We start from the raw sequence: 56,321 nt of genomic DNA, 5'->3' as shown, positions 1-56,321 counted from the left end.
GGTGCGCCTGGAGATGTACGGACAGGCCGAACCCCTCCTCGCCGCCGCCCTGATGCGCTGCCGCAGCGAACAGCCGCAGCGCAAGGAGCTGCGCTACTGGCTGGCGCGGGCGCACGAGGGCACGGGCCGCTCGGCCGCCGCACTCCCCCTGTACCGGGCCGTGCACCGCGTCGACCCCGCTTTCATGGACACCTCGGCCCGGCTCGCGGCGATCGCCGAGGGCGACGGCTACGACGAGGCCACCGACCTCGCGGCGATCACCCTGTCCGGCGGTCAGGACGCCCTGGAGGGCCCCGACACCCTGGACCCGCTCTTCGGCACCGACGGCCGGGACCTCAGGCTGCCCGACGCCGACCTGCCGCCGGTCGGCCCGCTCCCGTCGGCGATCGACCCGTCGGTACGCCAGAAGACCGGCCCGTCCGGGTCTCCGCTGCCCGCGGGCCCCACCGACTCGCTGCTGCTGGAGGAGGCGCTCGCCGAGCTGGAGGGCATGGTGGGCCTGGAGCCGGTCAAGCGCCAGGTCAAGGCGCTGTCGGCGCAGTTGAACATGGCGCGGCTGCGCGCCCGCCAGGGCCTGCCGGTCCAGCCGCCGAAGCGGCACTTCGTCTTCTCCGGACCCTCCGGCACGGGCAAGACCACCGTGGCCCGCATCCTCGGCCGCGTCTTCTACGCCCTCGGTCTGCTGGGCGGCGACCATCTGGTCGAGGCCCAACGGGCCGATCTGGTGGGCGAGTACCTGGGCCAGACGGCCGTGAAGGCCAACGAGCTGATCGACTCCGCGATCGGCGGCGTGCTCTTCGTCGACGAGGCCTACTCGCTCTCCAACTCCGGCTACGGCAAGGGCGATGCGTACGGCGACGAGGCGCTCCAGGTGCTCCTGAAGCGGGCCGAGGACAACCGCGACCACCTGGTGGTCATCCTGGCCGGCTACCCGGAGGGCATGGACCGCCTCCTGGCCGCCAACCCGGGACTGTCCTCCCGCTTCACCAGCCGCGTCGACTTCCCGTCCTACCGCCCGCTCGAACTCACCTCGATCGGCGAGGTGCTGGCCGCGGAGAACGGCGACGTGTGGGACGAAGAGGCCCTCGACGAGCTGCGCTCGATCGCCGGGCACGTGGTGGACCAGGGATGGATCGACGAGCTCGGCAACGGCCGGTTTCTGCGAACGCTGTACGAGAAGAGCTGCGCCTACCGCGACCTGCGGCTGTCGACGTATCCCGGCGCGCTGTCCCGCGACGACCTGTCGACCTTGCGGCTGCCGGACCTGATGCAGGCGTACGGAGAGGTGCTGTCGGGCCGGGGGCCGCAGGACCCGTCACCCATGTGACGGACCCGCGGCCCCCGGCCCCGGTGTTCTTCCCGGCCCCCGCCGTCAGCCGGTCAGCGCGCTCTCCGGATCGTCGCTGGAGCGCGGCTCGGTCACCTTCACCGGCGGCACGTCGCGGTGCGCCGGGTCGGTGACCTCGCCGACCAGGAGCTCCAGGACGTCCTCCAGGGCGACCAGGCCCAGCACCCGGCCGGACGCGTCGGCCACCTGGGCCAGATGCGTGGCGGCCCGGCGCATGACCGTCAGGGCGTCGTCCAGCGGGAGTTCGGAGCGGAGGGTCGTCATGGGACGCCACAGCTGCTGCGGCACCGCCCGCTCGGAGTCCTCCAGGTCCAGTACGTCCTTCACGTGCAGGTAGCCCATGAAGGCGCCGTTCTCCGCGGCTATCGGGAAGCGGGAGTAGCCGGTGCGCGCGGTGAGCTCGACGATCCGGCCCGGCGTGACCGAGGGCGGGACCGTCACCAGGGACTCCTGCTTGAGGAGCACGTCCGTCACCGGGCGGGAGCCCAGCTCCAGCGCGTCCTCGAGGCGTTCCTGCTCCTCGGGGTCGAGCAGGCCCGCCTGGCCGGAGTCCTCCACCAGGCGGTTGAGCTGCTCGCTGGTGAAGACGGCCTCGATCTCGTCCTTCGGCTCGACCCGGAACAGCCGCAGGATCCCCTTCGCGCAGGCGCCGAGGAAGACGGTGATCGGCCTGCACAGACGGGCGAAGGCGACCAGGCCGGGGCTGAGCCACAGCGCGGCCTTCTCCGGGGCCGCCATCGCCAGGTTCTTCGGGACCATCTCGCCGATGACGAGGTGGAAGAAGACCACTGCGGCGAGCGCGATGACGTAGCCCAGCGGGTGGATCACCCCGTCCGGGAGGTGGATCCACTCGAAGACCGGCTCCAGCAGGTGCGCGACGGTCGGTTCGGCGACCGCGCCGAGGGTCAGCGAGCAGACGGTGATGCCGAACTGGGCCGCGGCCATCATCTGCGGCAGCCGCTCCAGGCCGTAGAGCACCTGGCGGGCCCGGGCCGTGCCGAGCGGTTCGATCTGGCTGCGGCGCACGGACACGAGCGCGAACTCGGCGCCGACGAAGAAGCCGTTGGCGAGCACGAGCAGCCCGGCGAACAGGAGTTGGAGCACGCTCATCGTGCCACCTCCACGACCGGGCCGGTCCTGACCAGCCGGACCCGCTCGGCGCGGTAGTGCCCCACGCGGCGCACGGTCATCCGCCAGCCCGGCAGCTCGGCCTTGTCGCCGACCGCCGGAATCCGCCCCAGCCGGTCGGCGACCAGACCGGCGACGGTCTCGTACGGCCCCTCGGGCACGTCGAGGCCTATGCGCTGGAGGATGTCGACGCGGCAGCTGCCGTCGGCGTCCCAGGCGGGCCTGCCCTCCTCCGGCGGGGCGGCGGCGAGCTCGGGCACGTCCTGCCCGTCGTGCTCGTCGCGGACCTCGCCGACGATCTCCTCGACGATGTCCTCCAGCGTCACGACCCCCGCCGTGCCGCCGTACTCGTCGACGACGACCGCGATGGGCTGCTCGCTGCGCAGCTGGGCCAGCAGCGGCTGGACCGGCAGCGTCTCGGGCACCAGCAGGGCCGGACGGGCGATACGGCCGACGGGCGTGCGCAGCCGGTCGTGTGCCGGGACGGCCAGGGCGTCCTTGAGGTGGACCATGCCCACCACCTCGTCGATGCGCTCCCGGTAGACCGGGAAGCGGGACAGGCCGGTGGCCCGGGTGAGGTTGACCACGTCCTCGGCGGTCGCCGACGACTGAAGGGCGCTGACCTTCACCCGCGGCGTCATCACGTGCTGCGCGGTCAGCTCGGCGAGCGACAGCGTCCGGACGAAGAGGTCGGCCGTGTCCTGCTCCAGGGCGCCGGCCTGCGCGGAGTGCCGGGCCAGCGAGACGAGCTCGCCGGGTGTGCGGGCGGAGGCCAGCTCCGCGGTGGGCTCGACGCCCAGGGCGCGCACCAGCCGGTTGGCGACCGTGTTCAGCGCGGCGATGACCGGGCGGAACAGGCGGGCGAAGACGTACTGCGGGCCGGCGACGAAACGTGCGACCTGCATCGGCCGGGACACCGCCCAGTTCTTGGGCACGAGTTCGCCGATCACCATCTGCACGGCGGAGGCCAGCAGCATGCCGACGATCACCGCGACACCGGGGACGGCTCGCTCGGGGATGCCGACCGCGCTGAACGGGCCGTGCAGCAGCCGCGCCAGGGCCGGTTCGGCGAGCATGCCGACGACCAGGGAGGTGATGGTGATGCCGAGCTGGGTGCCGGAGAGCTGGAAGGACAGCTCCCTGAGCGACTCGGCGACCCGGTGGGCCCGCTTGTCACCCTCGGCGGCGGCCTTCTCGGCGTCCGTCGCCTCGACCGTGACCAGGCCGAACTCCGCGGCCACGAAGAAGCCGTTGGCGAGGATCAGCAGGAATGCCGCTGCAAGCAGCAGCAGGGAGGTGGTCATGATGCCGCCGCCTCGTTACCTCGTGAGGGGGCGGCGCAGGTACTGCAGGACGATCCGTCCATCGCTGGAGGGAGTCACTCCTCGGGTAGCAGGGGACCGCTGAGGGCCGGTGGAGACCGGCCGGAATCATCAGCGGCGGGGGCGCAACGACAACGCCTCCGACAACAGATTAATCAAGACAGGGGGCAGTGCGTCAGGGTGGACTTCCCCGAGTCGGCCCGGAAGCCGCTCCGAGTCAGCCCTGACGCTGCTCGGGATCACGGATGGACCGGGCCTCGGCGAGCGCGCGCAGCGTGCGTGCGTCGGCGATGGCGCGCTCCTTGGCGATGCCCGGCTGGATCCCGAGCGCCGGCAGGCTGGTGCCGTCGCTGAGGTTGAGGAACACCCAGGGATCGCCGGGACGCAGGTTCACCTGCACGATCTCGGCCCACTCCAGGTGCCGCCGGCCGGCGATGTTGACCACGGTGACGCCGGACTCGTCGGCGACGACCTTCACCCGGGCCAGCATCGCGAGTACGCCGAACAGGAGCGCGCCCGTGACGACGAAGCTCATACGCTCGCCGGGGCCGAGCTGTTCCAGCATCAGCGCCACCACCGTGATGACGACGAAGATCGCGGCACCGGAGGTGAGCAGGACGACGCGGGTGCGGCCCGGCCGGAACGTGACAGGGAGAGCGGGCAGGTCGGACATCTCTCTGCGCCCCTCAGAGACGGCAGGCGTGGATGGCCGTGGTCAGGATGGCCCGGGCACCGATCGCGTACAGGTCGTCCATGATGCTCTGGGCCTCCCGGGTGGGGACCATGGCGCGGACGGCGACCCAGCCCTCGTTGTGCAGCGGGGAGATGGTCGGCGACTCCAGACCCGGGGTCAGGGCCACGGCCTTCTCCAGCTGCTCGACGCGGCAGTCGTAGTCCATCATCACGTACGTCCGGGCCACCAGGACACCCTGGAGCCGGCGCAGGAACTGCTGGACCTTCGGCTCGGCCTCCTCGGCGCCGGCGCCGGTGCGGCGGACGACGACGGCCTCGGACTTCATGATCGGCTCGCCGAAGACCTCCAGGCCCGCGTTGCGCAGCGAGGTGCCGGTCTCGACGACGTCGGCGATGACCTCGGCGACACCGAGCTCGATCGCCGTCTCCACCGCGCCGTCGAGGTGGACGACGGAGGCGTCGACGCCGTGCTCGGCGAGGTGGCCCTCGACGATGCCCTCGTAGGAGGTGGCGACGGTGCGGCCCTTGAGGTCCTCCAGGCCGTTCGCCGTGCCCGGCTTGGCCGCGAAGCGGAAGGTCGAGCGGGCGAAGCCGAGCGGCAGGATCTCCTCGGCGTCGGCGCCGGAGTCGATCAGCAGGTCGCGGCCGGTGATGCCGATGTCGAGCTTGCCGGAGGAGACGTAGATCGCGATGTCCCGGGGGCGGAGGTAGAAGAACTCGACCTCGTTCGTCGGGTCGACGATCCGCAGCTCCTTGGACTCCCGGCGCTGCCGGTAGCCGGCCTCATGCAGCATCTCCGCCGCAGGGCCTGACAGGGAACCCTTGTTGGGGACGGCGATGCGCAGCATGAGGTCGGCTTCCTTCGCGTGATGGGGTGGGTGTCTGAAGCGGGGCGGCTTACAGGTGGGCGTACACGTCGTCCAGGGAGATTCCCCGGGCGACCATCATCACCTGGACGTGGTACAGCAGCTGCGAGATCTCCTCGGCAGCCGCCTCCTTGCCCTCGTACTCGGCGGCCATCCAGACCTCGGCGGCCTCTTCGACGACCTTCTTGCCGATGGCGTGGACGCCCTTGCCGACCAGTTCCGCGGTGCGGGAGGAGGCGGGGTCGCCGTGCGCGGCCTTGTGCTGGAGCTCGGTGAAGAGCTCCTCGAACGTCTTCTTGGACATGATGACGCTCAGCCTATGCCACGCGGGCTCTGCGTCAGTGCCACGGTTCAGATACTGAGCGGAGGGTGGCCGCGGTCGCCACCGCCGCGGTCACCGCCTCGTGCCCCTTGTCCTCGTTGGAGCCCGCCAGACCGGCGCGGTCCAGGGCCTGTTCCTCGGTGTCGCAGGTGAGCAGGCCGAAGCCGACGGGGACGCCGGTGTCGACGGAGACCTGGGTCAGGCCCTGGGTCACGCCCTGGCACACGAACTCGAAGTGGGGGGTGCCGCCGCGGATGACGACACCCAGGGCGACGATCGCGTCGTAGCCGCGGCCCGCGAGGGCCTTGGCGACCACCGGGAGCTCCCAGCTGCCGGGGACCCGCAGCAGGGTCGGCTCGTCGATCCCCAGGTCGTGCAGGGCGCGCAGGGCGCCGTCCACCAGGCCGTCCATCACCTTTTCGTGCCACTGCGCCGCGATGACGGCGACCCGCAGGTCCCCGACGTTCCGTACCGACAGCTCCGGTGCGCCCTTGCCGCTCACGTTCCCGTGTCTCCTCTGTGCCTTCTCAGGGTCTCTTACTGGTTGCCGCAGGTGGACACGGGAGCCGTGTCCAGCCAGGGCAGGTCGTGCCCCATCCGGTCCCGCTTGGTGCGCAGGTAGCGGAGGTTGTGCTCGCCCGCCTGTACGGGCATCGGCTCCCGGCCGACGACCTTGAGCCCGTGCGCGACGAGCGCGTCGGTCTTGTCGGGGTTGTTGGTCATCAGCCGGACGCTGTGCACGCCGAGGTCGTCCAGGATCTGGGCGCCCGCGCCGTAGTCCCGGGCGTCGGCGGGCAGGCCGAGTTCGAGGTTGGCGTCGAGGGTGTCGCGGCCGCGCTCCTGGAGCTCGTACGCCCGCAGCTTGGAGAGCAGGCCGATGCCGCGCCCCTCGTGCCCGCGCAGATAGACCACCACTCCCCTGCCCTCGGCCTGGATGGCCTCCAGGGAGGCCTCCAGCTGGGGGCCGCAGTCGCAGCGCAGGGAGGCGAAGATGTCGCCGGTCAGGCACTCGGAGTGGACGCGGACCAGGACGTCCTCGCCGTCGCCGATCTCGCCGTGGACGAGCGCGACGTGCTCCACGCCGTCGACGGTGGAGCGGTAGCCGTAGGCCGTGAACTCGCCGTGCCTGGTGGGCAGTTGGGTCTCGGCCTCGCGGCGGACGGTGGGCTCGGCGGTACGGCGGTAGGCGATCAGGTCCTCGATGGAGATGATCGTCAGGCCGTGCTTGCGGGCGAACGGGATCAGCTCGGGCAGACGCAGCATGCGGCCGTCCTCGCCGGCGATCTCGACGATGGCGCCCGCCGGGCGGAGCCCCGCGAGCCGGGCGAGGTCCACGGCGGCCTCGGTGTGGCCGTCGCGGGTCAGGACGCCGCCGGCCCGGGCGCGCAGCGGGAAGATGTGGCCCGGACGCACGAAGTCGGACGGTTCGGCGCCGCCGCTGGCCAGCAGCTGGAGCGTGGTGGCGCGGTCGGCGGCCGAGATGCCGGTGGTGACGCCGTGCGCACCGGAGGCGTCGACGGAGACCGTGAACGCGGTCTTCATCGACTCGGTGTTGTCCTCGACCATCTGCGGCAGTGCGAGCCGGTCCAGCTCCTCGCCCTCCATGGGGGCGCAGATCAGGCCGCGGCACTCGCTCATCATGAAGGCGACGATCTCGGGGGTGACCTTCTCGGCGGCGACGACGAGGTCGCCCTCGTTCTCGCGGTCCTCGTCGTCGACCACCACGATGGGGCGGCCCGCCGCGATGTCGGCGATGGCCTGCTCGATGGGGTCGAGGGACCAGTCCTCGATGCCGTCGGTGCTGTACAGAACGGGTGCCGAGGTCATGCCGGCGCTCCTTCCAGGACGGGCTGCGGCGCCCTGCGGGAGCGCAGCCACCAGTCGCGCATGCCCCACAGGACGAGTGCGCCGTAGATGACGTAGACGAAGCCGGAGAAGGCGTAGCCGTTGGCGAAGTTGAGGGGGACGCCGACGACGTCCACCAGGAGCCAGGCGATCCAGAACTCGACCATGCCGCGCGCCTGCGCGTACATGGCGACGACGGTGCCGACGAAGATGTAGGCGTCGGGCCAGGGGTCCCAGGACAGGGACGGGTAGGCCTTGAAGAGCAGGGCGACCACGACCGTGCCCGCCGCCGCGGCGGCGACCATCGCGCCGCGCTCGCGCCAGGTGGCGAACCGCGGGGTGATGTGGCCGTCCTCCGCCTGACCCTTGCTGCGGTTCCACTGCCACCAGCCGTACAGGGCGACGACCATGACGACGGTCTGCTTGCCCGCGCTGCCGGCGAGGTGGCCGTAGAAGGCGACGAAGAGGACCAGGCCGGAGAGGAACTGCACCGGCCAGGTCAGCAGGGAGCGGCGCCAGCCGAGGGCGAGGGTGACCAGGCCCAGGACGTTGCCGATCATGTCCGACCAGATGATGCGCTGGCCGAGGAGGGTGAACGCCTCGGAGTTCAGCCAGTTCACCGGGCCGCCCCCTGACCGCTTCCGAGCAGGCGCTCGACGTACTTGGCGACGACGTCGACCTCGAGGTTGACCGGGTCGCCGGGCTGCTTGTGGCCGAGCGTCGTCAGGCCGAGGGTGGTCGGGATGAGGCTGACCGTGAAGTAGTCGGGGCCCGCGTCGACCACGGTGAGGCTGATGCCGTCGACCGTGATCGAGCCCTTCTCGACGACATAGCGGGTCAGGTCCGCCGGGAGGGAGACCTTCACGATCTCCCAGTGCTCGGAGGGCTTGCGCTCCACGATCTGGCCCGTGCCGTCGACATGGCCCTGGACGATGTGGCCGCCGAGACGGGCGCCCACGGCCATGGGGCGTTCGAGGTTGACGCGGGAGCCGACGGCGAGTGCGCCGAGGCTGGAGCGGTCGAGGGTCTCCGCCATGACGTCGGCGGTGAATTCGTCGCCCTCGTGGTCGACGACGGTGAGACAGACCCCGTTCACGGCGATGGAGTCGCCGTGCTTCGCGCCGTCGGTGACGACGGGACCACGCAGCCGGAAGCGGGAGGCGTCGCCGAGATTCTCGACCGCCGTGATCTCGCCCAGCTCTTCGACGATTCCGGTGAACACTTCCCGGGTCCTCCCTGTTCGGGCACGGACTCCGGGGCCTGTCGATGACGACAGAATGAACGAGCGAGGACACCGGGGGCGACGCCGGACGCGCTCGTCCCGTAGGACGAAGCCGATACGGCGGCGCGCACGAATGCCCGCCCGCCGCGCACTGCCTCCCATCCGGACTTTAACCGTCGGTCCAGGAATTTCACCTGGTCAACCGGCCGCTGGAAGCGGCCGGGTCGCGGACTGTAACCGCCGGTTCGGACTTTCACCGACCCCGGAGTGCGCTGCTTCTGGTACAGAGCCAGTGTGCCACGCCTGATCGAGGTCCATACGGGCGACCGGTGTGCGTTGGCTCACAGGACGTGACGGTGGACTTCTCAACTGGCCTGATCTGCTGGACCCTTTGGTCTAGTCCTTTTGGCTCCACGATCCGGTCCGGCGGTGGTGACGACGGCCCTTGCCCACCGCCGGGCCTTCAACTCCCGGGCCGGGCCGCTCTGGCAGGGTGGTGCTCATGAGCAGCGCGATCGCCGACGAGTTCGAGACACACCGCCCCCGGCTGTTCGGCCTCGCCTACCGCATGCTCGGCTCGGCCGACGAGGCGGAGGACACGGTCCAGGACGCGTATCTGCGCTTCAGCGGGACCGATCGCGCGGGCATCGAGCATCCGGCGGCCTGGCTCGCCAAGGTCGTCACCAACCTCTGCCTCAACCGGCTGACCTCGGCGCGGGCCCGGCGCGAGAGCTACGTGGGAGTCTGGCTGCCGGAGCCGGTGGTCACCTCGGACGGCACGCTCGGCCCCCTGGAGTCGGCCGAGCAGCGCGAGGCGGTGTCGCTCGCGATGCTGGTCCTGCTGGAGCGGCTCTCGCCGACCGAGCGGGCGGTGTACGTGCTGCGCGAGGCCTTCGGGTACGGGCACCGCGAGATCGCCGACGCACTCGACCTGACCGAGGCCAACTCCCGCCAGCTGTACCGGCGGGCGGTGCGGCGGGTGAGCGAGGAGCGGCCCCGTTTCGAGCCGGTGCCCGAGCAGCAGGAGGAGCTCGTCACCTCGTTCATCACGGCGGCCCGCGACGGCGATCTGGCCGGTCTGGAGAAGCTGCTGACGGCGGACGTGACGTTCTCGAGCGACGGCGGCGGCAAGGTCCGGGCGGCCCTGCGCGCGGTCGAGGGACCCGACAAGGTGGCGCGGCTCGTGGCGGGTGTCGTCGAGCGGTTCACGGCGGGGCTCGCCTTCACGAGGCCCGAGGTCAACGGCGCGCAGGGGCTGGCGATCTGGGACGGCGACGCACTGTTCGGCATGATCGCGTTCGAGGTGCGGGACGGTCTGATCTCCCACGTCCGTGCCGTGATGAACCCTGACAAGCTGGACTTCGCACAGCGTCAGCTCACGCAGCCGTAGACATCGTCCGCGCCCGCGTGCCGCTATCTGTCACATCGCGGACCCGCTGTCCGGTCTGAGCTGTCGAAGGGCGTTCCATCCGGGAGCACCCGGCGTCGAAGGAGCTGAACGGCATGACCACGATCCTGGTGACCGGTGGCACCGGAACCCTCGGCCGGCTCGTCACCGAGCGGTTGCGTGCGGACGGTCACGAGGTCAGGGTGCTCAGCCGCCACACGCAGCCGTACGCCGTCGATCTGCGCCGGGGCGGTTCCGGTCTGGACGCGGCACTCGCGGGCGCCGGCACGGTCGTGCACTGCGCGACCACGCAGACCGGCGGGGACGAGAAGGCCGCCCGGAACCTGATCGAGGCGGCGCGGCGGGCCGGCGTGGAGCACCTGGTCCACATCTCGATCGTCGGCGTCGACCGGGTGCCGTTCCCGTACTACCGGACCAAGCTCGCGGTCGAGAGGATGATCGAGGAGTCGGGGCTCGGCTGGACGGTGCTGCGCGCGACCCAGTTCCACGACCTGCCGGTGATGATCTTCCGGGCGCTGGCCAAGCTGCCGGTCCTGCTGCTGCCCGCCGGGGTGCGGGACCAGCCCGTCGAGGTGGCCGAAGTGGCCGAGCGGCTGGCCGAGTTGGCGGCAATGGCGCCGGCCGGGCGGGTCGAGGACATGGGCGGGCCCGAGATCCGCACCTTCGAGTCGCTGGCCCGCGCCTGGCTGAAGGCGACCGGGCGCCGCAGGCCGGTGGTCGGCGTGCCGCTGTGGGGCAAGGCGTACCGGGCGTTCCGCGACGGCGGTCATCTGGCGCCGGAACAGGCCACGGGGAAAGGCACGTTCGAGGAGTACCTGAAGCGGGCCTGAGCCTTCTGAAGGAGCACGGGGAACGCGAACTGAACGTGGAACGCGGGGAGTTCGAGGATTCGGGGAGTTCGAGTCGTCGGGGAGCTCAGGGAGTTCGGACAGCAGAACCCCGGGCCGGGGCCTACCGCTCCGGAGGCGCGAACAGCTCCTCCTGGGCGCGGTCCCGTGCGGTGAGCAGCGCCCCGCGCAGGACGGCGCCGCCGCCGAGGGTGCTCGGCCGGACCTCGGTGCCGAGCGGGGTCATCCGGCGCACGCGCTCCGCCACCCGCCGGGCGAGTTCCTCGCCGCCGGCCTGCCCGACCTCGCCCCCGAGCACGACGCATCCGGGGTCGAGGATCGCCACGACGGAGGCGACCCCCACGGCGAGCCGGTCGGCGAGGGCGTCGAGGAAGCGCCCTGGGTCCGCGACCCGAGCCGTATCCGTATCCGTGGCCGTGGCCGTGGCTGTATCCGTGGCCGTGGCCGTCCGTGCCGCCCCGCGCACCACTCCGGCGGCGGCCGGCTGCTCGGCCGCGTCCGCGATCGCCAGCCCGTGCTCCGCCGCCAGTTCCACGATCGCGGCCGACCCGGCCAGCGAGTGGAAGCCGCCGTCGCAGTCGGTCGCCGACGGCAGTCCGGCCGTGCCCGGCACCGGCAGGAACCCGATCTCGCCCGTACCGCCGGAGGCCCCGCGGCGCAGGGCGCCGTCCAGCACCACCGCGGCGCCCGTGCCGTGGCTCAGCCACAGCAGGACGAACGTGTCGCGGTCGCGGGCCGCGCCGTCACGCTGTTCGGCCAGGGCCGCGAGGTTGGCCTCGTTGCCGACGCTGACGCGGGCCTCGGGGAACCGGTCCTGGAGGGCGGCGACCAGGCGCCGGTGCCATTCGGGCAGGCCCGAGGAGTCGCGCAGTTCGCCGGTGGCCGGGTCGATCAGGCCGGGGGCGCCGATGCCGACGGTGTGCAGACGTCCCCACGCGCGCGTCCCCTTGCCCTGGGGCGCCCCCGCCACTCCGGCCTCCTTCGCCGTCCGCTCGACGAGCGCGACCGCCTGCTCCACCACGGGTCCCGTCCCCGTCTCGCCGACGATCGGCACGGACGCCTCGGCGAGCATCCGGCCCACCAGGTCGGTCACGACCACCGAGACGCCGTCGGTGCGGACGTCCAGCGCGGCCAGGTGCGCGCGGTCGGCCACGATCCCGTAGAGCCTGGCGTTCGGGCCGCGCCGCTGCTCCCCCGCCTCCCCGACGACGGTGATCAGCCCGGACGCGGTGAGGCGGTCCACGAGGTCGGCGACGGTCGGCCGGGACAGTCCGGTCAGCTGCTTCAACTGCCCCGCCGTGAGCGGGCCCTCCTCCTGGAGCAGACGCAGGGCGAGCCGGTCGTTGATGGCCCGGGCGGTGCTCGGAGAGGCAGGCATGCCGGGATCCTTCCAGATCGGCGGGACCGCACCGCACGCCGTCCGGCCGCCGCACGGCCAATGAAAGCCCTATCTATCAGGCAGGGTTCCTGATAGTTTACCGGGCGCAGGTGGGGAATCTGGGGAACTCGGCAGGACCGGGAGGGGCCGGAGAATGAGTGACGTGGTCTACGACCTGCGCGAGGTCAGGCGGGCCCGGTACGCCGTGGCCGCCGTGTTCGCCGTGCACGGAGCCGTCACGGGCTCGTTCGCGACCCGTGTGCCGTGGGTCCAGGACCACGCCTCCCTCAGTGCGGGCCGGCTCGGCTTCGCCCTCGCCTTCACGGCGTTCGGCGCCTCCTGCTCCATGCCGCTGGCCGGCCGGATCAGTCACCGCTTCGGCAGCCGTACGGCGCTGCGGGGACTGATCGCGCTCTGGACGCTGTCCCTGATCCTGCCGTCCCTCGCGCCGAATCTGCCCACCCTGTGTCTGTCGATGTTCGTGTACGGCGCGAGCGCGGGCATGGCAGACGTCGCCATGAACGCCCTCGGGGTCGAGGTCGAGCGGATGCTCGGCAAGTCGATCATGTCCGGTCTGCACGGCATGTGGAGCGCGGGCGCCCTGGTCGGGTCGGCGGCCGGCACGCTCGCCGCGCACCTCGGCGCGGACGCGCGCCTGCACTTCGCGCTGGCCGCGGTGACGCTGACGCTGCTGGGTGTCCTGGCCTGTCGCTGGGTGCTCGACCTGCAGCCCGCCGAGGACGAGGAGCCGCCGCCGCGGTTCGCGCTGCCGCCCAGGTCCGCGCTGCTGATCGGCGCCGTCGGCTTCTGCGCCGTGTTCGCGGAGGGGGCGAGCCTGGACTGGTCCGCGGTCTATCTGCGCGACCGGCTGGAGACCTCGGCGGGGCTCGCCGCCGCGTGCACCACCGGGTTCATGCTCACCATGGCGGTGGCCCGGCTGGTGGGCGACGCGGTGGTCAACCGCTTCGGCGCGGTCCGCACCGTCCGGGCGGGCGGCGCCCTCGCCGTCGCCGGCGGACTGCTGATCGTCGTCGCCGGTCATCCGGCGGTGGCGATGGGCGGGTTCGCGCTGATGGGCCTCGGCATCGCCGTCGTCGTACCGCTCTGCTTCGCGGCGGCCGGGCACAGCGGCCCGAACCCGAGCCAGGCCATCGCGGGCGTCGCGACCATCACCTACACCTCGGGCCTGATCGCGCCGAGCCTGATCGGCGGGGTGGCCCAGGCCACCAGCCTGACGGTGTCGTTCGTCCTGGTGACGGTCCTGGCCTGCGGCCTCGCTGCCTTCGCGGGCGTCCTCCGATCGGGCGACCGCCACCGCACACAGATCGGCCGCCCGAAGACAGCGGTTGCCGACCCACGCCCCTGAGGCGACCGCACGAACACGCGCGGAGGGTGCCGCCCAGCACCCAGGACGGTTTTCGACCCCTGGCCATGAGGCGGCCGCATAGGCGCTCGCGGGAGGGGCTCCCGGGAGGGGCTCCCGGGCATCGGGGGCGGAGCGGTGGGGGCACTCCGGCCGCCGTGGGTGCCCGGGAGCCCCGGTCGGGAGGGGGCCTGCCGGGCCGCTCAGCCCGCTATCGAGTCCAGTTGCTCTGCCGCCGGGCGCAGCGCCCAGAGGTCGCCGCCGGGTGGCGCCTCCAGCTTCGGGACGGCCTGGCGCGCCGCCTTGTCGCCCGCGTCCGCCGCCGCGTGCACGACGTCGCTCGCCGCGAAGCGGTGGAACTCCAGCTCCGGGTACGCCCACGGGCCGGCGCCGGTCGCCGCGGGCAGCAGGAAGTCCACGGCGTTGAACAGGCCCTGTCCGTCCGGCCCTTGGTAACCCCACAGGTCGACGCCGACGTGCCGGCCGATGGCCGCGAGCCGTGTGTACGCCACCAGGTCGAAGGTGGAGTAGTGCCAGCTCCGCGTCCGAGCGAGCTCCTGCGGCTGGCTGCCGTCGCCCGCGATCTGCGGGTCGATCCGCTTGGCGCGCGCGTCCAGCACGGTCCGCCGGGCCAGCGCCCGGTCACCGGTCGCGTAGGCGAGGGCGGCGAGCTGCATGTCGTAGAAGGTGCCGTGGTTGTTGGCGGCGGCCCCCTCCTGCTTGCCGAAGTCGCTGTTCTTCAGCCAGTTCAGGAAGTCGGTGTTCCACCGCGTCATGCCGCCGCGGTCGGCCTTCGTCCAGCCGGGGGCGCCGCTGTCGAGAACGGCGAGCGCGTCGACGACGCTCGTGTACGACTGCGAGAAGTCGATGATGCCGATGGCCCGGCCGTCGTACTTGCAGGGGATGAACTGCGCGTGGTTGAGGTTCGGGTTCATCCGGGTCGCCGGGTCGAGGAACCAGGTGCGCAGGACCTGCCCCGCCTTCTCGGCGTACTGCCGCTTGCCCGTGTAGTACCAGGCCAGTGACAGGTCGTAGGAGGAGTCGAAGACCTTCTCGACGTCCTGGCGGTCGGTGCCTGAGTCGACCTCGGGATTGCGTTGTCCATCTCGCTGAACGTAGGGGCAGCCCCAGGGGTTGTCGGCCGTCGGGGCCGTGGTGGGCCACCAGTAGGGGGCCTGGCTCAGATAGTCGTGGACGTCGCCGCCGGGTGCCGGCTTCGGCTTGTCGACGACCGTCCAAGGGCCCTGGTCGAGCCAGGCGTCCGCGCGGGCCGTCAAGTTGCGGACGGCGCGGCGCAGTTGTGGATCACCACGGTCCAGGCGGAGCTTGGTCTGCTGGAGCCGGGCGCCGTCCAGGACGGCGGTGTCGGGCGCCCTCGGCGCCGCGTGCGCGGAGGGGACGAGCCCGGCTCCGAGCGTCAGTACCGCGGCCAGCAGGACGGCGGCACGGGATCTTCCACTCATCTGGCACTCCGATCAGCCACTCAGTCGATCAGATACATGAACACTGTTCACGAGGAGAACCGTGTGAGCGTAGGACGTCCTGGTACCCGTGACAATGGTCCGGACAGGCTTCACGTACAGAGAAAGCGAACCTCACCATGGACCTCGGCGTGCGCTGGAAGCTGCACGGAGGTGACGGGCGGACGCCCGCGCCCGGCGCGGTGGTACGGCCCGACGAACGCCTCACCTGGCCCCGCACGGTCGGCCTGGGCGCCCAGCACGTGGTGGCGATGTTCGGCGCGTCCTTCGTGGCTCCGGTGCTCATGGGCCTCGACCCGAACCTGGCCATCATGATGTCCGGCGTCGCGACCATGATCTTCCTGCTGGCGACCCGCGGCCGGGTGCCCAGTTATCTGGGCTGCTCAACTGTCGTTCGTGGGCGTGGCCGCCGTGATCCGCGCCCAGGGCGGCACGAGCGCCACGGTGACCGGCGCGGTCCTCGTCGTCGGTGTCGCGCTGTTCCTGGTGGGGCTCGCGGTCCAGCGCTTCGGCGCGCGGATCATCCACGCGGCGATGCCGCCGATCGTCACCGGCGCCGTCGTCATGCTGATCGGCTTCAACCTCGCGCCCGTCACGGCGTCCACCTACTGGCCGCAGGACCAGTGGACCGCCCTGCTGGTCATGCTGTTCACCGGCCTGGCCATCGTCTGCCTGCGCGGTTTCTGGTCCCGGATCGCGATCTTCCTCGGCCTGGTCTTCGGCTATGTCATCTCCTGGGGCTTCGACCGGATCTTCGGCAGGATCCACTCGGTGGACGCGAGCGGCAAGCTCACCGACCACTGGCGGCTCGACCTCTCCGCGGTCGGCCAGGCCGACTGGATCGGCCTGCCGTCCTTCCACGGGCCGTCGTTCCAGTGGTCGGCGATCCTGGTCGCGCTGCCCGTGGTCATCGCCCTGGTCGCGGAGAACGCCGGACACGTCAAGGCGGTCGGCGAGATGACCGGCGACCCGCTGGACGACAGGCTCGGCACCGCGATCGCCGCCGACGGCCTCGGCTCCGTCCTGTCCACCGCGCTCGGCGGCCCGCCCAACACCACGTACTCCGAGAACATCGGCGTCATGGCCGCGACCCGCGTCTACTCCACCGCCGCCTACTGGGCCGCCGCCGGCTTCGCCCTCCTCTTCGGCCTCTGCCCGAAGTTCGGCGCGATCGTGGCCGCGATCCCGGGCGGCGTCCTCGGCGGCATCACCGTCATCCTGTACGGCATGATCGGCCTGCTGGGCGCGCAGATCTGGACCAACTCCCGGGTGGACCTGCGCAATCCGCTGAACCGGGTGCCGGCCGCGGCGGGCATCATCATCGCCGTCGGCAACGTCACCATGAAGTTCACCGACAACTTCTCGCTCAGCGGCATCGCGCTCGGCACGATCGTCGTCATCACCGGCTATCACGCGCTGCGCACGTTCGCCCCGCCCCACCTCAAGGGGCAGGGCCCACTGCTGGACGAGGGCACGTCCTCCTACGACGACGCCAAGTCGTAGGCGTACGACGGGCTGAAGGTGCCCGGCGAGCCCTTGCACCCGTCGGACTCCCCGGGCGGTTTCACCCACAGGTAGCCGTCGATCCGCCACTCGCCGGTGCTCAGCGTCGGCGCCCGGCCGATCCTGCGCCCGGCGGGGTCGCACCACGCACCGTCGGCCGGGGCGCCGTTGCCGTTGCGGCTGGTGTCGACGACCGCGCCCAGGCTCGCGGGGCCGCCGAGGTCGGCCAGCACCCGGCGGTCGTAGGCGATCTCGTCCGAAGTGGCGTTGAAATTGGAGACGTTGCTGAAGACGCCGTCGGAGGAGGCGGCCGAGGCGGCGCCCGCCTGCCTGAGCAGGGACGCCTGCTGAGCCGCCGGGTTCCAGTCGGAGTGGCCCGCGTCGTAGTAGACGCGGGCCTTCGGGTCGGCGGCCTTCAGCACGCGGCCCGCGCGGGCCAACGAGGCGAAACGCTCGGCCCGTTCAGTCCCCGACAGGCAGTCGGACTGCGCGATCGCGTCGGGTTCGAGTATGACCACGACCTCGCCGGAGCCGAGGCCCGTCGCGAACCTGTCGATCCAGGCGTCGTAGGCCGCGAGGTCGGGCGCCCCACCCTCGGAGGCGCCCCCGCAGTCGCGGCCGGGTATCGCGTACGCCACCACGACCGGCACCCGGCCCTGCCCCGCGGCGCCCGAGGTGACGGCGCGGACGCGGGCGGCGATGGTCGACGGCGTGAAGTCGGCGAACCACACGGCGGCCGGCCGGTCGGCGATCCGGGACGCGATGACCGGCGTGCGCGGATCGCCCGGGTGGGCACGGACCCAGTCAAGCACCTGGGAGTCGGGGTGGCTGTACAAACGGGTGGCGGCCGGGGCGCTCCGCCGCTTCTTCCCGGTCCTGGTCGCCGAAGGAGTGGGGCTCGGCATGCGCTTCGGGACGGCCGTGGGCGACGTCTTCGCCACCGACGGGGACGGCGCCACCGGAAGCTGGTCCAGGTGGGGCGAGCGGGTCACCCCGGGCTTCGCCTCGTCGCCGCTGCGGCCGTCGTCGAGCGCGCTCAGCACGCCGGTCACGGTGCCGGCGGCGACGACCACCGCGGCCGCCACGACCATGGCGCCGCGCCGGGCGGCGCGTCTGCGTTCGGCCCTGTGTGCGGCCCGCCGCCGGGCGCGTAGGCCTGCCACCGCGCTGCTCCCCTCCCCCGGCGGGTGCGTTCCCCCGATCCGGGGAAGCGCCGGGCCCGCCTGCACTCCGGTCAGCCTAGGACTGGGACCCTTCCCCCATGGCGCAATTGGAACAGGTCACCACATCCGTAGACACGGTCGTCTCGCGTCTGCGCGCCCTCGACGCGAGCCTGCCCGGCGGGGACGGTGTCGCGGTCTTCAACCGCGTCTACCTCGCCGTCACCGAGGCCGTCGACCGGCGCATCGACACCGGCCGGTTCGCCGACGCGCATGCCGCGATCACGCTGGACGTGCGGTTCGCGGAGCGCTATCTCGCCGCCGTCGACGCGGTGGACGACGGACGGCGGGCACCGGCGTGCTGGCGGCCCCTGTTCCAGTTCCGCCGCCATCCCGGCGTACGTCCGCTGCAGTTCGCGCTCGCGGGCATCAACGCGCACATCGGCCACGACCTGGCGCTCGCCGTGGTGGACGGCTGTCGTACGCTGCGCTGCGAACCGGCCGACCTGGAGGACGAGTTCGACCGAGTGGGCGACCTCCTCGTCTCGCTGGAGGAGCGCGTCCGCGAGGATCTGATGCCGGGGCCCGACCTCCTCCAGGTCGCCGATCCGCTCACGCATCTGCTGGGCGCCTGGAGCCTGGAGCGTGCCCGGGACGCCACCTGGTCGGCGGCGCGTGCCCTGTGGGCGCTGCGCGAACTGCCCGACGTGGCCGAGGAGTTCACCGAGCGCCTGGACGCGGCCGTGGGATTCGCGTCACGCATGCTGCTCACGCCGCTGCCCTGACGAACGCTGTACGTTCGACACGGGTGGACCTTCTGCAAAGGAGCACAGGCATGGCGGTGCGGCTCGGACTCGGGCTTCCTCAGACCCGGCAGTACCACCTCGGCCGGGACGTCCCCGACGTGGCGCGGGCGGCCGAGGCGACGGGTTACGACAGCCTGTGGGTGTACGAGCGGATCCTGGTTCCCGAACCGGCCCGCCAGGGTCTCTACGGCGTCGAGGGCCGCCCCTGGCCGGACCACTACCGCGGGGTCGCCGACCCCCTGGTCACGCTGACGCTGGCGGCCGCGGTCACCGAGCGGGCACGGCTCGGCACCAGCGTGCTGGTGGCCCCGCTGCATCTGCCGTTCCAGCTCGCCAGGACGCTCGCCACCCTGGACGCGGCGAGCGATGGCCGGGTCGTCGCGGGTTTCGGCACCGGATGGTCGCACGACGAGTACGCGGCGGCCTCGGTGCGCCCCTTCGCGCAGCGCGGTCAGGTCCTCGACGAGGTGATCGGGGTGTGCCGGGCGGTGTGGGGTCCGGACCCGGTGTCGTACGACGGCCGGTTCACGAGGATCGCTCCCGCCGTGGTCGGCCCCAAGCCAGCCCGGCCGATACCGGTCCTGCTGGCCGCCGGCAGCAGGAAAGCGATGACGCGACTCGTCGACCACGCCGACGGCTGGCTGCCCGTCGCCTCGGGCGTCGAGCAACTACTGACCCAGCGACGGCAGTTGGAGGACCTGGCCGCCGAGCGCGGGCGCACGCGGCCGATCCTGACGGTGCTGCGCGCCAACGCGCGCCACTCCGCGCGGGCCCACGAGGGCACCGGCCGCCGGCCCCTGCACGGCAGCGTGGACCAGATCGTCGAGGACCTGGCCGCCTACGCCGCGACCGGTCCGGACGAGATCATCGTCGACCTCCAGAGCACCCTGCGCGACGCCCGGGAACTCAAGGACGTCGCGGCAGAGGTGTACGAGAAGGCACGCGCCGCCGGGATCTAGCCTCGGGGGGGCCCGGCGGACGGCATCCCGCGGCACGTCCGGCGGAGCGCTCAGTCCTCCGGCAGTTCGACCGGGGCGATCTCGTCGTACAGGTCGCCGGGGCCCGGGTTGGTCGCGTCGGTACCGCCGCCGAGGTGGTGCATGACGCCCCAGACCGCGTTCAGCGCGGTCTGGATCGCACCCTCGGCCCAGCCGGCCGTCCAGGAGATGTCGTCGCCCGCGAGGAAGATGCCCCGCTTGTCCTCGGGCAGCCGGTCCTGCATGAAGTGGGTGAACAGGCGCCTCTGGTAGCGGTAGTGGCCGGGCAGGTTGGCCTTGAACGCGCCCATGAAGTACGGCTCGTTCTCCCACGACACGGTGATCGGGCTGCCGATGATGTGCTTCCTGATGTCGACCTTCGGATAGATCTCGCCGAGCGACTTCAGCATGACCTCCATCCGCTCGTTCGCGGACAGCGGCAGCCACTTCAGGCTGTCGTCGCACCAGGTGTAGGAGAGGCAGATGACGGCGGGCTTGTCCGGTCCGTCGTCCAGGAGGTAGGTCCCGCGCGTCATACGGTCGGTGAGGGTCATCGACATGACGTCCCGGCCGGTGGCCTCGTCCTTGTCGAGCCAGAACGGCCGGTCGACCGGCACGAACAGCTTCGAGGACTCCATGTAGTGGGTGCGCTCGATCGCGGTCCAGTGGTCGATCGGGAAGAGCGAGTCGTCGCAGGCGATCTTCGACAGCAGCATCCAGGACTGGGCGGTGAAGACCGCCGCCTGGTAGGTGCGGATGTCACCGCCCGCGTCGGTCACGGTGATCCGGTTGCCGGCGGTGCGGTTGAGGCGGGTGACGGCCGGGCGCGGCGCGCCGCCGTCGTGCAGCGACGCCAGCGAGGTGCCGTACGCCCAGTGCACGATCTTCTCCGGCTCGCGCTCCCAGAGCCGGAGCGGCAGCTGCTGCGAGCCGCCGACGATACCGCGGTGGTGGTCGTCGGCCTCGGTGTAGACGACCCGCAGGATCTCCAGGATGGAGTTGGGGAAGTCGGTGTCCCAGCCGCCGGTGCCGAAGCCGACCTGGCCGAAGATCTCCCGGTGGCGGAAGGACTTGAAGGCCTCGGAGTCGCAGAGGAAGCCGTAGAAGGTCTGGTTGTCGAGCTTCTCGACGAGCTTCGCCCAGATCTCGCGGATGCGCGGCACGTCCCGCTCGCGCAGCGCGCGGTTCATGTCGGAGAAGTCGGCGCCCCCTTCGAGGCACTTGTTCCAGGCGTCGGCGACGTCGCGGTAGACCTGCGGCAGGTCGTCGACCGTCTCGGCGTAGTGCGACTCGCCCTTGAGGTCGACGACCGTCGAAGGGGTCGCCTCCGCCAGGGGGTTGGGGAACGGGCGGGTCTCAAGTCCCACCAGGTCGATGTAGTGCTGGAGGGCGGTGGAGGAGGGCGGGAAGCGCATGGCGCCCATCTCCGCGCTCAGCCCCTCGGTGCCGGCCCCCTCGAAGCCCACCGTCCGCAGCCGTCCACCGATCCGGTCGGCCTCGTACACGACGGGCCGCAGGCCCATCTTCATCAGCTCGTACGCGGCGACGATGCCGGAGAGGCCGCCGCCGATGACCGCGACCTCGGTGCCGTGCTCGGTCGCCGGAATCTGGCCGAGGCCCGCCGGATGGGCGAGGAAGTCGTCGTACGCGTACGGGAAGTCCGGGCCGAACATGGTGATCGGCGGCAGCTGCTGCTCGTCTGCGTGCTCGACGGCGTTGGGCACGGTGGACGTCATGGGGTACGGACTCCTTGCGGGGAATGAACTCGGGGGAAGCTCAGGGGGTTTCAGACGAGGGACCCGTACTGGCCGGGGCGGCGGTCCTTCAGATACGGGTTCGCCTCGCGGGAGGCGGCGAGGAAAACGGGGTCGGCGTCGGCCAGGACGAGGTCCTCACCGCGTCCGGCGCGGGTGCGCGCGATCCCGTCGGGACCGGCCAGCGCGGAGAGGCCGACGAAGTCGAACTCCCCTTCCTGGCCGACCCGGTTGACGTAGGCGACGTACATCTGGTTCTCGAAGGCGCGCACCGGGATCATCGACTCGGCGACGAACTGGAAGGGGTGCATCTGGGCCGTCGGCACGACGAGGAGGTCGGTGCCGGCCAGGGCGTGGGCGCGGACGTTCTCCGGGAACTCCACGTCGTAGCAGATCATGAGGCCGACGGTCAGGCCGCCCAGCTCGGCCTGGACGACCGGCTGCTCGCCCGGCGTGAAGTGCTCGCGCTCGAAGCAGCCGAAGAGGTGGGTCTTGCGGTAGTTGGCGAGGCGGTCGCCGGCGGCGGAGATCAGCTGGGCGGAGTTGAAGACCGTCCCGCCGTCGCGCTCCGGGTAGCCGTAGGCGATCGCGAGACCGTGCCGGGCCGCGATCTCGGCGATCGCCTCCGCGGAGTCGCCGTCGGCCGGCTCGGCGAGGCGGGCGATGCCGTCGCCGATCGCGTACCCGGTCAGGAACATCTCCGGCGCGGCCAGCAGCGCGGCACCCCCGGCGGCGGCACGGCCCGCGGCGGCGTCGAGGACCTTGAGGTTCTCGGCGACGGAGCCGGGGCGGCCGGAGCTCTGGAGCAGGGCGGTACGCATGCGTGTTCCTCACCGGTACGGGTGCGTGTGGGGGGCAACTAGACGGTACGGTCGCCCGCCCCGCAGCGGCAAGAAGGAGCCGTTGCGCGCCGGTGAGCGGTTCGTTGCGTACGACGGAGGTCCGGCGGCGATTCGTTGCGCGCCCCGGGGCGGAGATCCGGTCCTCCTGGGGGCGCAGCCCGCGGGCGGGCCCCCGGCCGGACGGCGGAGACGCGGTGCCGACCCGGGCGCGATGTGCGGGTGGCGCGGCGCCGGAACAGTGGTGACCGTCCGCTTCACCTGCAGAAAGGACCGTCATGCAGCGTCGTACGAAGATCGCCGTGCTCGGGGCCGTGCTCCTGCTCAGCACCGGGGCGACCGGTTCCGCCATGGCGTACGGAACCGAGGGCCATCCGCGGCACGAGGCCGCCGCGCTCACCGGCACCGCGAAGCTGTACCGGGTCGCCGGCGACGACATCACGTTCACCTTCGACGCGCACCTGGCGGCGAAGGACCACGCCGACCCGCTCAAGGCCACCGGCACCTTCCGGTGGAGTCACTACGCGAACGGCGAGGGCGGCTGGGCGAAGGCCAGGGTCGACTGCCTGGTCACCGGCGGCAAGGTGGCCGTCGTCTCCGGCGTCATTACGGACACGGACCTGGACGGGGTGAAGGGGCACCGGGTGGGCATCAGCGTCCATGACACCGGCGGCGTCGACCGGCTCGGCTACAGCTGGGCGGCGAGCGGGGACATGGGGCCGAAGGACCTGCCCAAGTGCGTCAGCTCGGCGCCGTTCGAGAAGGTCAAGAAAGGCACGGGCGACTTCAAGGTCGTGCCCTGGCACCCGGACTTCTAGCCCGGCCCGGGTCAGAGCGCCCGCAGTCGTTCGACGATCTCCTTCAGCAGGGCGGGGTCGGACGCCGGGCCGACCGGCGCCGGCCGTGGTGCGTCGATGCGTACGAGGCCGGTGTCGGCCAGGTCGCCGAGCAGGACGCGGACGACGGTCAGGGGCAGGTCGGCGTCCGCGGCGAGCTCGACGACCGGCCGGGGACCGTGGCGCAGCAGCGCGAGCAGCCGGGCGCCCGCGTGATCGGTGACGGCCGGTGCGTCACCGGTGGGCAGGGCTGTGACCTGCGACATCAGATCGATGCGATGGCTGTCGGAGGGGCGGGTGCGGCCCCGTGTGACGGTGTAGGGCCGCACCATCGCGCCGGTCTCGTCCTCGTACCAGTGCTCGTCGCTCACGGCAGGGTCGCCCGTGCCGAGACGCCCTCCGTCCCCTCGGTGCCCTGACCCTCCTCGGCCAGCACCGTCTCCGGCAGCGAGACCACCGCCGTCGTCCCGCCGTACGGTGACGGGCCCAGCGTGACCTCGATGCCGTGCCGTGCGGCGAGCCGGCCGACGACGTACAGGCCGAGCCGTTCGTGCCGGGTCGGGTCGAAGTCGTCGGGGGCGCTGATCGTCCGCTGCGCCTCCGCGAGATGCCCGGCGTCGAGGCCGAGCCCCCTGTCGTCGATCCGCAGCACGAAGGCGCCGCCCGTCCGGCCGGTGCGCATCGTCACGCGGGTGTCCGGCGGCGAGAACACCGTTGCGTTCTCGACGAGTTCGGCGATCAGGTGGACGACGTCGGCGACGGCGTCCGCCGCCACGCCCACCCGCGCCATCGGCGGCACCTCCACGCGGGCGTAGGCCTCGATCTCGCCGACCGCGGAGGCGACGACGTCGGCGACGGGCACCGGGCGCCGCCACCTGCGGCCGGGTGCCGCGCCGGAGAGGACGATCAGGTTCTCGGCGTGCCGCCGCATCCGCGTGGTGAGGTGGTCGATGCGGAAGAGCTGCTCGAGGACGTCCGGGTCGCCGGTGCGCCGCTCCAGGGTGTCGACGAGCTTCAGCTGCCGGTGCACCAGCGACTGGTTGCGGCGGGCGATGTTGAGCAGCACCGCGGACAGGCCTCGGCGCAGGGCCGCCTGCCGCACCGCCGCCTCGACGGCCGCGAGCCGGGCGGTGTTGAAGGACCGCCCCACGTCGCCGATCTCGTCGATGCCCGCCTCCCCGTCCGCGAGCGGCGGCGCCTCGGCGACCGCGTCCACGTCCTCGCCCGCGCTCAACCGGGCCATGACGTCGGGGAGTTGGCGGGTGGCGAGGAGGTCGGCGGCGTCGCGCAGCTGCTCCAGCCGGCGCGAGATCCGGCGCGCTCCGCGCACCGCCAGCCACCACGACAGGCCCACGGCCGCGAGTCCGAACACGCCGACGACGACGGCCTTGGTCAGCTCCCGGTAGGCGAACTGCCTTCCGCGTCCCGCGGAGTTCTCGGCGGACCGCGTGCACAGCTGCATGTACCGCTTGACCGCCCGGTCGGTGGTGGAGCGCCAGAAGTCGGCGGCCACGGCGTCGCCCGCCCCCGCCGCTCCCGCCCTGAGCAGCGCGTCCTCGCTGCTCACCAGGCCGCGGTACAGCTCCCCGCGCTGGAAGTCCTCGAACAGCGCCCGTGAGTCGCCCGGCAGGTCGGGCACATAGGTCCGCTCGAAGACCCGCCGGTCCTCGACGGTCGCCGTGAGGGTGTCGTACTGCCGGTCGGTCAGCGTCCCGGCGGCCCGCGCCCCGGCGACCAGCGCGTCCTCCCGGGAGACGAACTCCCGTACCCGGACCAGCTCGACGACGACCTGCGCCTCCCGCGCCAGCTGTCCGGCCTGCAGCGCGGTGAGCGTCGACTGCACGTCGAAGCCGGGCGCCACAAGAGCGCTGTACTCGCTCACCGCCCGGTCCCAGGAGATGTCCCGGGACAGCACCCGCTCCCGCAGGCCCTCCAGCCTTCCGGCGGCCGCGACCATGGCGTCCAGCGCCTGCCGCTGCCGCGCGGTGAGCAGGTCCCGGTCGCCGTTCCTGACCGCGTCGCGCATGGCGTTCACGGCCCGGTCCGTGCGGCGCTGCTGCTCCATCAGGCCCACGATGGGGGGCGAACGCCGGTCGGTGCCCAAGTAGGCGGCCGAGAGCCGCCGTTCGATCTGGATCTGCCCGACTGCCGTGTCGACGGGGGTGCCGAACTCCTCGTAGACCCCCTGCACCCGGACGAGCGCGCGCAGTTCGCCGGTGACCGACACCATGGCGAAGCCCCACAGCACCAGCAGGGCGAGCACCGGGGCGAGCGCCAGTGCCACGATCCGGGAGCGAACCGTCCTCGGACGGCCGATGAGCCGGCGCATGCTCTCCCCCTGGAGTGTTACCCGCCAGTGTTACCCGTCGGTAGAGACGCCGGACAACCTACGGGATGCCGCGCCCGGACCGCAATGGCCTCCGGAGCATCAGCAGCACCGCCGTCACGAGATACGGCACCGCGAACACCGCGAAGGCCGTGCCGTGCGCGGACCTCGACGCGACGGCCGCGTACAGGCCGTAGACCAGGACCGTGGCGAGGTCGCTGCCCAGGCCCGCGACCGAGGTCAGCGTGGCCCGGGCCGTGTCGTCCAGACGCCGCTGGAGGCGGACGTCGGCCAGCACGGTCGCCAGCTGGAAGCCGCCGAAGGCGAGGGCCACGAGGCCGAGGGCGAGGGGCGTCCGCGCGGCGGCGCCCACGGCGAGGGCCAGCGCGGCACCGGTGAGCACCGCCGCGAGACCCCCCGTGCCCAGGCGTCCGCAGGGTCCGGCGAGAAGGCTTCCGGCGGTCGCTCCCGCCCAGATCAGCAGGAGCAGATACGGCACCGTCGCCTCGGCCACGCCGGCGTCCCGCACCAGCAGCGGGGTGTACTCGTCGAGCGCCTCCCACACGGCGCCGACCGCGGGCACCAGCAGCAGCGCACCGCGCAGCGACCGGTCGCGGCGTACCTCGGCCAGTCCGTCCCGCAGCGTCGTTGCCCAGCCGTCATCCCCGCTCCGCGCCGCCTTCCGGTCCTCGGGGAACCGGGTCGCGGTCAGGGCGCTCGCCAGACAGGCCAGGACGCTCGCCGCACCCACGGCCGGGTAGCCGCCCCAGGCGAACACGGGACCGGCGAGCCCCATCGCGGCCATGACCGCGACCAGACCCGCGGCCCGGGCCCGGCCCATGACGCGGGCGTACCCCTCGGCCACGCCGAGCCGCGCCAACTCCTCGTAGACCAGGGCCTCCAGGGCGCCGGAGCCGAGGGCTCCGCGCGCGCCCCACAGGAAGAAGCCGAGGGCGAAGGCCCAGTACGAAGGGGTGAGCACCCACAGGGCGAAGCCGACGGCGGTCAGCAGCGGGCCCAGCCACAGCAGCAGACGCCGGGAGACGGCGTCGGCCCAGGCGCCGGAGGGCACTTCGAGCAGCACGCCGGTGAGCGACCAGACGGCGAAGAGGGAGGAGATCTGCCACAGGGACAGGCCGGTGTCGCTGAAGAGGAGCGCGTACACCGGGTAGAGCAGGACGAAGTCGTCGAGGAACGCGTAGCCGTACAGCGTGGCCGTGAGCCGGCGGACGCCGGCGGTGGCGGGCACACGCGCAGGTGAGAGTGTCATGAGGCCTTCCCGAAAGGACGGATCGAACGCCGGAGGTACGGCGTCCGAGGCGGTCCTCGGGAGGCACGGCTGGTGGATCAATGTCGCCAGGTCATGACACCGATGGTAGGCGGACCGGGCGCGGTGGGCCGGGGAATTACGTCGGCGAACCCGACGAGAAGCGGCGCAGCAGCGGCGACAGCACCAGCACGGACTTGGTCCGCTCGACGAACGGCTCCCCCGCGATGCGCTCCAGGACCCGCTCGAAGTGCCGCATGTCGGAGGCGAAGACCTGGACGACGGCGTCCGCGTCGCCGGTGACCGTGGAGGCGGCCACGACCTCCTGGTAGCGCTCCAGACCCCGCCGGATGGTGTCCGGCGAGGTGTTGTGGCGGCAGTAGATCTCGACGAACCCCTCGGTCTCCCAGCCGAGGGCCCCCGGGTCCACCCGTACGGTGAAGCCGGTGATGGCCCCGGTCGCGCGCAGCCGGTCCACGCGCCGCTTCACGGCGGGGGCGGACAGGCCCACGAGCTGCCCGATGTCCGCGTAGGAGCGGCGGGCGTCCTCGGCGAGGGCGTGCACGATGCGTTCGTCGAGATCGTTCAGCACTGCTGGTGGTTCACTTCTCTTCAGGCGCGAGGGCTTCTCGCGTGGCGAGACGGGAGCGGCGGTGGCCGTATCCGAAGTAGACCACGAGCCCGACCGCCATCCAGATTCCGAAGACCACCCAGGTGACGGCGGACAGGCTGCCCATCATCCAGACGCAGAAGGCGAATCCCAGGGCCGGCAGGATCGGCGACAGCGGGACGCGGAAGGTGCGGTTCATGTCGGGGCGGGTGCGGCGCAGCACCACCACGGCGACGTTGACCAGCGCGAAGGCGAAAAGCGTGCCGATGCTGGTGGCGTCGGCGAGCTGGCCGAGCGGGATCGCGGCGGCGAGGACACCGCAGAACAGCGAGACGATGACGGTGTTGGCCCGCGGCGCTCCCGTCTTCGGGTGGACCTTCGCGAACACCTTGGGCACGAGCCCGTCCCGGGACATCGCGAACAGGATGCGGGTCTGGCCGTAGAGCACGGTCAGCACGACGCTCGCGATGGCGATGACCGCGCAGGCGGCGAGCAGCGTGCCCCAGAAGCTCTGGCCGGTGACCTCGCGCATGATCTGGGCGAGCGCTGCCTCGGAGTCGGTGAACTGCCGCCAGGGCTTGGCGCCGACGGCGACCGCGGCGACGAGGACGTACAGCGCCGTCACGATGACCAGCGACAGCATGATCGCGCGGGGCAGGTCGCGCTGCGCGTTCTTCGCCTCCTCACCGGCGGTGGAGGCGGCGTCGAAGCCGATGTAGGAGAAGAAGAGCGTGGCGCCTGCCGCGCTGACCCCCGCCATGCCGAGCGGCATGAAGTGGGCGTAGTTGCCGGAGCGGAAGCCCTGGATGCCGATGGCGCAGAACAGCACCAGCGCGGCGATCTTCACACAGACCATGACCGTGTTGGCGCGGGCGGACTCCCGGGCGCCGCCCAGCAGGAACGCCATGGCCAGCAGGACCACGATCAGCGCGGGCAGGTTGAAGATGCCGCCGTCGCCGGGCGGGGCGGACAGGGCGTCCGGGATGGTGACGCCGATGGTGCCGTCGAGCAGCTCGTTGAGGTACTCGCCCCAGCCGACGGCCACGGCGGCGACCGAGACGCCGTACTCCAGGATCAGGCACCAGCCGCAGATCCAGGCGATCAGCTCGCCCAGCGTTGCGTATGCATACGAGTACGAGGATCCGGCGACCGGGATCGTGCCCGCCAGCTCGGCGTACGACAGCGCGGAGAAGAGCGCCGTCAGGCCGGCTATCACGAAGGAGAGGGTCACGGCCGGGCCGGCCTTGGGGACGGCCTCGCCGAGCACCACGAAGATGCCGGTGCCCAGGGTGGCACCGATGCTGATCATGGTGAGCTGCCACAGCCCGAGGGAGCGACGCAGGGTCCCTCCCTCGCCCTGCCCGCCCTCCGCGACCAGGCGCTCCACCGGCTTGCGACGCATGAGGCGGGCGGCGATCCCCGGGGACGGTGGGGCGTTGGTGGTGCGGTCGTGCGGGGGTGCGCCTTGGTCGAGCACGCGCTGACTCCTTCGTCACTGCGGTCAGGGCTGCGGGGACCGGAGGCATCCCTGCGTGAGCAGGGACCCACCGAGCGGGGTCCCCGCCACGCCACGTACAGCGCATGACCCTACGGGGCCGCCCTTCACGGGCGTAATGCAGCAACCTTGCACGTGCGCGCAAGATCGTTGCGTTCCTCGCGGAAGGCCCGCCCATTCGTTGTGCAGGGGCGGGCGGTCGCCTCACATCCAGCTGGCGTGCAGCGGCTTGCCCTCCGCGTAGCCCGCGGCGCTCTGGATTCCGACCACGGCCCGCTGGGCGAACTCCGCAAGGGAGTTGGCCCCGGCGTAGGTGCAGGAGGAGCGGACGCCGGCGATGATCGAGTCGATCAGGTCCTCGACGCCGGGGCGGGCCGGGTCGAGGAACATGCGGGAGGTGGAGATGCCCTCCTCGAACAGCGCCTTGCGGGCGCGGTCGTAGGACGACTCCTCGGACGTGCGGTTGCGCACCGCGCGCGCCGAGGCCATGCCGAACGACTCCTTGTAGAGGCGGCCGTCGGCGTCCTGCTGCAGGTCGCCCGGGGACTCGTAGGTGCCCGCGAACCAGGAGCCGATCATCACGTTGGACGCGCCGGCCGCCAGTGCCATGGCGACGTCGCGCGGGTGGCGCACTCCGCCGTCGGCCCACACGTGCTTGCCGTACTTCTTCGCCTCGGCGGCGCACTCCAGGACGGCGGAGAACTGGGGCCGGCCGACGCCGGTCATCATGCGGGTCGTGCACATCGCGCCGGGTCCGACACCGACCTTGATGATGTCCGCGCCCGCCTCGATCAGGTCCCGCACGCCCTCCGCGGCGACGATGTTGCCGGCCACGATCGGGATCTGCGGGTCGAGCGCCCGCACCACCTTGATGGCGCTGATCATCGACTCCTGATGGCCGTGCGCCGTGTCGATGACGAGCGTGTCCACACCCGCGTCGAGCAGCTGCTTGGCCTTGCCCGCGACGTCGCCGTTGATGCCCACGGCGGCGGCGATGCGCAGCTTGCCCTGTGCGTCGACGGCCGGGGTGTAGAGCGTGGCGCGCAGGGCGCCCCTGCGGGTGAGGATGCCGGCGAGGCGGCCGTCCTTGTCGACGGCGGGCGCGTAACGCCGGTTGGCCGTGTCGAGGCGGATGAAGGCCTCGCGCGGGTCGATGTCGGCGTCCAGGAGCACGAGGTCCTTGGACATGACGACCTCGAGCTGCGTGAAGCGGTCCACGCCGGTCAGGTCCTGGTCGGTGACGACACCGACGGGCCGGCCCTCCTCGTCGACGACCACACCGGCGTTGTGCGCGCGCTTGGGCAGCAGGGCCAGCGCGTCGGCGACCGTCTGGTGCGGGGTGAGGACGATCGGGGTGTCCAGCACGTGGTGGCGGCTCTTCACCCAGGAGACGACCTCGGTGACGACCTCGATCGGGATGTCCTGCGGGATGACCACGAGGCCGCCACGGCGGGCCATCGTCTCCGCCATGCGGCGGCCGGCGATGGCGGTCATGTTGGCGACGACCAGCGGGATCGTGGTGCCCGTGCCGTCCGGGGAGCTGAGGTCCACACCCTGACGCGAGCCGACCGCGCTGCGGCTCGGGACCATGAAGACGTCGTCGTACGTCAGGTCGTACGCGGGCTGGATGTCGTTGAGGAAACGCACGTGCTGCACATCCCAGTCGATCAGCGGTGGCCCCCGGACAGGTCAGCCAGGGGGAGAGCACGTACTTCATTGTCCCATGTCGGCTGGAATGCGATGTCCGGTCAGATCGTCCAGGCAGGTCAGGGGGCTACTCGGAGGATCCTCCAAGCGCGAGTGCGACAGAGAGCGCGGGCGTCCGGTCGGCCGCCTCGGCGAAGACCTCCTGGGCGGTCTCCCACTCGTCGGGCCGCGCCTTCGCGAACGGGCGCCAGCCCCTTACGACGAGCAGCAGCCCCCGCTCGGCCGCGCCCTCGGGCCAGACCGTGTGGTCGCCGAGGCTGTCGGCGAGGGCGTCCCAGTTGCGGCCGAACCAGTCGGGCAGCCGCAGGGCACGCGCGCAGCGGTCCATCAGGCCCGCCTTGTCCGTGACCCCGTCGAGGTCGAGCGTGACGACGAGCTCCGTCATTGCGGTACCGCCTGAACGAGTCGTGGTGGTCATCGGCGTCGGGATCCGTGCGTGGGGCGCCGCCCCACCGGGACGCGGGGGACGAGCCGCGGCACCAGGTCGGCGATGCCACCGCGGCCGTCCCCCGGCCTGACGCTCCGTCAGGGACCGTCTGGGTCGGCCCGGTTGAGTGCCGGCCTGGGTGTCGTGCCCGCCGTCATCAGGGCGTCCGCGGCCGAGGTGTCCGTCACCAGGCTGGTGACGAGACCGGACCGCAGCACCGCGTCGATCGCGGCCGCCTTGCGCGCACCGCCCGCCATCGCGACGACCTCGGGGACCCGGCGCAGCTGGTCGGCCTTGACCGTGATGCAGCGCTCCCCCAGGTCCCGTCCGACCCGGCGGCCCTCGGCGTTGAACAGGTGCGCCGACATCTCGGCGGCGACACCGAGGGAGGCGTAGTGCGCGCGCTCCTCGTCGCTGAGCATGTCGTGCACGGTCGAGATGCCCGGCTCCCAGGAGCCGATGGAGACGCAGGCGACCGTGACCTTGTCGAAGTACTCGAAGGCCCGGGCGATCCCGGTCTGGTTGCGCAGCGCGGCCGCGGTGGCCGCGTCCGGCAGCAGCATCGGCGCGTAGATGGGGTGGGCGTCGCCGCCGGACACCTGGGCGGCGCGGCGCACGGCCTCGACCGAGCCGCGCTCGGCGGTCCCGGCGTCGTAGACACCCGTCAGCTGCACCACCGTGCACGGAGGCAGCCGGTCGAGGGCCGCGGCCATGTGGATGGTGGAGCGGCCCCAGGCGAGACCGAGCACGTCGCCCTCGTCGACCAGCTCGCCGAGCAGGTCGGCGGCCACCTCGCCGAGGTTCTCGGGGTCGGGCGTCTCCTCCGCCTCGGCCGGGGACTCGACCACGACCGCGTGCCTGAGGCCGTAGCGGGCGCGCAGCGCGTCGGAGCGCTCGGCGTCCAGCTCCGCGGGGACGCGGATCTCGATACGTACGAGATCCCGTTCGAGAGCGGTCTCCAGGACCCGGGCCACCTTGAAGCGGCTGACGCCGAACTCCTCCGCGATCTGGATCTTGGATTTGCCCTCGAGGTAGAAGCGGCGGGCCATGGCCGCCGCCTGCACCAGCTCAGCGGGTCCCATCCGCACTGCTGACCGGCCCGCCGTCATACCCGACACGGCGATCTCCTCACTGCTGTTCACGCACTGGATTCGCCGTTCATCCTTGCAGATTCGGCGTACTTGATCCGCCCTGATGGGCGCCGTTCATGTAGCTGTTCACGTTCCTGTCGGTCAGTGGTCGCATGCCCAGGACGCCTTCGAGATCACGTTCTCCGCCTGGTTGCGCAGTGCACGGACCGCCTCGGTCGCGTCGTCGGCTCCGTAGACCGCCGATCCCGCGACGAAGACGTCCGCGCCGGCCTCGGCGCAGCGCTCGATGGTGGAGGCCGAGACACCTCCGTCGACCTGGAGCCACAGCTCCAGGCCGTGCTTGCTGATCAACTCGCGGGTGCGGCGGATCTTCGGGAGCATGATGTCGAGGAACGCCTGCCCGCCGAAGCCCGGCTCCACCGTCATGATCAGCAGCATGTCCAGCTCGGGGAGCAGATCCTCGTACGGCTCGATGGGCGTCGCGGGCCGGAGCCCCATGGACGCACGGGCGCCCTTGGCCCGGATCTCCCGGGCGAGCCGCACCGGAGCGGTGGCCGCCTCGACATGGAAGGTGACGGAGGAGGCCCCCGCTTCGACGTACTGGGGCGCCCACCGGTCGGGGGCCTCGATCATCAGATGGCAGTCCAGCGGGGTGTCCGTCGCACGGGCCAGGGACTCTACGACCGGCACACCGAGCGTGAGGTTCGGGACGAAATGGTTGTCCATGACGTCGACGTGGAGCCAGTCGGCTCCCTCCACCGCCTTCGCCTCGTCCGCGAGGCGGGCGAAGTCGGCGGACAGGATGCTGGGGTTGATCTGCGCGGCCATGACCCAAGCCTGCCATGTCCGGGCACGTTTGTTCGCGCCGGTCCAGACCTAAGCCGTTCATCGGATGTTGCCCGCGGGCGGTGCGTGCCATGCTGGGCCGCCGAGCGGCGCCGGATATGTCTACGGGGGTAGCCATGAGGCAGCTCTACACCTGGAAGCGGAACGTCATCCGGTTCGTGTGCGGACGGCGCTCGAAGTGGCTGATCGTGGTCCTGTGGCTGGTGGTCCTGGTGATCGCCGCACCGTTCGGGGCGAAACTCAGCGACGCCCAGGACAACGACGCCCAGTCGTGGCTGCCCGGTTCCGCCGAGTCCACGCAGGTGCTGAGCACTTCCGAGCATTTCAGGCCGGAGCAGATCCCCGCGGTCGTCGTCTACGCACGCCCCGGCGGGCTCACCGTCCGGGACCGCGTGCAGATCGCCGAGGACGCCCGGCAGATCAGGGCCCTGAGCGAGCACGGCATCCGCGGCGCGGAGACCCGCGGGCCCGTCCACGACCGCAGGCTCGCCCCCCGCGCCGCCCAGATCTACGTCCCGATCACCATGGACGCCCAGGGATGGCAGCGCATCGCGCCCGCGGTGGACTCCATCCGCGACCAGGTGGGCAAGGGTGGCGGCGGACTCGCCGTGCACGTCACCGGGCCCGGCGGCACGTCCGCGGACTTCTCCAAGGCCTTCGAGGGCATCGACTCGACGCTGCTGTTCTCCGCGATGGCCGTCGTCGTCGTGATGCTGCTGCTGACGTTCCGCAGTCCCACGCTGCTGTTCGCGCCGCTCCTCGGGGTGGTGGTGGCCCTGTTCACGGCGCAGGCACTGATCTACCTGCTCGCCAAGCACGGCGGTCTGACGGTCAACGGGCAGAGCGCCGGCATCCTCACGGTGCTCGTGTTCGGCGCGGGCACGGACTACGCGCTGCTGCTCGTCGCCCGCTACCGGGAGGAGCTGCGCCGCCACGAGGACCGCCACGAGGCGATGGAGCTCGCCATGAACCGTGCGGGCCCGGCGGTGCTGGCCTCCGGCCTGACGGTCGTGCTGAGCATGCTGGTGCTGCTGGTCGCCGAGATGAACTCCACGCGCGGCCTCGGCCCGGTGGCGGCCATCGGCGTGGCGGTCGCCCTGCTGGCCATGCTCACCCTCTTCCCGGCCCTGCTGCTGATCGTCGGTCGCTGGATCTTCTGGCCGGCCGTCCCCCACCTCGGGTCCGCCGATCCGACCGAGCGGGGCGTCTGGGCCCGGATGGGCCGCAACTTCGCCCGCCGGCCGCGCATGGTCTGGAGCATCACGGCCGGTGTGCTGATCGTCCTGTCCCTGGGGCTGTTCCAGCTGCGCGCGGCGGGGATCGCCAACGCGGACGCCTTCACCAACACACCGGACTCGATCACCGGCCAGAAGGTGTCCGCGCGGTACTTCCCCGGGGGCACCGGCGATCCGCTCGTGATCATCTCGAACAAGGCGCAGGCCGCACAGGTGGGCCGGGCCGTCGCCGCGGACCGCGGGGTCGTGCCGCAGAGCATCGGCGTCCCGCCCGGCACGGCGCCCGAGCACGCCGGCCAGGTGCTGTTCGAGGCGACCATGCGCGCCCCGTCCGACAGCGACGCGGCGAAGGCGACCGTGGACCGGGTGCGCGACGCGGTGCACGCGGTGCCCGGCGCCGACGCGCAGGTCGGCGGCGGCACGGCCGCCCTGATCGACATGGAGAACGCCCAGACCCACGACAACTACCTGGTCATCCCGCTCGTCCTGGCCGTCGTCCTGCTGGTGCTCTGCGTCCTGCTGCGCGCGCTCGTGGCACCCCTGCTGCTCATCGGCACCGTGATGCTGTCCCTGGCCACGGCGCTGGGTCTGAGCGCACTGGCCTTCCGCCATGTCTTCGACTACGCGGGCGAGGACGTGGCGTTCCCGCTGTTCGTCTTCGTCTTCCTGGTGGCCCTGGGCATCGACTACAACATCTTCCTGACCACCCGCATCCGCGAGGAGGCCGTCCGCCAGGGCACCCGCCCCGGCGTGGTCACGGGCCTCGCCGCGACCGGCGCGGTGATCACCTCGGCCGGACTGGTCCTCGCCGGCACGTTCGCCGCCCTCGGCACCCTGCCGATGGTGGGCTTCGCGGAGATCGGCTTCGCGGTGGCCCTCGGCGTCCTGCTGGACACCTTCATCGTCCGCTCCGTGCTGGTCACGTCCCTCTTCCTCGACGTGGGCAGGAAAGTGTGGTGGCCGCACCAGCTGTCCCGGCGGGACGGCTCGGCCACCGCGGTGCCACCGGCTCAGGACCGGGTCAGCCAGTCCTCCGAATGAGCGCCAGGTACATGGCGTCGGTCCCGTGCAGATGCGGCCACAGCTGCACGTCGGGGCCCTCGCCGAGGTCCGGTACGCCCGGCAACAGGGGCCGCGCGTCGACGAGTTCGGCGTCGGGGTGCTGCTTGAGCAGGTCCTCGACGACGGCCCTGGTCTCGGCGAGGTGCGGCGAGCAGGTGGCGTAGCCGACGACACCGCCGACCCGTACGGCGTCCAGGGCGCTGCGCAGCAGGGAGCGCTGGAGCGGCGCGAAACTCTCCAGGTCCTCGGGACGGCGCCGCCAGCGGGCCTCGGGCCGCCTGCGCAGGGCGCCGAGCCCGGTGCAGGGCACGTCCATCAGCACCCGGTCGAAGGAGCCGGGCTGCCACGGCGGCTGGGTCCCGTCGGCGGCGACGACCTGGTAGGGACCCGGGTTGCCGTGCAGCGCCTTGGCGACCAGGCCCGCCCGGTGCGGCTGCTTCTCGGCGGCGAGCAGGACGGCACCGCGCTCGGCGGCGACCGCCGCGAGCAGCGCCGCCTTGCCGCCGGGCCCGGCGCACCCGTCGAGCCACCTTTCGTCGCGGCCCTCCACGGGCACGTCGGCGAGCGCCAGGGCCACCAGCTGGCTGCCCTCGTCCTGCACGCCGGCCCGGCCGTCCCGTACGGCCTCGATGGCGCCGGGCTCGCCGCCCTCGGTCAGCCGCACCGCGTACGGCGACCAGCGGCCCGGCACGGCGGCCTCCTCGCCGAGCAGCTCCTCGGTCGTGCCCCGCCCGGGCCGCGCGACGAGGGTGACCTCGGGCCGCTCGTTGTCCGCCGCCAGCAGCTCCTCGATGCCGGCCCGGCCGCCGCCGAGGGAGTCCCACAGCGCGGAGACGACCCAGCGCGGGTGTGAGTGGACGACGGCGAGATGGTCCTCGGGGTCGTCGTCGTAGGGCGGTGCGACGCGCTCGATCCAGGTGTCGAGGTCGGCCTGCGCGACCTTGCGCAGCACGGCGTTGACGAACTTGGCCCGCCCGTCGCCGAGCACGACCCGGGCGAGCTCCACGGTCGCGGACACCGCCGCATGGGTCGGGATGCGCGTCCCGAGCAGCTGATGGACCCCGAGGCTCAGCACGTCCAGTACCGGCGGGTCGACCTCGCGCAGCGGCCGGTCCACACAGGCGGCGATGACCGCGTCGTACGTCCCCTGCCGCCGCAGCGTCCCGTACACCAGCTCGGTCGCGAGCGCCGCGTCCCGAGCGTCGAAGTCGCCCTTCTCCCGGGCCTTGCGCAGCAGCGGCGGCAGCACGAGGTTGGCGTAGGCGTCCCGCTCGTCCACGGCCCTCAGCGCGTCGAAGGCGAGGATGCGGACGGGGTCTTTCTTCGGCCGCCGGTAGGGCTTGCCGGGCTTGCGGGGCCCAGTGGAGGTGTCGCTCACGAAAAAGGTGCTCCGGATGTCTGGGAGAGATACGCACCAAGCCTACGTCGCGCCTTTACGGCCGCTGCCGGGAGCGTCGCTGCGCGCTAGTCGCCGAGCGTCTCCCCGTCCGCGATGCGCACGCCGCGCGCCCAGTCCGCCGCCCGCATCGGCTTCTTCCCCTGGGCCTGCACCCACAGCAGCTCGACGGCGTACGAACCGGTGCCGGCGTGCACGCTGTTCTTGCCGACCGACAGCTGCGCCGGTGCGAGGTCGGTGCGGTCCGGCACGGGCGTGACCTGGATGAGCTTCAGACGCTCGCCGCGGAAGGTGGTCCAGGCACCGGGCGCCGGCGTGCAGCCGCGCACCACCCGGTCGACCCTGAGCGCCGGGGTGGACCAGTCGACCCCGGCGTCCTCGACGCTGATCTTCGGCGCCAGGCTGATGCCCTCGGAGGGCTGCGGCACCGCCTTCAGCGTGCCGTCCTCGATGCCGTCCATGGTGGCGGCGAGCAGCCCCGCGCCGGCGAAGGCGAGACGGGTGAGCAGGTCGCCGCTGGTGTCGGTGGGCCGGATCGTCTCGGTGACGGTGCCGTAGACGGGACCGGAGTCGAGCCCCTCCTCGATGAGGAAGGTGGAGGCGCCCGTCATCTCGTCACCGGCCATGATCGCGGCCTGCACGGGCGCGGCGCCGCGCCAGGCGGGCAGCAGCGAGAAGTGCAGGTTGACCCAGCCGTGGGCGGGGATGTCGAGGGCGACGCGGGGCAGCAGGGCGCCGTAGGCGACGACAGGGCAGCAGTCTGGGGCGATCTCCCGCAGCCGCTCGAGGAATGCGGGGTCCCGCGGCTTGAGGGGCTTGAGCACCTCGATGCCGGCCTCCTGGGCCCGCTGCGCCACGGGCGACGCGATCAGCCTGCGGCCCCGGCCGGCCGGCGCGTCGGGGCGCGTGACGACGGCGGCCACCTCGTGCCGCTCGGAGGCGATGAGAGCGTCCAGGGCGGGAACGGCGACCTCGGGGGTACCGGCGAAGACGAGCTTCATGGGTGGGCGGGGCCTCTCGGGCGGGGGCTGTTGCGGCGACGTACAAGTCTATGACCCCGGGCTCGGAGCGCCGCGTCCACGTGCGCGGACGGGACGGGGCCGGCGAGGTCCGCGGCGCGTGACCACCCTTGGGGGCGTATGCATATGCCCCTACGCCCCCTGAGCGTGACCCTCGGAGCAAAAACACGTTGGTCAAGTGAGAGTTGACCACAACGGGCCGCGAGCGCGCGGCCCGGATCCGTTTTCAACGCCGGTTCGAGAGGCTTGTTCATGGCCGACCACGCAACCCACGACGCCCAGGCTCGGGCCAGCCTGCACTTGCTGGTGCGGGACATCGAGCGGGTCCGCCGGCAGGTGGACGCACTGCGCACCCTCACCGCCCAGTTGGGCAACGTCTACCGCCCGCGCCGCTCCGGTCCCTCCACGGGCTTCGTCGTCTACGGACGCGCTCCCGCCCCGACGGTGCGTCTTGCCCAGGAGTTGCGGGACAGTGTCGAGACCCTGGTCACGGCCGCGGTCGACTTCGACCGCTCACTCGGCTTCTCGTGGGACGCGGTGGGTTCCGCCCTCGGGGTCACCAAGCAGGCGGTGCACCGCCGTTACGGCGCCCGTCGGGCCGCGACCCAGGCGGCCGCCGAGACCGAGCTGACGGCCGAGCCGACGGCACCCCGCCCGGTCGGCGTCAGCACCGGCATGCAGGCGGTGCCCACGGTCCCCGCCGCCCGCTCCATGCCGACCCAGCCGACGGCCGGCAGCCCGTCCCTGCGCGACGAGGTCATGCCGACGGCTTTCCCGGGCCCACGCAACGGCTGATCCGCCCTTCCGCTTCCCTCCTGCCCTCCCGGCATGAACCGGGAGGGCAGACGTATGTGGCATGGGGACGGGGGTGGCCGGCCCGAGGGTGGAGGCGGCCCGAGGGTGGGGGTGGCCGGGGGGGGGTCTGGCACCGGGGGTCCTGGCACGACCGCCTCACCCGATGTCCGGCGGATCGATCCGTACCCGCACCGCCACCTCCCCGGGTCCCCGCGCCATCCGCGCCGCCTGCGCGGCCTTGAGTGCCGCGGCCAGGGCGGCACCGCTGCCCGGTGGTACGCGGACCAGGGCCCGCTCCCAGTGCTCCCCCGGAGGCGGCGCCCCCGGCCGGCGTGGTCCTCCGGCCCGCGTGACCGGGAGCGGCACGGGGCCCAGCACCTCGGCCTCGCGCGGCAGTTCGGCCGCGCCGAGGAACTCGGCGATCGCCTCCGCCGGCCCGGACACCGCCGCCATCCGTGACACCGGCGGGAAGCCGAGCTCGGCACGCTCGGCCAGCTCCCGCACCGCGTGGCCGACGGGGTCCCACCGCACCAGCGCCTGCACCGGCCGCAGCGTCGGCTCGGCGACGACGACCACGGTGCCTCCGGCGCCCTGCGGCCGGACGAGCGCGGCGGCCGCGATCCAGCGGCGCAGGGCGTCCTCACCGGCACGCAGGTCGGGCCGCCCGAGCATGGCCCAGCCGTCCAGCAGCAGTGCCGCCGCGTATCCGCCCTCGGCGACCGGCTCGGCGCCCGGTGTGCTCACGACCAGCGCGGGCGCACCGGGCACGGTGTCGAGCACATGCTCACGCCCGGAGGTCCGCACCGGTACGGCCGGAAACGCCCGCCCGAGTTCTTCGGCGGTACGGCGCGCCCCCACCACCTGCGCCCGCAACCGGAACCCGCCGCACTCCGGACAGTGCCAGCCGCTCTCGTCGCGCCCGCACCATCCGCACCGCAGCGCGGCCCCCGATTCCTGACCTTCCAGCGGCCCGGCGCAGTGCCGGCAGCGCGCGGGCGCCCGGCAGTTGGCGCATGCCATCCGGGGGACGTAGCCCCGCCGCGGGACCTGCACGAGCACCGGCCCGTGCCGCAGGCCCTCCCTGACGGCCTGCCAGGCGAGGGTCGGCAGCCGGGCGGCCCGAGCCGCCTCGTCCCGCGCGAGATCCGTGTCGCCGACCGTCCGTACGAGCGGAGCGGCGCCCCGCACCTGTTCGCGCGCGGCGACGAGCGGCCGGGCCCAGCCGCTCTCGACGAGCTGCGCGGCCTCCACGGTGCAGCTCCAGCCGCCCAGCAGGAACCCGCACTTGTCGAGGGCGGCCCGCAGCAGCAGCACCTCCCGGGCGTGCGGCTGGGGCGCGTGCTGTTCGCTGTGGCTGTCGTCCCCGTCGTCCCAGACGGCGACGAGGCCGAGGTTCTGCACCGGGGCGAACATGGCGGCGCGGGTGCCGATGACAGCCCGTACGGACCCCCGCCGTACCGCAAGCCACTCGCGGTACCGCTTCTCGGGCCCGGCGTCGGCGGTAAGCACCGCATGGCGCCCCTTGCCCAGCAGCGCGGTCAGCGCGGCGTCGACGCGGGCCACCGCCCGTCCGTCGGGCAGCACGGCGAGCGCACCACGCCCCGAGGCCAGGGTCGCGGCCACGGCACGCGCCAGCTCGTCGCTCCACTCGGGTCCGGGCAGCGCGTTCCACACCGCACGCGGCGCGCCACCGGACGCCAGCGACTCCAGGAACCCGGCGCCCCGCTCGTACCGCTCCCAGGAGCCGGCATCCGGCTTATCGGGCGGTGGCAGCGGCTCGGGAGACGGCCGCTGCTCGGCCCGCGCGCTGCGCGGCGGCACGGCGAGCTGGAGCACATCGGCGAGGCTCCCCGCATACCGATCGGCGACGGCCCGTGCGAGCCCCAGCAACTCCTCGCTCAGCACCGGCTCGGGCGAGACGACCTGCGCCAGCGCGGCCAGCGGCCCGGAGTAGTCGGACTCCGCGAGCCGCTCGACGAGGAAGCCGTCGATCAGCCCGCCTCCCTCGCGCCGTCCGTCCCGCACCCGGTGCCGCCCGGCCCCGAACCGCACCCGCACCCGCACACCCGGCTGGGCATCGGCGTCCAGCTCCTCGGGCACCGCGTAGTCGAAGTACCGGTCGAGGTGCAGCACGCCCTTGTCGACCAGCACCCGCGCCACCGGCAGCTCCTTGGCCAGCGCGGCCCCCCGCCACGTCCGCGGCTTGGCCCTGGGCACCTGCGCCTTGCGTACGCTCTCCCGGATGAGCGCGAGCTGCTCCGGGGGCGCGCCTTCCGCGCCCCCGTCCCCCTGACCGTTCTCGCTGCTCACGCTTGCATTCTTACCAAACCCCACTGACACCGACGCACGCCCGAGATCGTTCCGGCGTCGGATCACGAACGCCGTCAGGCGCTTCTGCCTTGGGCCACTCGGCCATACCGGTCCAGGACCGGCAGCAGGATTCGAACCTGCGAGGGGACATCCCCGGAAGTACCCGCGGCCATCGCACCGGGCCGCGCCGGTCGGCTCTCCCGGGGCCGGCGCCCCGGGGAGACGATCAGGGGTCCACGGATCGGGCCCGCGAGCGCATCACCGCCGGATCGCACCGAGGCCCGGCTCCCCCAGGGGAACCGGGCCTCGCCGAGACTCAGGGACCTACAGGCCCACGGCCTTGCGCAGTGCGTCCACGCGGTCCGCGTTCTCCCAGGTGAACTCGGGGAGCTCGCGGCCGAAGTGGCCGTACGCCGCGGTCTGGGCGTAGATCGGGCGGAGCAGGTCGAGGTCGCGGATGATCGCGGCCGGACGGAGGTCGAAGACCTCGTCGATGGCCTTCTCGATCTTCTCGGTGTCGACCTTGGCGGTGCCGAAGGTCTCGACGAAGAGGCCGACCGGCTCGGCCTTGCCGATCGCGTACGCGACCTGGACCTCGCAGCGGGACGCCAGACCGGCGGCGACGACGTTCTTCGCCACCCAGCGCATCGCGTACGCGGCGGAGCGGTCCACCTTGGACGGGTCCTTGCCCGAGAAGGCGCCGCCGCCGTGCCGGGCCATGCCGCCGTACGTGTCGATGATGATCTTGCGGCCGGTCAGGCCGGCGTCGCCCATCGGGCCGCCGATCTCGAAGCGGCCGGTGGGGTTGACCAGGAGGCGGTAGTTCTCCGTGTCCAGCTTGATGCCCTCGTCCAGGAGCGCCTTCAGCTCCGGCTCCACGACGAACTCGCGGATGTCGGGGGCGAGGAGGGACTCCAGGTCGATGTCGCTCGCGTGCTGCGAGGAGACCACCACGGTGTCGAGACGGACGGCCTTGTCGCCGTCGTACTCGATGGTGACCTGCGTCTTGCCGTCGGGGCGCAGGTAGGGGATGGTGCCGTTCTTGCGGACGTCCGACAGGCGCTTCGACAGACGGTGCGCCAGGAAGATCGGCAGCGGCATGAGGGTGGGCGTCTCGTCGGTCGCGTAACCGAACATCAGGCCCTGGTCGCCCGCGCCCTGCTTGTCGAGCTCGTCCTCGTCGCCCTCGACCCGGGACTCGTACGCCGTGTCGACGCCCTGGGCGATGTCAGGGGACTGCGCGCCGATGGACACCGAGACGCCGCAGGAGGCGCCGTCGAAGCCCTTCTTCGAGGAGTCGTAGCCGATTTCGAGGATCTTGCCGCGGACGAGGGTCGCGATGTCCGCGTAGGTCTTGGTGGTGACCTCACCGGCGACATGGACCAATCCGGTGGTGATCAGCGTCTCGACGGCGACCCGGGAGGACGGGTCCTCGCGCAGAAGCGCGTCGAGAATGGTGTCACTGATCTGGTCAGCGATCTTGTCGGGGTGACCCTCGGTCACAGACTCCGAAGTGAACAGGCGACGGGACACAACGCTCCCTGGGGTTGCAGCGGCTGCTGGCTGATCATTGGCGGACGGGCCCGGAGGCTGCGCCCGGCACCGTCCGAGAACAGTTTATCGGTCGTGCCCGGCCATCGGCCTCCCTGTCTCGCCTCTCGGGAGGGCTGTGACCTGCGGCACGCGCATTCTGCCCAATCCTCCACGGACTTGGCCAGGGGCGCCACGCCCCCGTGGCAGAGGTTTGAGAGGTTCGAGAAGCGAATGAAACATTCAGCTCAGACGCTCCGCCACCAGATCCCAGACCGTTTCGGCCAGGTGCTCCTTGGGGCCGTGCGAGACCGGGGTCTCGGTGCCGTCGGCGCCCAGCACCACCGCCTCGTTCTCCTCGGAGCCGAAGGTCTTGCGCTCGCCCACCTCGTTCACCACGAGGAGGTCGCAGCCCTTTCGCCGAAGCTTCGCCCGGCCGTTGGCCAGGACGTCGTCGGTCTCGGCGGCGAAGCCGACGACCACCTGGCCGTCGCGGGCGCGCTCCGCGGAGATCTCCGCGAGGATGTCCGGATTCCGCACGAGGACGATGGGGTCCGGGTCCTTGTCGTCCTTCTTCTTGATCTTCCCGGATGCGTACGCCGCCGGGCGGAAGTCCGCGACCGCGGCCGCCATCACGACGGCGTCGGCGTCCGCCGCCGCCTTCAGCACCGCCTCGCGCAGCTGCACGGCCGTGCCGACCTGGACGACGTCCACGCCCGCCGGGTCGGGCATACCGGTGTTCGCGGAGACGAGCGTGACCCGGGCGCCGCGCGCGGCCGCGGTGCGGGCGAGGGCGTAGCCCTGCTTGCCGGACGAGCGGTTGCCGAGGAAGCGCACCGGATCGAGGGGCTCGCGGGTGCCGCCGGCGCTCACGACGACGTGCCGCCCGGTGAGGTCCGGCTCGGTGACGCCCCGGTCCAGCACTCGGCGGCAGACGGCGAAGATCTCGGCCGGGTCGGGCAGCCGGCCCTTGCCGGTGTCGACGCCGGTCAGACGGCCGACGGCGGGCTCGATGACGACGGCGCCGCGGCGGCGCAGCGTCGCCACGTTCTCCTGGGTGGCCGGGTGCTCCCACATCTCCGTGTGCATGGCGGGCGCGAAGACGACCGGGCAGCGGGCGGTCAGCAGGGTGTTGGTGAGCAGGTCGTCGGCGATGCCGTGGGCGGCCTTCGCGAGGACGTCCGCGGTCGCCGGGGCGACGACGACCAGGTCGGCGTGCTGCCCGATGCGCACGTGCGGCACCTCGTGGACGTCGTCCCAGACCTCGGTGGAGACGGGGTTGCCGGAGAGGGCGGACCAGGTCGCGGCGCCCACGAAGTGCAGGGCGGAGGCGGTGGGGACCACGCGCACGCTGTGTCCCGACTCCGTCAGCCTTCGCAGCAACTCACAGGCCTTGTAGGCGGCGATTCCGCCGCTGACCCCCAGCACGACCTTCGGCTTGTCCACCGGGCCTCCCCGCACTCGACATCCGTACGCCACGGCTCCCGGCGTACGTCTCCATCACACACCACAGGCCCGACAGTCGCGCTGCCGGGCCTGTGGAAAAGCTAACTGCGATACGAACGTACTACTGCGCCGGGCCCTCGATGGCCTCGGAGGTCAGCAGTCCCGCGTTGATCTCGCGCAGGGCGATCGAGAGCGGCTTCTCGTGGACGTGGGTGTCGACGAGCGGACCGACGTACTCGAGGAGGCCCTCACCGAGCTGCGAGTAGTACGCGTTGATCTGGCGGGCACGCTTGGCCGCGTAGATCACGAGGCTGTACTTCGAGTCGGTGGCCTCGAGGAGCTCGTCGATCGGCGGGTTGATGATGCCCTCGGGCGCGGAGATGGAAGAGGACACGCTCTACCTTCCGATGGATGGGAAAGAACCAGTGCGGGTGACCGAACCCTGACGATCTTGACGATCAGGAACGATCACACAACGTCCATCAAGGCTAGCAGCTCGCGAGCCACGTCCTCGACGGAGGTGTTGACCAAGGTCATGTCGAACTCCGGCTCGGCCGCCAGCTCGATCTTCGCCGCGTCCAGCCGGCGCTCGATCACCTCGGGCGGCTCGGTGCCCCGCCCGGTGAGCCTGCGCACGAGCTCCTCCCAGGAGGGTGGAGCCAGGAACACCAGCCGGCCCTCGGGCATGGTCTCGCGGACCTGCCGGGCGCCCTGGAGATCGATCTCCAGGAGGACCGGCACTCCGGTCTCCAGGTGCTCCAGCACGGCCGCACGCGGCGTGCCGTAGCGGTTGCCGGCGAACTCCGCCCACTCCAGCAGCTCGCCGTTGGCGATCAGCTTGTCCATCTCTTCGTCGGTGACGAAGAAGTAGTGGACACCGTGCTTCTCGCCGGGGCGGGGCTTGCGGGTCGTCGCCGACACCGAGAGCCAGACCTCGGGGTGTTCCTTGCGCATATGGGCGACGACCGTGCTCTTGCCGACCCCCGAGGGGCCGGAGAGCACGGTCAGCCGCGGACGTTCACTCATGCAGCGATTATTCCAGCAATCCCGGTATGCCCGGGACTCCGGTCCGGAGATCCCGGACTCAGGAGCCGGTGCTGCCGAACTCACGCTCCAGGGAGGCGATCTGGTTGGAACCGAGGCCGCGCACGCGGCGGCTCTCGGAGATGCCGAGTCGCTCCATGATCTGCTTGGCGCGGACCTTGCCCACGCCGGGCAGCGACTCGAGCAGCGCGGAGACCTTCATCTTGCCGATGACGTCGTTCTCCTGGCCCTGCTTGATGACCTCGTGCAGGGAGGCGCCGGAGTGCTTGAGTCGATTCTTGACCTCGGCCCGCTCCCGGCGAGCCGCGGCGGCCTTTTCGAGCGCGGCTGCGCGCTGTTCAGGGGTAAGGGGCGGAAGAGCCACGCCTACGTCACCTCGGATGTCGAACTGTCGGATACGGACCGGTGAGGAACCTAGTCGCCCCACACCTGGGGAGCCACGAGCAACACGCTTGCCCGTCGTCCCCCACTACCTAAAGGGTGTGGGGGTGCCCCCACCCGTCGGAGACTAGCGGGCAAGTCCGCCAGAGTCAGCGAGAACAGCGGAAAAGTCCTGGTCAGCCTCCGCCAGGTCGGACATTTAGGACATACTGCCCCAGATTTGAGGATGTATTCAGACTCAAGAGGTCCGTGGAACACCCGTCCGGCCACTCGTCGGAGGACTCGCGCGACCGGCTCGAACGCCCGCGAGGGTCTCCGCGAAGGCCGCAGCGGGCCTTCGCGAAGACCTCACAGAGCCGCCACGGCGGCGCTGATCTCCTCGGCGAAGCGGGACGCGGCGGCGCGCAGCGCCCCGGTGTCGGGCCCTTGCCGCAGCACTCCCCGGCTGACGTTCGGCACGACGTTGCGCACCGCGGCACCGAAGACGCCGGGAAGGTCGGCGGCGGTGGCCCCCTGGGCGCCGATGCCGGGCACCAGCAGCGGCCCGTTGATGTCCAGGTCGTAGGAGGACAGGTCGCCCAGGGTGGCGCCGACGACCGCCCCGAAGGACCCCAGGGGCTGCTCCCCCTCGTTCTCGGCGGCGAGGTGGGCCAGCATCGTCGCTCCTACGGTCCGCCCGTCCGCGCGCACGGCGTGCTGCACCTCGCCACCCTCCGGGTTGGAGGTCAGCGCGAGCACGAACAGGCCCGTGCCGCTCTCCCGGGCCAGGGCGACGGCCGGGGAGAGCGAGCCGTAGCCGAGATAGGGCGAGACGGTGAGCGCGTCCGAGAAGAGCGGGGAGTCCTTGTGCAGGAAGGTCTCGGCGTACGCGGCCATGGTCGAGCCGATGTCGCCGCGCTTGGCGTCCATCACGACCAGCGCGCCGGCCGCCCGGGCCTCCTCGACCGACTTCTCCAGTACGGCGACGCCGCGGGACCCGAAGCGCTCGAAGAACGCGCTCTGCGGCTTCAGGACGGCGACCCGGTCGGCCATGGCCTCCACGACCGTGCGGCTGAACCGCTCCAGGCCGGCCACGTCGTCGTTCAGGCCCCACTCGGCGAGCAGGGAGGCGTGCGGGTCGATGCCGACGCACAGCGGCCCGCGCTCGTCCATCGCGCGGCGCAGACGCGTGCCGAAAGGCTCGAGAACGCTCATGCGGTGCTCCTTGTGTCGGCGCCGACCGCGTCGGCGAGGGTGGCGTACGGGCTGGTGCGGAGGCGGGCGGCGAGGCCCTTGTGGATGGCGCGCCCCCAGAAGGGGCCCTCGTAGACGAAGGCGCTGTAGCCCTGGACGAGCGTGGCGCCCGCCAGGATGCGCTGCCAGGCGTCCTCGGCGTTCTCGATGCCGCCGACGCCCACGAGGGTGATGCGGTCGCCCACGCGCGCGTAGAGGCGGCGCAGCACCTCCAGGGAGCGGGCCTTGAGCGGTGCTCCGGACAGGCCGCCGGTCTCCTTGACCAGGGACGGGTCGGAGCGCAGGCCGAGTCCCTCGCGCGCGATGGTGGTGTTCGTGGCGATGATCCCGTCGAGGCCGAGTTCGACGGCGAGGTCGGCGACGGCGTCGACGTCCTCGTCCGCGAGGTCCGGCGCGATCTTGACCAGGAGCGGGACGCGGCGGGCGGTCACCGTGCGGTCGGCGGCCTCGCGGACGGCGCTCAGCAGCGGCCGCAGCGCCTCGGTGGCCTGGAGATTGCGCAGCCCGGGTGTGTTGGGCGAGGAGACGTTCACGACCAGGTAGTCGGCGTACGGCGCCAGCCGCTCGGCCGACCTCACGTAGTCCGCGGCGGCCTCGTCCTCGGGGACGACCTTGGTCTTGCCGATGTTGACGCCGACGACGGTCCTGAACACCGGCTCACGGGACGCCAGACGGGCCGCCACGGCCAGCGAGCCCTCGTTGTTGAAGCCCATGCGGTTGATCAGCGCGCGGTCCTTCACGAGCCGGAACAGCCGCTTCCTGGGGTTGCCGGGTTGCGCCTCGCCGGTCACCGTGCCGATCTCGACGTGGTCGAAGCCCAGCATCGACATGCCGTCGATGGCGACCGCGTTCTTGTCGAAGCCCGCGGCGAGGCCGAACGGGCCGTGCATGCGCAGCCCGAAGGCCTCGGTGCGCAGTTCATCGAAGCGCGGCGCGAGCGCGGCGGCGAAGAAGGTGCGCAGCACGGGGATGCGGACGGCGAGGCGGATCCAGCGGAAGGCCAGGTGGTGCGCCTGCTCGGGGTCCATCCGCTTGAAGACCAGACGGAAGAAGAGCTTGTACATCTCAGATGTGTCCTCATACAGAGGGGGACACCGTTTCCGGTGTCCCCCTCGTCGGCTGCTAGTCGCGGGCCGCGGTCAGGTGTTCCGCGTGTTCCTGGAGCGAGCGGACGCCCACGTCACCGTGGTTGAGGGCGTCGATGCCCTGGACGGCCGCGGCGAGCGCCTGGACCGTCGTCAGGCACGGGACCGACCGCGCCACTGCCGCCGTACGGATCTCGTAGCCGTCGAGGCGGCCGCCGGTGCCGTACGGGGTGTTGACGATGAGGTCGACCTCGCCGTCGTGGATGAGCTGGACGATGGTCCGCTCGCCGTTCGGGCCCACGCCCTCGGACTGCTTGCGCACGACCGTGGCGTTGATGCCGTTGCGCTTGAGGACCTCGGCGGTGCCCGAGGTGGCGAGCAGCTCGAAGCCGTGGGCGACGAGTTCGCGCGCAGGGAAGATCATCGAGCGCTTGTCGCGGTTGGCGACCGAGATGAACGCGCGGCCCTTGGTGGGCAGCGGACCGTACGCGCCCGCCTGCGACTTGGCGTACGCCGTGCCGAAGACGGAGTCGATGCCCATGACCTCGCCGGTGGAGCGCATCTCCGGGCCGAGCACGGTGTCGACGCCGCGGCCCTGGATGTCCCGGAACCGGGACCAGGGCATGACGGCCTCCTTGACGGAGATCGGCGCGTCGAGCGGCAGCTCACCGCCGTCGCCGTTCGCCGGGAGCAGGCCCTCGGCCCGCAGTTCGGCGATGGTCGCGCCCAGCGAGATCCGGGCGGCGGCCTTCGCCAGCGGCACCGCGGTCGCCTTCGAGGTGAAGGGGACGGTGCGGGACGCGCGCGGGTTGGCCTCCAGGACGTAGAGGATGTCGCCCGCCATCGCGAACTGGATGTTGATCAGGCCGCGGACGCCGACGCCCTTGGCGATGGCCTCGGTCGAGGCCCGCAGGCGCTTGATGTCGAAGCCGCCGAGGGTGATCGGGGGCAGCGCGCACGCCGAGTCGCCGGAGTGGATGCCGGCCTCCTCGATGTGCTCCATGACGCCGCCGAGGTAGAGCTCGGTGCCGTCGTAGAGGGCGTCGACGTCGATCTCGATCGCGTCGTCGAGGAAGCGGTCGACCAATACCGGCCGGGAGGGGCTGATCTCGGTCGACTCGGCGATGTAGGACTCCAGCCGGGTCTCGTCGTAGACGATCTCCATGCCGCGGCCGCCGAGGACGTACGACGGCCGGACGAGGACCGGGTAGCCGATCTCGTCGGCGATGGCCTTGGCACCGGTGAAGGTGGTGGCGGTGCCGTGCTTGGGGGCCGGCAGGCCCGCCTCGGCGAGGACGCGGCCGAAGGCGCCGCGGTCCTCGGCGGCGTGGATCGCCTCGGGGGGCGTGCCGACGATCGGCACGCCGTTGTCCTTGAGCGCCTGTGCCAGGCCCAGCGGGGTCTGGCCGCCGAGCTGGACCACGACGCCCGCCACCGGGCCGGCCTGCTGCTCGGCGTGGACGATCTCCAGCACGTCCTCGAGCGTCAGCGGCTCGAAGTACAGGCGGTCGGAGGTGTCGTAGTCCGTGGAGACGGTCTCCGGGTTGCAGTTGACCATCACGGTCTCGTAGCCCGCGTCGCTCAGCGCGAAGGACGCGTGCACGCACGAGTAGTCGAACTCGATGCCCTGGCCGATGCGGTTGGGGCCGGAGCCCAGGATGATGACGGCCGGCTTCTCGCGGGAGGCGACCTCCGTCTCCTCGTCGTAGGAGGAGTAGAAGTACGGCGTCCGCGCGGCGAACTCGGCGGCGCAGGTGTCGACCGTCTTGTAGACCGGGCGGACGCCCAGCGCGTGCCGGACCTCGCGCACGACGTCCTCGCGCAGGCCGCGGATCTCGGCGATCTGGGCGTCGGAGAAGCCGTGCCGCTTGGCCTCGGCGAGCAGGTCCGGCGTCAGCTCGGGTGTCTCGGCGAGCTCGTCCGCGATCTCCTTGATGAGGAAGAGCTGGTCGACGAACCAGGGGTCGATCTTCGTGTACTCGAAGATTTCCTCCGGCGTGGCACCGGCGCGGATCGCCTGCATGACGGTGTTGATGCGGCCGTCGGTCGGGCGGACCGCCTCTTCGAGGAGGGCGGCCTTGTCGCCGGGCTCGCCGACGAACGTGAACTGGCTGCCCTTCTTCTCCAACGAGCGCAGCGCCTTCTGGAAGGCCTCGGTGAAGTTGCGCCCGATGGCCATGGCCTCGCCGACCGACTTCATGGTGGTCGTCAGCGTGGAGTCGGCCTGCGGGAACTTCTCGAAGGCGAACCGCGGGGCCTTGACGACCACGTAGTCGAGCGTGGGCTCGAAGGAGGCCGGGGTCTCCCGCGTGATGTCGTTCGGGATCTCGTCGAGGGTGTAGCCGACGGCGAGCTTGGCGGCGATCTTGGCGATGGGGAAGCCCGTCGCCTTGGACGCGAGGGCGGAGGAGCGCGACACCCGCGGGTTCATCTCGATGACGATGACGCGGCCGTCCTCGGGGTTCACCGCGAACTGGATGTTGCAGCCGCCGGTGTCGACGCCGACCTCGCGGATGATCGCGATGCCGACGTCGCGCAGCACCTGGTACTCGCGGTCGGTGAGCGTCATCGCCGGGGCGACGGTGATCGAGTCGCCGGTGTGCACGCCCATGGGGTCGAAGTTCTCGATGGAGCAGACGACCACGACGTTGTCGTGCTTGTCGCGCATCAGCTCCAGCTCGTACTCCTTCCAGCCGAGGATGGACTCCTCCAGGAGCACCTCGGTGGTCGGGGAGAGCGTGAGGCCCTGGCCGGCGATGCGGCGCAGCTCCTCCTCGTCGTGCGCGAAGCCGGAGCCGGCGCCGCCCATGGTGAAGGACGGGCGGACGACGACCGGGTAGCCGCCGAGGGTCTCGACGCCCCCCAGGACGTCGTCCATCGTGTGGCAGATGACCGAGCGGGCGGACTCGCCGTGGCCGATCTTCCTGCGGACCTCCTCCACGACGCCCTTGAAGAGGTCGCGGTCCTCACCCTTGTGGATGGCCTCGGGACGGGCGCCGATCAGCTCGACGCCGTACTTGGCCAGCACGCCGTTGTCGTGCAGCGAGATCGCCGTGTTGAGCGCCGTCTGGCCGCCCAGGGTGGGCAGCAGGGCGTCCGGGCGCTCCTTGGCGATGATCTTCTCGACGAACTCCGGGGTGATCGGCTCGACGTAGGTGGCGTCGGCGATCTCCGGGTCGGTCATGATCGTCGCCGGGTTGGAGTTCACCAGGACGACCCGCAGGCCCTCGGCGCGCAGGATGCGGCACGCCTGGGTGCCGGAGTAGTCGAACTCGGCGGCCTGGCCGATGACGATCGGGCCGGAGCCGATGACCAGGACGGACTGGATATCGGTGCGCTTAGGCACGCTGGCCCTCCATCAGGGATACGAAGCGGTCGAACAGGTAGGCGGCGTCGTGCGGGCCGGCTGCCGCTTCGGGGTGGTACTGGACACTGAAGGCCGGGCGGTCCAGGAGCCGCAGCCCCTCCACCACGTCGTCGTTCAGGCAGACGTGCGAGACCTCGGCGCGGCCGAAGGGGGTCTCGGAGACCTTGTCGAGCGGGGCGTCGACGGCGAAGCCGTGGTTGTGCGCGGTGACCTCGACCTTGCCGGTCGTGCGGTCCTGCACCGGCTGGTTGATCCCGCGGTGGCCGTACTTGAGCTTGTAGGTGCCGAAGCCCAGGGCCCGGCCCAGGATCTGGTTGCCGAAACAGATGCCGAAGAGCGGGGTGCCGCGCTCCAGGACGGACCGCATGACGGAGACCGCGTGATCGGCGGTGGCCGGGTCGCCCGGGCCGTTGGAGAAGAACACGCCGTCGGGCGCGACGGCGTAGACCTCGTCGGCGGTGGCCGTGGCGGGCAGCACGTGCACCTCGATGCCGCGCTCGGCCATGCGGTGCGGGGTCATGCCCTTGATGCCGAGGTCGACGGCGGCGACGGTGAACTTCTTCTCGCCGACGGCCGGGACGACGTACGCCTCCTTGGTGGCGACCTCGGCGGAGAGGTCGGCGCCCTTCATCTCGGGGGCCTGGCGGACCTCGGTGAGCATGGTGCCCTCGTCGGGCAGCGCGTTGCCGGAGAAGATGCCGACGCGCATCGCGCCGCGCTCGCGCAGGTGGCGCGTCAGCGCGCGCGTGTCGATGCCGGAGATGCCGACGACGCCCTGGTGGCGCAGCTCGTCGTCCAGCGAGCGCCGGGAGCGCCAGTTGGACGGCACGCGCGCGGGGTCGCGCACGACGTAGCCGGCGACCCAGATCTGCCTGCTCTCCGGGTCCTCGTCGTTGACTCCGGTGTTGCCCACGTGCGGGGCGGTCATCACGACGACCTGGCGGTGGTACGACGGGTCGGTCAGGGTCTCCTGGTAGCCGGTCATGCCGGTCGAGAAGACCGCCTCGCCGAAGGTCACCCCCACGGCCCCGTAGGCACGGCCGCGGAAGATCCGGCCGTCCTCCAGGACGAGTACGGCGGGAGTCCTGCTGGCTCCCCTGGTGGAGGTTGTCATCGTGCGCCTTCCGTCTTGTTGATCATGTTGTTCAGGGTGTCGACCCACTCCGTGTGCTCGGCCGCGTGGTCGGAGCGGAAGCCCGAGTCGATCAGCCGCTCGCCGTGCTGCCAGGTCACCACCAGCAGTCCGCCCTCGGTCAGCACCTTGCCGGCGATGCCCTTGTCGAGCCGGGCCTCGCGCAGCTGCGCGAGCGGGATGAAGAAGTCGGCCGCGCCGGGGCGTACCACGTCCAGTCCCGCGTCCGTCAGCGAGAGCTCGACCCGGCTGCGGGTGCCGAGGCCGCGCGCCACGATCCGGTCGAGCCACTGACCGGCGGTGGTGGAGCCGTGGTAGCGGCCACTCGTCGACAGCAGAGTCAGTCTCGCCTCGCCGGGCTCGTCCGGCGCGCTGGGGAGTTCGGGCAGGTCTCCCTGGAGCGTGCCGCGCCACTTCCAGCCCTCGCGCATCAGCCAGTAGACGAGCGCGATGAAGAGGACGAGTCCGACGAGCCAGCCGACGCGGGCGGCCCAGTCGGTGACCTCGGCCGACTTCTTCCCGTCCGCGAGCGGGGCCGCGAGCAGAGTTGCAGGTGTCACGTGAGCTTCCCGTCGACGAGCGTGGCCTTGCCCCGGAGCCACGTGTGCGTGACACGGCCCGGCAGCTCACGCCCCTCGTACGGGGTGTTCCGGCTGCGCGAGGCGAAGCCCGCGGGGTCCACCGACCCACGGTATGCCGTGTCGACGAGCGTGAGGTTGGCGGGCTCACCAGCCGAGACGGGACGCCCGTGGCCCTCGGCCTGCCCGATCGCCGCGGGCTTGACGGACATGCGCTCGGCGACCCCGGCCCAGGTGAGGAGCCCGGTGTCCACCATGGTCTCCTGCACCACCGACAACGCGGTCTCCAGGCCCACCATGCCCATGGCGGCCGCGGCCCACTCGCAGTCCTTGTCCTCGTGCGGATGCGGGGCGTGGTCGGTGGCGACGATGTCGATCGTGCCGTCGGCGAGCGCCTCGCGCAGGGCGATCACGTCGCGCTCGGTGCGCAGCGGCGGGTTGACCTTGTAGACCGGGTTGTAGGTCCGCACCAGCTCGTCCGTCAGGAGCAGGTGGTGCGGGGTGACCTCGGCGGTGACGTCGATGCCTCGGGACTTGGCCCAGCGCACGATCTCGACCGAGCCGGCGGTCGACAGGTGGCAGATGTGCACACGGGAGCCGACGTGCTCGGCGAGCAGGACGTCCCGGGCGATGATCGATTCCTCGGCCACCGCCGGCCAGCCCCCGAGCCCCAGCTCCGAGGAGACGATGCCCTCGTTCATCTGGGCGCCCTCGGTCAGCCGCGGCTCCTGTGCGTGCTGGGCGACGACACCGCCGAAGGCCTTCACGTACTCCAGCGCGCGGCGCATGATCACGGCGTCGTCGACGCACTTGCCGTCGTCCGAGAAGACGGTGACCCCGGCGGCCGACTCGTGCATGGCGCCCAGTTCGGCGAGCTTCCTGCCCTCCAGGCCGACGGTGACGGCGCCGATGGGCTGCACGTCGCAGTAGCCGTGCTCCCGGCCCAGCCGCCAGACCTGCTCGACGACGCCGGCGGTGTCGGCCACCGGGAAGGTGTTGGCCATGGCGAACACGGCCGTGAAGCCGCCGCTCGCCGCCGCGCGCGTGCCGGTCAGAACGGTCTCGGAGTCCTCGCGGCCCGGCTCGCGCAGGTGCGTGTGCAGGTCGACGAGGCCCGGCAGCAGCACCTGGCCGGCCGCCTCGATGACCTCGGCGCCCTCGGCGGACAGACCGGCGCCCACCTCGCTGATCGTCGCACCGTCGATCAGCACGTCCTGCGGCTCGCCGCCGAGCACCTTCGCACCACGGATAAGGATCTTGCTCATGGACTTACTTCTCCTCGGAACCGGCGGGGCGGGGGTGGGTGACGGCGGGCTCGTTGCCACCGAGCAGCAGGTACAGGACGGCCATCCGGATGGAGACTCCGTTTGCGACCTGCTCGACGACGGTGCAGCGGTCGGAGTCGGCGACCTCGGCGGTGATCTCCATGCCGCGGACCATCGGGCCGGGGTGCATCACGATGGCGTGCTCGGGCATCTTCGCCATGCGCTCGCCGTCGAGGCCGTAGCGGCGCGAGTACTCGCGCTCGGTCGGGAAGAACGCGGCGTTCATGCGCTCGCGCTGGACGCGCAGCATCATGACCGCGTCGGACTTGGGCAGCACGGCGTCGAGGTCGTACGAGACCTCGCAGGGCCAGGTCCCGACGCCGACCGGCACCAGGGTGGGCGGCGCGACGAGGGTGACCTCGGCGCCGAGCGTGTGCAGCAGGTCGACGTTGGAGCGGGCCACGCGGCTGTGCAGGACGTCGCCGACGAGCGTGATGCGCTTGCCGGCCAGGTCCTGGCCGATCCCGGCGTCCCGGCCGACCAGCCGGCGGCGCATGGTGAAGGCGTCGAGCAGGGCCTGCGTGGGGTGCTGGTGCGTGCCGTCACCGGCGTTGATGACGGCGGCGTCGATCCAGCCGGAGTTGGCGAGGCGGTACGGCGCTCCGGAGGCGCCGTGCCGGATGACCACGGCGTCGACGCCCATGGCCTCCAGCGTCTGGGCGGTGTCCTTCAGGGACTCGCCCTTGGAGACGCTCGAACCCTTGGCGGTGAAGTTGATGACGTCCGCGGACAGCCGCTTCTCGGCGGCCTCGAAGGAGATACGCGTGCGCGTGGAGTCCTCGAAGAAGAGGTTGACGACCGTGCGGCCGCGCAGGGTCGGCAGTTTCTTGATCGGCCGGTCGGCGACCCGGGCCATCTCCTCGGCGGTGTCGAGGATCAGGACGGCGTCGTCGCGGGTGAGGTCGGCGGCCGAGATGAGATGACGCTGCATCTGTCAGGCTCCGTAAGGCAGTTCAGGTTTCGGGATCCGGGGCCCGGGGGTGTCCCCGGGCGAGCACAGCCGGGCGGGCGGGGGCACGCCGGAACGGCGAACGCCCCCTGCCCGCTACTGGGTCTGCTTCACACCGAGCAGCACGGTGTCGCGACCGTCCTCCTCGGCGAGCAGGACCTTGACCGTCTCCCGCAGCGACGTGGGGAGGTTCTTGCCGACGTAGTCGGCGCGGATGGGCAGTTCGCGGTGGCCGCGGTCGACGAGGACCGCGAGCTGGACCGCGCGCGGGCGCCCGACGTCGTTCAGGGCGTCGAGGGCGGCTCTGACGGTGCGGCCGGAGAAGAGTACGTCGTCGACGAGGACGACCAGCTTGCCGTCGATCCCGTCACCGGGGATCTCGGTGCGGGCCAGCGCTCGCGGCGGATGCATGCGCAGGTCGTCGCGGTACATGGTGATGTCGAGCGAACCGACCGGGATCTTGCGGGCGGTGATCTCCTCCAGCTTGGCGGCGAGCCGCTGGGCGAGGAAGACGCCCCGGGTCGGAATGCCGAGGAGCACCACGTCGTCGGCACCCTTGGCGCGCTCGACGATCTCGTGGGCGATGCGGGTCAGTACCCGCGCGATGTCGGGGCCTTCGAGCACGGGCCGGGCATCGGATGCTTGCGTGTCCTGCTTGTCCATACGAAACGGACCCCCTTCTCCGCCTCACGGGACGGACCTTAAAGGACGTCGGATTTGCGCCATCAACGGTAGCAGGCCCGGTCGACACCCCAGATCACCCCCCTGGCGTAATCAGCCACCGCCGCCACGGAAGCGTCGGTGTGGACCATTCGGCTTGACGCACGAGAGTCACGCTGCGTAACCTCACAGTGAGTTACGAGACGCGCGGCTCGGGACCCCTCAAGCTGCGCCGACACAGTGTCCGGGGAGCTATATGTCCAGCGAATACGCCAAACAGCTCGGGGCCAAGCTCCGGGCCATCCGCACCCAGCAGGGCCTTTCCCTCCACGGTGTCGAGGAGAAGAGCCAGGGACGCTGGAAGGCGGTAGTGGTCGGATCGTACGAGCGCGGCGACCGAGCCGTGACCGTGCAGCGCCTCGCCGAACTGGCGGATTTCTATGGGGTCCCGGTGCAGGAGCTCCTGCCGGGCACCACCCCGGGCGGCGCCGCCGAGCCGCCGCCGAAGCTGGTCCTGGACCTGGAGCGGCTGGCGACCGTGCCGGCCGAGAAGGCGGGCCCCCTCCAGCGGTACGCGGCCACGATCCAGTCCCAGCGCGGTGACTACAACGGCAAGGTGCTGTCGATCCGCCAGGACGACCTGCGCACACTCGCCGTCATCTACGACCAGTCGCCCTCGGTCCTCACCGAGCAGCTGATCAGCTGGGGCGTGCTGGACGCCGATGCACGTCGCGCAGTCGTCCACGAGGACGCCTGACAGCCCGCTCAGCAGAAACGTGGCGCCGGGGGGGGGGGGGGGGGGGGGGGGGGGGGGGCCCCCCCCCCGGGGGGGGGGGGGGGGGGGGGGGGGGGGGGCGGGGGGGCCCCCCCCGCCCGGCGGGGCCCCCCCCGCGGGGCCCCCGCCCC

Annotated in this window: 49 protein-coding genes, 1 pseudogene and 1 riboswitch (1 of these 51 only partly in view); of the genes and pseudogenes, 11 read left to right on the top strand and 39 right to left on the bottom strand. The window is 71.9% G+C overall.

Annotation, left to right across the window (positions count from 1 at the left end; all coding sequences use genetic code 11):
- Positions 1-1,327 carry the 3' portion of an AAA family ATPase gene (locus ACGFYN_RS09960; protein WP_393865269.1) on the top strand. 536 nt of this gene lie to the left of the window's left edge, so 1,327 of the gene's 1,863 nt are visible here — the last part of the coding sequence; the start codon falls outside the window, past its left edge; it ends in the stop codon at positions 1,325-1,327.
- Positions 1,328-1,372: 45 nt separating this feature from the next.
- Here the strand turns inward: ACGFYN_RS09960 and ACGFYN_RS09955 are convergent, their stop codons facing one another.
- From ACGFYN_RS09955 to ACGFYN_RS09915, 9 genes are all read right to left on the bottom strand, one after another.
- Positions 1,373-2,458 (bottom strand): hemolysin family protein, encoded by a 1,086-nt coding sequence (locus tag ACGFYN_RS09955; RefSeq protein ID WP_393865268.1) that lies wholly within the window; start codon positions 2,456-2,458, stop codon positions 1,373-1,375.
- Complete coding sequence (locus ACGFYN_RS09950) at positions 2,455-3,780, bottom strand: hemolysin family protein (protein WP_393865267.1); 1,326 nt, start codon at positions 3,778-3,780, stop codon at positions 2,455-2,457. Before ACGFYN_RS09950 ends, ACGFYN_RS09955 begins: the two co-directional genes overlap by 4 nt.
- A 235-nt stretch (positions 3,781-4,015) precedes the next feature.
- Entirely contained in the window at positions 4,016-4,471 is a 456-nt protein-coding gene (locus ACGFYN_RS09945; RefSeq protein ID WP_393865266.1) for a PH domain-containing protein, read from the bottom strand.
- A gap of 13 nt (positions 4,472-4,484) precedes the next feature.
- Entirely contained in the window at positions 4,485-5,339 is an 855-nt protein-coding gene (gene hisG / locus ACGFYN_RS09940) for an ATP phosphoribosyltransferase (RefSeq protein WP_393865265.1), read from the bottom strand.
- A gap of 49 nt (positions 5,340-5,388) precedes the next feature.
- Positions 5,389-5,661 (bottom strand): phosphoribosyl-ATP diphosphatase, encoded by a 273-nt coding sequence (locus ACGFYN_RS09935; RefSeq protein ID WP_028423093.1) that lies wholly within the window; start codon positions 5,659-5,661, stop codon positions 5,389-5,391.
- Between the two features lie 34 nt (positions 5,662-5,695).
- Positions 5,696-6,181: a 6,7-dimethyl-8-ribityllumazine synthase gene (gene ribH, locus ACGFYN_RS09930; protein ID WP_393865264.1), complete on the bottom strand. Its 486-nt coding sequence runs from the start codon at positions 6,179-6,181 to the stop codon at positions 5,696-5,698.
- Between the two features lie 35 nt (positions 6,182-6,216).
- A complete protein-coding gene (locus tag ACGFYN_RS09925) occupies positions 6,217-7,506 on the bottom strand; it encodes a bifunctional 3,4-dihydroxy-2-butanone-4-phosphate synthase/GTP cyclohydrolase II (protein ID WP_393865263.1) in 1,290 nt (429 codons plus the stop codon).
- Positions 7,503-8,144 carry a nicotinamide riboside transporter PnuC gene (pnuC, locus tag ACGFYN_RS09920; RefSeq protein ID WP_393865262.1) on the bottom strand — a complete coding sequence of 214 codons (642 nt, stop codon included), beginning with the start codon at positions 8,142-8,144 and terminating at the stop codon, positions 7,503-7,505. Before pnuC ends, ACGFYN_RS09925 begins: the two co-directional genes overlap by 4 nt.
- The gene (locus ACGFYN_RS09915) at positions 8,141-8,746 is read right to left on the bottom strand and encodes a riboflavin synthase (RefSeq protein ID WP_393865261.1); all 606 of its coding nucleotides are present in this window, start codon (positions 8,744-8,746) and stop codon (positions 8,141-8,143) included. Before ACGFYN_RS09915 ends, pnuC begins: the two co-directional genes overlap by 4 nt.
- A gap of 144 nt (positions 8,747-8,890) precedes the next feature.
- A riboswitch (FMN riboswitch) is annotated at positions 8,891-9,021 on the bottom strand.
- Between the two features lie 227 nt (positions 9,022-9,248).
- Between ACGFYN_RS09915 and ACGFYN_RS09910 the strand changes: the two genes are divergently transcribed.
- The gene (locus ACGFYN_RS09910) at positions 9,249-10,136 is read left to right on the top strand and encodes an RNA polymerase sigma-70 factor (protein ID WP_393865260.1); all 888 of its coding nucleotides are present in this window, start codon (positions 9,249-9,251) and stop codon (positions 10,134-10,136) included.
- A gap of 113 nt (positions 10,137-10,249) precedes the next feature.
- A complete protein-coding gene (locus ACGFYN_RS09905) occupies positions 10,250-10,984 on the top strand; it encodes an SDR family oxidoreductase (protein WP_393865259.1) in 735 nt (244 codons plus the stop codon).
- 121 nt (positions 10,985-11,105) lie between these two features.
- Here the strand turns inward: ACGFYN_RS09905 and ACGFYN_RS09900 are convergent, their stop codons facing one another.
- Positions 11,106-12,380: an ROK family transcriptional regulator gene (locus ACGFYN_RS09900; RefSeq protein WP_393865258.1), complete on the bottom strand. Its 1,275-nt coding sequence runs from the start codon at positions 12,378-12,380 to the stop codon at positions 11,106-11,108.
- A gap of 154 nt (positions 12,381-12,534) precedes the next feature.
- Between ACGFYN_RS09900 and ACGFYN_RS09895 the strand changes: the two genes are divergently transcribed.
- Positions 12,535-13,746, top strand: a complete 1,212-nt coding sequence (locus ACGFYN_RS09895) for an MFS transporter (protein ID WP_393865257.1) — start codon at positions 12,535-12,537, stop codon at positions 13,744-13,746.
- Between the two features lie 200 nt (positions 13,747-13,946).
- Here the strand turns inward: ACGFYN_RS09895 and ACGFYN_RS09890 are convergent, their stop codons facing one another.
- Positions 13,947-15,206 (bottom strand): alginate lyase family protein, encoded by a 1,260-nt coding sequence (locus tag ACGFYN_RS09890; RefSeq protein ID WP_393865256.1) that lies wholly within the window; start codon positions 15,204-15,206, stop codon positions 13,947-13,949.
- A gap of 137 nt (positions 15,207-15,343) precedes the next feature.
- Here ACGFYN_RS09890 and ACGFYN_RS09885 point away from each other — a divergent pair.
- A pseudogene (locus ACGFYN_RS09885) lies at positions 15,344-16,727 on the top strand (uracil-xanthine permease family protein).
- Here the strand turns inward: ACGFYN_RS09885 and ACGFYN_RS09880 are convergent.
- Positions 16,706-17,818 (bottom strand): glycoside hydrolase family 6 protein, encoded by a 1,113-nt coding sequence (locus tag ACGFYN_RS09880; protein ID WP_393865334.1) that lies wholly within the window; start codon positions 17,816-17,818, stop codon positions 16,706-16,708. The pseudogene ACGFYN_RS09885 and the gene ACGFYN_RS09880 overlap by 22 nt on opposite strands.
- A gap of 170 nt (positions 17,819-17,988) precedes the next feature.
- On the opposite strand from ACGFYN_RS09880, the gene ACGFYN_RS09875 reads away from it, so the two are divergent.
- Both ACGFYN_RS09875 and ACGFYN_RS09870 read left to right on the top strand, forming a co-directional pair.
- The gene (locus tag ACGFYN_RS09875; protein ID WP_393865255.1) at positions 17,989-18,672 is read left to right on the top strand and encodes a DUF5995 family protein; all 684 of its coding nucleotides are present in this window, start codon (positions 17,989-17,991) and stop codon (positions 18,670-18,672) included.
- A gap of 50 nt (positions 18,673-18,722) precedes the next feature.
- Positions 18,723-19,652, top strand: coding sequence for an LLM class F420-dependent oxidoreductase (locus ACGFYN_RS09870; RefSeq protein ID WP_393865254.1), 930 nt, complete (start codon positions 18,723-18,725; stop codon positions 19,650-19,652).
- 50 nt (positions 19,653-19,702) lie between these two features.
- On the opposite strand, the gene ACGFYN_RS09865 is transcribed toward ACGFYN_RS09870, so the two are convergent.
- Positions 19,703-21,406, bottom strand: coding sequence for a flavin monoamine oxidase family protein (locus tag ACGFYN_RS09865; protein ID WP_393865253.1), 1,704 nt, complete (start codon positions 21,404-21,406; stop codon positions 19,703-19,705).
- Between the two features lie 50 nt (positions 21,407-21,456).
- Complete coding sequence (locus ACGFYN_RS09860) at positions 21,457-22,245, bottom strand: carbon-nitrogen hydrolase family protein (RefSeq protein WP_393865252.1); 789 nt, start codon at positions 22,243-22,245, stop codon at positions 21,457-21,459.
- 296 nt (positions 22,246-22,541) lie between these two features.
- On the opposite strand from ACGFYN_RS09860, the gene ACGFYN_RS09855 reads away from it, so the two are divergent.
- Positions 22,542-23,081, top strand: a complete 540-nt coding sequence (locus ACGFYN_RS09855) for a hypothetical protein (protein ID WP_393865251.1) — start codon at positions 22,542-22,544, stop codon at positions 23,079-23,081.
- Between the two features lie 11 nt (positions 23,082-23,092).
- Here the strand turns inward: ACGFYN_RS09855 and ACGFYN_RS09850 are convergent, their stop codons facing one another.
- From ACGFYN_RS09850 to rpe, 9 genes are all read right to left on the bottom strand, one after another.
- Positions 23,093-23,470, bottom strand: a complete 378-nt coding sequence (locus ACGFYN_RS09850) for a DUF742 domain-containing protein (RefSeq protein ID WP_393865250.1) — start codon at positions 23,468-23,470, stop codon at positions 23,093-23,095.
- Positions 23,467-25,428, bottom strand: coding sequence for a nitrate- and nitrite sensing domain-containing protein (locus ACGFYN_RS09845; protein WP_393865249.1), 1,962 nt, complete (start codon positions 25,426-25,428; stop codon positions 23,467-23,469). Before ACGFYN_RS09845 ends, ACGFYN_RS09850 begins: the two co-directional genes overlap by 4 nt.
- A gap of 58 nt (positions 25,429-25,486) precedes the next feature.
- Complete coding sequence (locus ACGFYN_RS09840; protein ID WP_393865248.1) at positions 25,487-26,695, bottom strand: MFS transporter; 1,209 nt, start codon at positions 26,693-26,695, stop codon at positions 25,487-25,489.
- Between the two features lie 136 nt (positions 26,696-26,831).
- A complete protein-coding gene (locus ACGFYN_RS09835) occupies positions 26,832-27,284 on the bottom strand; it encodes an Lrp/AsnC family transcriptional regulator (RefSeq protein ID WP_393865247.1) in 453 nt (150 codons plus the stop codon).
- A 10-nt stretch (positions 27,285-27,294) separates the two neighbouring features.
- Positions 27,295-28,779 (bottom strand): amino acid permease, encoded by a 1,485-nt coding sequence (locus tag ACGFYN_RS09830; RefSeq protein WP_393865246.1) that lies wholly within the window; start codon positions 28,777-28,779, stop codon positions 27,295-27,297.
- A gap of 222 nt (positions 28,780-29,001) precedes the next feature.
- Positions 29,002-30,444 carry a GuaB1 family IMP dehydrogenase-related protein gene (locus tag ACGFYN_RS09825; protein WP_393865333.1) on the bottom strand — a complete coding sequence of 481 codons (1,443 nt, stop codon included), beginning with the start codon at positions 30,442-30,444 and terminating at the stop codon, positions 29,002-29,004.
- Between the two features lie 127 nt (positions 30,445-30,571).
- A complete protein-coding gene (locus tag ACGFYN_RS09820; RefSeq protein ID WP_393865245.1) occupies positions 30,572-30,889 on the bottom strand; it encodes a barstar family protein in 318 nt (105 codons plus the stop codon).
- A 140-nt stretch (positions 30,890-31,029) separates the two neighbouring features.
- Complete coding sequence (locus ACGFYN_RS09815; RefSeq protein ID WP_393865244.1) at positions 31,030-32,073, bottom strand: sugar-binding transcriptional regulator; 1,044 nt, start codon at positions 32,071-32,073, stop codon at positions 31,030-31,032.
- Positions 32,074-32,163: 90 nt separating this feature from the next.
- Positions 32,164-32,850 (bottom strand): ribulose-phosphate 3-epimerase, encoded by a 687-nt coding sequence (gene rpe, locus ACGFYN_RS09810; RefSeq protein WP_393865243.1) that lies wholly within the window; start codon positions 32,848-32,850, stop codon positions 32,164-32,166.
- A 134-nt stretch (positions 32,851-32,984) separates the two neighbouring features.
- On the opposite strand from rpe, the gene ACGFYN_RS09805 reads away from it, so the two are divergent.
- The gene (locus ACGFYN_RS09805) at positions 32,985-35,144 is read left to right on the top strand and encodes an MMPL family transporter (protein ID WP_393865242.1); all 2,160 of its coding nucleotides are present in this window, start codon (positions 32,985-32,987) and stop codon (positions 35,142-35,144) included.
- Here ACGFYN_RS09805 and ACGFYN_RS09800 read toward each other — a convergent pair.
- Positions 35,125-36,543 (bottom strand): RsmB/NOP family class I SAM-dependent RNA methyltransferase, encoded by a 1,419-nt coding sequence (locus ACGFYN_RS09800; RefSeq protein ID WP_393865241.1) that lies wholly within the window; start codon positions 36,541-36,543, stop codon positions 35,125-35,127. The genes ACGFYN_RS09805 and ACGFYN_RS09800 overlap by 20 nt on opposite strands.
- Before the next feature lie 86 nt (positions 36,544-36,629).
- Positions 36,630-37,562, bottom strand: a complete 933-nt coding sequence (fmt, locus tag ACGFYN_RS09795; protein WP_393865240.1) for a methionyl-tRNA formyltransferase — start codon at positions 37,560-37,562, stop codon at positions 36,630-36,632.
- A 270-nt stretch (positions 37,563-37,832) separates the two neighbouring features.
- Here fmt and ACGFYN_RS09790 point away from each other — a divergent pair, with 270 nt between their 5' ends.
- Positions 37,833-38,375 carry a hypothetical protein gene (locus tag ACGFYN_RS09790; RefSeq protein WP_393865239.1) on the top strand — a complete coding sequence of 181 codons (543 nt, stop codon included), beginning with the start codon at positions 37,833-37,835 and terminating at the stop codon, positions 38,373-38,375.
- Between the two features lie 156 nt (positions 38,376-38,531).
- Here the strand turns inward: ACGFYN_RS09790 and ACGFYN_RS09785 are convergent, their stop codons facing one another.
- From ACGFYN_RS09785 to pyrR, 14 genes are all read right to left on the bottom strand, one after another.
- Positions 38,532-40,685, bottom strand: a complete 2,154-nt coding sequence (locus ACGFYN_RS09785; protein WP_393865238.1) for a primosomal protein N' — start codon at positions 40,683-40,685, stop codon at positions 38,532-38,534.
- A 324-nt stretch (positions 40,686-41,009) separates the two neighbouring features.
- Entirely contained in the window at positions 41,010-42,218 is a 1,209-nt protein-coding gene (gene metK, locus ACGFYN_RS09780; protein ID WP_393865237.1) for a methionine adenosyltransferase, read from the bottom strand.
- Between the two features lie 240 nt (positions 42,219-42,458).
- Positions 42,459-43,661, bottom strand: coding sequence for a bifunctional phosphopantothenoylcysteine decarboxylase/phosphopantothenate--cysteine ligase CoaBC (gene coaBC / locus ACGFYN_RS09775; protein ID WP_393865236.1), 1,203 nt, complete (start codon positions 43,659-43,661; stop codon positions 42,459-42,461).
- Positions 43,662-43,782: 121 nt separating this feature from the next.
- Entirely contained in the window at positions 43,783-44,055 is a 273-nt protein-coding gene (gene rpoZ / locus ACGFYN_RS09770; RefSeq protein WP_003977348.1) for a DNA-directed RNA polymerase subunit omega, read from the bottom strand.
- A gap of 74 nt (positions 44,056-44,129) precedes the next feature.
- Positions 44,130-44,687 (bottom strand): guanylate kinase, encoded by a 558-nt coding sequence (gene gmk / locus ACGFYN_RS09765; RefSeq protein WP_393865235.1) that lies wholly within the window; start codon positions 44,685-44,687, stop codon positions 44,130-44,132.
- 58 nt (positions 44,688-44,745) lie between these two features.
- Positions 44,746-45,069: an integration host factor gene (locus ACGFYN_RS09760; RefSeq protein WP_003977346.1), complete on the bottom strand. Its 324-nt coding sequence runs from the start codon at positions 45,067-45,069 to the stop codon at positions 44,746-44,748.
- Positions 45,070-45,434: 365 nt separating this feature from the next.
- Positions 45,435-46,280, bottom strand: coding sequence for an orotidine-5'-phosphate decarboxylase (gene pyrF, locus ACGFYN_RS09755; RefSeq protein WP_393865234.1), 846 nt, complete (start codon positions 46,278-46,280; stop codon positions 45,435-45,437).
- On the bottom strand, positions 46,277-47,383 hold the full coding sequence (locus tag ACGFYN_RS09750; protein WP_393865233.1) for a quinone-dependent dihydroorotate dehydrogenase: 1,107 nt from the start codon (positions 47,381-47,383) through the stop codon (positions 46,277-46,279). Before ACGFYN_RS09750 ends, pyrF begins: the two co-directional genes overlap by 4 nt.
- 58 nt (positions 47,384-47,441) lie before the next feature.
- Positions 47,442-50,750 carry a carbamoyl-phosphate synthase large subunit gene (gene carB, locus ACGFYN_RS09745; protein WP_393865232.1) on the bottom strand — a complete coding sequence of 1,103 codons (3,309 nt, stop codon included), beginning with the start codon at positions 50,748-50,750 and terminating at the stop codon, positions 47,442-47,444.
- Positions 50,743-51,885, bottom strand: a complete 1,143-nt coding sequence (gene carA / locus ACGFYN_RS09740; RefSeq protein ID WP_393865231.1) for a glutamine-hydrolyzing carbamoyl-phosphate synthase small subunit — start codon at positions 51,883-51,885, stop codon at positions 50,743-50,745. Before carA ends, carB begins: the two co-directional genes overlap by 8 nt.
- Positions 51,882-52,463, bottom strand: coding sequence for a hypothetical protein (locus tag ACGFYN_RS09735; RefSeq protein ID WP_393865230.1), 582 nt, complete (start codon positions 52,461-52,463; stop codon positions 51,882-51,884). Before ACGFYN_RS09735 ends, carA begins: the two co-directional genes overlap by 4 nt.
- Complete coding sequence (locus ACGFYN_RS09730; RefSeq protein ID WP_393865229.1) at positions 52,460-53,746, bottom strand: dihydroorotase; 1,287 nt, start codon at positions 53,744-53,746, stop codon at positions 52,460-52,462. Before ACGFYN_RS09730 ends, ACGFYN_RS09735 begins: the two co-directional genes overlap by 4 nt.
- A 4-nt stretch (positions 53,747-53,750) precedes the next feature.
- Positions 53,751-54,737 (bottom strand): aspartate carbamoyltransferase catalytic subunit, encoded by a 987-nt coding sequence (locus tag ACGFYN_RS09725; RefSeq protein ID WP_393865228.1) that lies wholly within the window; start codon positions 54,735-54,737, stop codon positions 53,751-53,753.
- 114 nt (positions 54,738-54,851) lie between these two features.
- The gene (gene pyrR / locus ACGFYN_RS09720; protein WP_393865227.1) at positions 54,852-55,418 is read right to left on the bottom strand and encodes a bifunctional pyr operon transcriptional regulator/uracil phosphoribosyltransferase PyrR; all 567 of its coding nucleotides are present in this window, start codon (positions 55,416-55,418) and stop codon (positions 54,852-54,854) included.
- A gap of 253 nt (positions 55,419-55,671) precedes the next feature.
- Between pyrR and bldD the strand changes: the two genes are divergently transcribed.
- Positions 55,672-56,172 (top strand): transcriptional regulator BldD, encoded by a 501-nt coding sequence (bldD, locus tag ACGFYN_RS09715; RefSeq protein WP_016434222.1) that lies wholly within the window; start codon positions 55,672-55,674, stop codon positions 56,170-56,172.
- The last annotated feature ends 149 nt before the right edge of the window (positions 56,173-56,321 follow it).

Source organism: Streptomyces sp. NPDC048419, from assembly GCF_043200415.1.
Classification (GTDB): domain Bacteria; phylum Actinomycetota; class Actinomycetes; order Streptomycetales; family Streptomycetaceae; genus Streptomyces.
The sequence above is the reverse complement of the archived record's forward strand: the minus strand, read 5'-3'. Positions and strand labels throughout refer to the sequence as shown.

Excerpts from the sequence above, each read along its gene's own strand:
- ACGFYN_RS09845 (WP_393865249.1), bottom strand. The coding sequence starts at position 25,428 with ATGCGCCGGCTCATCGGCCGTCCGAGGACGGTTCGCTCCCGGATCGTG.
- ACGFYN_RS09790 (WP_393865239.1), top strand. The coding sequence starts at position 37,833 with ATGGCCGACCACGCAACCCACGACGCCCAGGCTCGGGCCAGCCTGCAC.
- pyrR (WP_393865227.1), bottom strand. The coding sequence starts at position 55,418 with ATGGACAAGCAGGACACGCAAGCATCCGATGCCCGGCCCGTGCTCGAA.
- ACGFYN_RS09855 (WP_393865251.1), top strand. The coding sequence starts at position 22,542 with ATGCAGCGTCGTACGAAGATCGCCGTGCTCGGGGCCGTGCTCCTGCTC.
- carA (WP_393865231.1), bottom strand. The coding sequence starts at position 51,885 with ATGACAACCTCCACCAGGGGAGCCAGCAGGACTCCCGCCGTACTCGTC.
- ACGFYN_RS09880 (WP_393865334.1), bottom strand. The coding sequence starts at position 17,818 with ATGGTCGTGGCGGCCGCGGTGGTCGTCGCCGCCGGCACCGTGACCGGC.
- ACGFYN_RS09730 (WP_393865229.1), bottom strand. The coding sequence starts at position 53,746 with ATGAGCAAGATCCTTATCCGTGGTGCGAAGGTGCTCGGCGGCGAGCCG.
- ACGFYN_RS09955 (WP_393865268.1), bottom strand. The coding sequence starts at position 2,458 with ATGAGCGTGCTCCAACTCCTGTTCGCCGGGCTGCTCGTGCTCGCCAAC.
- ACGFYN_RS09725 (WP_393865228.1), bottom strand. The coding sequence starts at position 54,737 with ATGCAGCGTCATCTCATCTCGGCCGCCGACCTCACCCGCGACGACGCC.
- rpe (WP_393865243.1), bottom strand. The coding sequence starts at position 32,850 with ATGGCCGCGCAGATCAACCCCAGCATCCTGTCCGCCGACTTCGCCCGC.
- ACGFYN_RS09805 (WP_393865242.1), top strand. The coding sequence starts at position 32,985 with ATGAGGCAGCTCTACACCTGGAAGCGGAACGTCATCCGGTTCGTGTGC.
- ACGFYN_RS09925 (WP_393865263.1), bottom strand. The coding sequence starts at position 7,506 with ATGACCTCGGCACCCGTTCTGTACAGCACCGACGGCATCGAGGACTGG.
- ACGFYN_RS09870 (WP_393865254.1), top strand. The coding sequence starts at position 18,723 with ATGGCGGTGCGGCTCGGACTCGGGCTTCCTCAGACCCGGCAGTACCAC.
- ACGFYN_RS09865 (WP_393865253.1), bottom strand. The coding sequence starts at position 21,406 with ATGACGTCCACCGTGCCCAACGCCGTCGAGCACGCAGACGAGCAGCAG.
- ACGFYN_RS09840 (WP_393865248.1), bottom strand. The coding sequence starts at position 26,695 with ATGACACTCTCACCTGCGCGTGTGCCCGCCACCGCCGGCGTCCGCCGG.
- ACGFYN_RS09910 (WP_393865260.1), top strand. The coding sequence starts at position 9,249 with ATGAGCAGCGCGATCGCCGACGAGTTCGAGACACACCGCCCCCGGCTG.
- hisG (WP_393865265.1), bottom strand. The coding sequence starts at position 5,339 with ATGCTGCGCATCGCCGTCCCCAACAAGGGTTCCCTGTCAGGCCCTGCG.
- ACGFYN_RS09900 (WP_393865258.1), bottom strand. The coding sequence starts at position 12,380 with ATGCCTGCCTCTCCGAGCACCGCCCGGGCCATCAACGACCGGCTCGCC.
- ACGFYN_RS09895 (WP_393865257.1), top strand. The coding sequence starts at position 12,535 with ATGAGTGACGTGGTCTACGACCTGCGCGAGGTCAGGCGGGCCCGGTAC.
- ACGFYN_RS09820 (WP_393865245.1), bottom strand. The coding sequence starts at position 30,889 with ATGACGGAGCTCGTCGTCACGCTCGACCTCGACGGGGTCACGGACAAG.
- ACGFYN_RS09875 (WP_393865255.1), top strand. The coding sequence starts at position 17,989 with ATGGCGCAATTGGAACAGGTCACCACATCCGTAGACACGGTCGTCTCG.
- ACGFYN_RS09890 (WP_393865256.1), bottom strand. The coding sequence starts at position 15,206 with ATGAGTGGAAGATCCCGTGCCGCCGTCCTGCTGGCCGCGGTACTGACG.
- ACGFYN_RS09945 (WP_393865266.1), bottom strand. The coding sequence starts at position 4,471 with ATGTCCGACCTGCCCGCTCTCCCTGTCACGTTCCGGCCGGGCCGCACC.
- ACGFYN_RS09750 (WP_393865233.1), bottom strand. The coding sequence starts at position 47,383 with ATGTACAAGCTCTTCTTCCGTCTGGTCTTCAAGCGGATGGACCCCGAG.
- ACGFYN_RS09905 (WP_393865259.1), top strand. The coding sequence starts at position 10,250 with ATGACCACGATCCTGGTGACCGGTGGCACCGGAACCCTCGGCCGGCTC.
- ACGFYN_RS09950 (WP_393865267.1), bottom strand. The coding sequence starts at position 3,780 with ATGACCACCTCCCTGCTGCTGCTTGCAGCGGCATTCCTGCTGATCCTC.
- gmk (WP_393865235.1), bottom strand. The coding sequence starts at position 44,687 with ATGAGTGAACGTCCGCGGCTGACCGTGCTCTCCGGCCCCTCGGGGGTC.
- fmt (WP_393865240.1), bottom strand. The coding sequence starts at position 37,562 with ATGAAGCTCGTCTTCGCCGGTACCCCCGAGGTCGCCGTTCCCGCCCTG.
- bldD (WP_016434222.1), top strand. The coding sequence starts at position 55,672 with ATGTCCAGCGAATACGCCAAACAGCTCGGGGCCAAGCTCCGGGCCATC.
- ACGFYN_RS09860 (WP_393865252.1), bottom strand. The coding sequence starts at position 22,245 with ATGCGTACCGCCCTGCTCCAGAGCTCCGGCCGCCCCGGCTCCGTCGCC.
- pyrF (WP_393865234.1), bottom strand. The coding sequence starts at position 46,280 with ATGAGCGTTCTCGAGCCTTTCGGCACGCGTCTGCGCCGCGCGATGGAC.
- ACGFYN_RS09935 (WP_028423093.1), bottom strand. The coding sequence starts at position 5,661 with ATGTCCAAGAAGACGTTCGAGGAGCTCTTCACCGAGCTCCAGCACAAG.